Genomic DNA, 56,944 nt, shown 5'->3' with positions numbered 1-56,944 from the left:
GCTGGTGGCGCTCGTCATGTTCTGTGTCCTGACGCTGCTGGCGGTGGGCGCGACGGCGGTGCTGGGGATCTTTGTTCCGGGCGTTACCGCGACAGTGGAGGGGGCGCTATCCCCTGAGTCGGATCTCGGTGACCCGGGACAACTCGCCGTGCTGCTCGGAGGTGTTTGCCTGCTCTGGCCGGCGGTTGCCCTGGGAGCGCGGTGGGGAGGCAGGCGCCCCGCCGGAACGCTGTCCTCGGTCACCGGTCGGCTGCGCTGGCGCTGTTTTCCCAAGCCGCTGGCCCTGGCCGCCGGCCTGTTTGTGGCCACGAATGCCCTCAGCCTGCTGCTGCCGGCTTCTGCCGGGCCGGGCGTCGGGCTGGGCGCAGGGATATCCGCCGGGAACGGCAGCTCCGGAAACCTCTGGCTTCTGCTGCTGGTGGTCCTGGCGTTCGTTCCGGTGCAGGCTGCCGCTGAGGAATATGCCTTCCGCGGTTTACTGATGCAGGGCATCGGATCCTGGCTGCGTCATCCGGCCTTCGCAATCCTGCTGCCGGTTCCACTGTTCGTCCTGGGCCACGATTATGGGTTGGTCGGACAGATTGATGTAGCTGCCTTTGCAGTTGCGGCCGGGTGGCTCACCTGGCGGACCGGCGGACTGGAAGCAGCCATCGCGCTGCACGTCATCAACAATGTGGGAGTGTTCGGTCTGGGCGCGGCCGGCTTCGGTGACATCAATGCCACAGACCTGCCGCCCGCGGCCCTGCCGTTTTCGCTGGCCTTCCTGCTGGCCTATTCGTTGCTTGTGATTCGCTGGTTTCCGGCCCCGGCCGCGGTCCCGTCGCGGACAACGGAGCGTTACTTGGCCTCGGCGTAGGAATCCACGGTCACGGCCACCACCGGAAACTCCAGCGGAATTTTTCCGAACAGCAGGCGGGTGGCTGCCGCGGCGGCCTCGGTCACCAGGGCGCTGACTTCCTCGGCCCGGTCCGCCGGCACCTGGAGCATCACCTCGTCATGCAGGAAAAAAACCAGCTGCCCGGCCGGTGCGGCCGCCGAGGCAACCCGGACCCGCCGTCGTATTTCCGCCAGCCAGCACAGTGCCCATTCCGCGGCGGTGGACTGCACCACAAAGTTGCGGGTGAACCGGCCCTGGGACCGGGCCAGGGAATCGGCGCGCCGCTGTTCCTCGGCCGAAGCGGTTTGCTGGGCACGCAGCCAGCGCTCCGAGACCGGCGGCGAGCTGCGGCCCAGATGGCTGCTGACCACCTTGCCGGCTTCCCCGGCCCGGGCGCCGCGCTCAACGACGTCGATGGCTTGGGGATAGGACCGGGTCAGGGCGGGCATCAGCCGGCCGGCCTCACCGGAGGTGGCCCCGTACATGGCGCCAAGCATCGCCATCTTGGCCAACGCCCGGTCGCCGTTGAAGTTCTGGTCCGCGATGCCCTGATACAGGTCCTTGCCGCGCGCCGCCGCAGCCAGCGCATTGTCCTGGCCCAGGGCTGCGAGCACCCGCGGCTCCAGCTGCGCGGCGTCGGCGACGATCAGGCGGTGGCCCGGATCCGGACGGACGGCATCGCGCACGTACTTGGGGATCTGCAGGGCACCGCCGCCGCGGGAGGCCCAGCGTCCGGACACCACTCCGCCCACCACGTACTCGGGCCGGAACCGGCCGCCGTCCACCCAGGCATCCAGCCAGGTCCAGCCGTTGGCGGTGAGCAGCCGCGAAAGCCGCTTGTATTCCAGCAGCGGGGCAATGGCGGGGTGTTCGTGCTGCTGCAGCTCCCAGGACCGGGTGGTTTTCACTTCGATGCCGGCGCGGTGCAGGGCGCGCAGAAGTTCCTGCGGCGAGTCCGGGTTGAAGCCGGGATTGGCGAGCTTGTCCCGCAGCTCGGCCGCCAGCTGTTCCAGCCGCACCGGGCGTTGCCCCTCGGCGGGCCGCGGTCCCAGCTCGTGCTCGAGCATGGCTTCGTGGATGTCCCGGCGCCAGGGAAGTCCGGCGTGTTCCATTTCCACGGCAATCAGGCCGCCGGCGGATTCGGCGGCCAGCAGGAGCGCCAGCCGGCGGGGGGAGGAGGACCCGGCGACGGCGGCGAGCTGGGCCTGCAGCTCGGCCACCTGATCCTCCAGCGACGGGCCGCGTGTGCCGGCCAGGGAGTCAAACCCCTCGAGTTCCTCAAAGAGCGAGCTTTGGTTGGGCGCGGGCTGCACGGGCAGCAGTTGGCGGGGGAGCAGGTCCGTGTCCTCGCCGGTCGCTTCGGCGCGCAGCTTCTCTAGATAAGGGGAGGCCGGCGCGGCTTCGGAGAAGCGCAGGATGCCGCGGACCAGTACCAGGTCGTGGCTGCGCTCCACGCTCACACCGGCGTCCAGCAGGCGGGGATAAAGCTCCCGGGTGCCGGCGAACACCCAGCGGACCTTCTGCGCCCGGTCCTCGTAGTCACTCACCACGGCGGCCAGGAGGGAGGGCTCGACGACGGCGGGGGGCGCGGTGGGCTGCCCGGCGTCGTCGGTCTCCTGCAGCAGCAGGGACCCGGCGGCAGCGGCCGGTCCGGCGGCGGTGAGGACAACATACATGGTTCCATTGTCCCCGCTGCCGCAGGGTGCCCTGCCCGGCCCAAATGTGACGAATGAACCACCCCTGCCACTTCTTTTTACTTGGGTCTCACCAGCATCGGCTATATTTAGGGCAGGCAACCCTTACTTGGCCGATCAGATCCAGTGACGCCCGAGGCACGTCGCCCGCCCCGTGCCCAACCGCAACGATTCAGGTCCCCCATGTCCACCACGCATGACCACCGCTCCACGTCCCCGGCGCTTCCGGGCACCGCTGCGGGTGAGAGACCCGCTCCGGCAATGAGCGGAGAGGACCTGGTGCTCCGGTATGGCACAACCCTTGTGGTGCAGGGGGTCTCGCTGACACTGGAGGCCGGACGCGTCACCGCGCTGGTAGGCCCGAACGGCAGCGGAAAGTCGACCCTGCTTCGTTCGCTGGCACGGCTGCACCGCATTGATGATGGCACCGTGAGGCTCGGCGCCGGACCGGGGAAACCTCTCCGCGAGGTCTCCCTGCTCAGCGCGCGGCAGTTCGCCCGTGAAGTCACGCTGTTTGCCCAGTCACGGCCAGCACCGCAGGGGCTGACGGTGCGTGAGGTGGTTGCCTTCGGCCGCCATCCGTACCGGCGCGGATTCGCCGGCCTCTCCGCCGCGGACCGCACCGCCATTGACCGCGCGCTGCGGGCCACCGGCGTCCGCGACATGTCCCAGCGCCCGGTCGGAGAGCTGTCCGGTGGCGAGGTCCAGCGCGTCTGGCTCGCTGCCTGCGTTGCGCAGGAGACCGGCGTCGTCCTGCTGGACGAGCCCACCAACCACCTTGACCTCCGCTACCAGATCGAGACGCTGGACCTGGTGCGGGACCTCGTGGATGACCACGGAGTTGCCGTCGGCATTGTGCTGCACGACCTTGACCACGCCGCCCGCATTGCGGACCACCTGCTCCTGCTGTCGGAGGGCCGCATCCACGCCGCCGGCAGCCCGATTGACGTACTGACCGCCGCGAACATCAGCGCGGTGTACGAGATTTCCGTGGAGGTCGCCCTCGACCCGCGGACCAACCACCTGCGTATCGACCCCGTTGGCCGTCACGCCAACCGCACCGCAACCCGAGTTCCTGCTCCGCCCCGGAGCACCACCCGAGAGGACCACCCATGATCCGTTCCCGCACCTTCGCAGGCACAGCGGCGACACTTGCCATTGCTGCGCTTGCCCTCAGCGCCTGCGGCACCACCGAAGTCAGCGAAGCCGCCGACGTCGCCGCCGCAACCTCCGAGAGCTGCTCCGCTGACACGACCAGCACCTCAACCGGCGCAGTCTCGATGACCGACGGCGTTGGCCGTACGGTGGAGCTCGAGAAGCCTGCCGAGCGCATCGCGGTGCTGGAGTGGCAGCAGATCGAGGACGCCCTCACGCTGTGCATCACTCCGGTGGCCGTCTCCGACGCCGAGGGCTACGGCACGTACGTCAGCGCCGAGACCATTCCGGAGGGTGTTGCCGACGTCGGCACGCGAGGTGAGCCGGATCTGGACGCGCTCTACGCGGCCGACCCCGACCTCATCATCATCGAGGCCTACACCGCTGAGGACGAACTGATCGCACAGCTTGAGGAGCGCGGCGTTCCCGTGCTGGCAACCGTCGGGGCAGACGGCGCCGACCCGATCGGCAACATGAAGAACGTCTTCAACATGATCGCCGAGGCGACCGGGCGCACCGACCGTGCCGCCGAAGTCCTGGACGGGTTCAATGCGCACCTCGCCGCGGCGAAGGAGAAGGTCCAGTCCGTTGACCTGCCCACCACCGATTTCCTCTTCTTCGACGGATGGATGGAGGGCGGCAACGTAGTGATCCGCCCGTACGGCGAGGGCGCGCTCTTCACCGCACTGGGCGAGCAGCTGGGCCTCACCGCGGCCTGGACCGACGAAATCGACGCGTCCTACGGCAGCGGCGGCGTCGATCCCTCCTACGGTCTCGGCCAGACCGATATCGAAGGCCTCACCGCCGTCGGCAACGCCACCTTCTTCTATTCCGCCGATGAGGGCGCGGACGGGTACGTCAGCGAGTTCGAGAAGAGCCCGATCTGGACCGCCCTCCCCGCCGTGAAGGAAGACCGCGCACACGCGTTCCCGGCCGGAGTCTGGGGTGCCGGCGGCCCGCTGTCCAACCAGCAAGCCATCGACGCGTACGTCGACATCATCACCGCGCAGGATTGAGCACCTCCACCCGATCAGCATCACCCCGCACCGCGGACGGGCAGCAGGGATTTCCTGACACCCGCCTCCGCAGCGGGGCCGGCGGGGCGGCCGTTCTGGCCGCCCTGCTGGTTTCCGTTGTCCTCGTGGGCATGTGGCATCTAACCCAGGGCACGTCCGGGGTGGGCATGCTGGATCTGGTGCGCCTGGCCGGCGGCGCCCGGGAAGACATTGGCGGCGTGCCGGTCAGCGACATCCTGACCGGTTCCCGGCTGCCGCGTCTGCTCGCCGGAGTGGCGGTCGGCTTTGCCCTCGGCGTCGCCGGTGCGCTGCTGCAGTCGATTTCCCGGAACACCCTGGCCTCCCCGGACACCCTCGCGGTGACGGCCGGGTCCTACTTCGCACTCACCGCCGTTGCGGCCTTTGGCCTGGCCGTTCCGCTGTGGGCCTCCGGCGGGGTCGCCTTTGTAGGCGGACTGCTTGCCGCCGCACTGGTGCTCGGCCTCGTCGGCACCTCCGCAGGCTCGGGCACCACACGGCTCATCCTCGCCGGGTCCGCCACCGCGATGGCACTCGACGCAGCCACCGCGATGCTCCTGATCCTCTTTAAGGAGAACACCACCGGCCTCTTCGCCTGGGGCAGCGGCTCCCTCGCGCAGCTGAACCTCGACGCCTCAGTGCGCGCCGCACCCGTGATCATTGCCGCGCTCGCGGCCGCCCTGCTGCTGGCACGCCGGCTGGATGTGCTCGGTCTCGGCGACGACACCGCCTTCTCCCTTGGCGTTCCGCTCCGCTCGACCCGGGTGATCGCGGTGGTCGCCGCCGTCGTCCTCACCGCCATCTCCGTGACGCTCGCCGGCCCGATTGCCTTTGTCGGTCTCGGTGCTCCGGTCCTCGCACGCCTGCTCGCCAGCAGGCTTCCGGTGCTGAACCGCCACATTTTCCTGATTCCGGTGTCCGGCCTCCTCGGAGCACTGCTGATCCTGCTGGCCGACGCCGGCCTGCGGGCTCTCCTCGGTGCCGAGGGTGCTTCATCCATTCCCACCGGCATCCCCACTGCGCTGCTCGGCGCAGTGGTCATCGTGATCCTCGCCCTTCGGCTGCGGGACTCGGGACCGGTCCGGCAGCCTCCGCAGGCACGCGGCGGGCTGCGGACCCGGCGCCGTTTCCTGCTCGTGCTGGCGGTGGCCGCCGTGCTGCTCGCCGCCGCGGCCATAGCGGGACTGCTCGCCGGCAGCCTGTGGCTTCGCACCGGCGACGTGGCACTGTGGCTGAACGGCACGGCCCCCGACCTGATTGGGCGGGCCCTCGACGACCGGACACCGCGTGTCCTCGCCGCGCTGCTGGCCGGTGCCGCGCTCGGGCTGGCCGGCTGCGTGGTGCAGAGCACGGTGCGCAACCCGCTCGCCGAACCCGGCATCCTCGGCATCACCGCCGGCGCCGGGCTTGGCGCGGTACTTGTAGTCACCATGCTCGGCGGCGGCCGGCCGCTCCTGGTCCTCATGGCGGTGCTGATGGGGCTCGCCACCTTCGGCTTCATCGCCCTGCTGTCCTGGCGAGGCGGGTTCCTGCCGGATCGTTTCGTCCTGATCGGCATTGGCTGCGGCTATGGACTGAGCGCGCTGACGACCTTTTTCCTGCTGCGCGCCGATCCGTGGAACACCCCGCGGATCCTCACCTGGCTCTCCGGCACCACGTACGGGCGGACGCTGCCCGACGTCGTGCCGGTGGCGATCGCGCTCCTCATCGCGGTACCGCTGCTGTTCGGTCTGCGGCGGCAGCTGGACCTCCTCGCGGTCGATGAGGACACCCCGCGCATCCTTGGCGTGCGGCTGGAGCGGACACGGCTCGGGGTGCTGGCGATCGCTGCCGTGCTGGCAGCGCTCAGCGTGGTGGCGATCGGAGCGGTGGGCTTTGTCGGGCTGGTGGCACCCCATCTCGCGCGGGCCCTCATCGGAGCCCGGCACGGGCGGATCATCCCGGTGTCCATGCTGCTTGGTGCCCTGCTGGTCTGCGTGGCGGACACCCTGGGCCGCACGCTCATTGCCCCGGCTCAGATTCCCGCCGGGCTGATGATTGCTCTGATCGGCGCGCCGTACTTCGTGTGGCTGCTGCGGCGTTCGCGCTAGAGACCGCCTTCGGAACCCTAGGGCAGGAACCCCTGGATTACGTGATGGATGAGTTCCGGCCGTTCAGCGAGCAGGCCGTGCGATGCGCCCGGCACGATGCACAGCTGTGCGCCCGGAATCGATGCGGCGATCAGGAGGCTGTGATCGGGCCGGATGGAGTCCCGGTCCCCGGCCATGATGAGCACGGGCGCGGTGATGCGTGCCAGATCCGCGGGCTTGATGTCCGGCTCCGTGGTCCAGAGGCGGAACAGCTTGTCGAGAACGACGTCGGCATGCCCGGGGCCGTTCGGTGACAGCCGCTCGTAGTGCTGGCGTTCCACATCGGGTTTGTCGGGTTCGTTGGGAGCGGGTTCGCCGCCGGCGCCGTCGACGTCTTGTGCGGGAACACGGTGTGCGGGCGTGAGGACGAGCTTCTGATGTTCGTCACCGGTGCTGAACGCGGAGGGATCAAGGTTGGCGCTGATGGCGGTAACGGAGCGGACGCGCTGCGGATGCTCGAGGGCGAGCAGCAGGCCCAGGATGGCGCCGTCGCTGTAACCGATGACGTGCACCGACTCGAGTTCCTGGAGATCAAGGTACGCGATCGTGTCGGCGAGACCGCGGGCGTAACTGTACTCCTCATTGATGTCGGCGGACCGGCCGTGGCCGGGGCGCTCGAACGCGTGCACCAGATAGCCCGGGAGCAGGGAATCGGACAGCGCCCGCATGGACTCCAGCGAGCAGAAACCGCCGTGGAGCAGCAGAACCGGGTCGCCGTTACCGTGGACCTCCGCATAGAGGTCCACATTGTTGATACGCAGATACGTCATCAGTTCGGCATACCTCCCTGTTCCGTTTTTCACTGTTTCTGACCTCGTGCGCCAGCGCCACCATCTTTTCACGGCTGCAGCGGAACTGACGGCCGCCGGACCAGGCTTCTCCTCCACAGCGCCCGGGGAACCTCTGCTTATCCCCAATGCCTCGATGCGCCGCAGCGTCTCTGCCCAGGGTGCGGGAGTCTCTCGGTATGAGTGAAGATCAGCTGTGGGTGCCGTCCTCCCGGCCCCGGAAGGACCGCCAGATGCGTCCGGCGGCGCATTTCCCCGGGGACCGGTTGCGGGCACCGTCCCGGTTCAGGGTGCGGACGGGCGCGGGATCGGCTCCAGGCCAGTCGGCTGCACATGTCCCGGGCGCTCCGCCCCCGGTAATCCTCATCAGTGCATCCCAGCGGCTCCAGGATGAGGTGGCCAGGATAGCGGCGGCGGCCGGTGTGGATTTGGAAGTGACGACGGACGCGGAGGCAGCATATAACCGAGAGTCCGGGGTGCTGCTTCTGGGCAGCGATCTGGCCGCTGCGGGCCTGGGAATCCGTATGCCGCAGAGCAGGCCGGGGCTGCGCAGGCCGGAGACTATCCTGGTGGGCACCGCGGAGGACACCGATCTGTGGCAGGAGGCAGCCCGGTTGGAAGCGGCGCGGGTTGCCGTGCTTCCGGCAGCCTCCGGGTGGCTGGCGGAGTACCTGGGCCGACGGCGAGACCGAACCCCGGGCTTTGTTCTGGGGGTTATGGGCGGCAGCGGAGGAGCAGGGGCGTCCACCCTCTCGTGCTGGCTTGCCCACGAAGCAGCCGAGCGCCGGATGGAAACCCTGCTGGTGGACGGAGATCCCTGCGGCGGCGGACTGGACGCCAGCCTGGGAAGCAGCGAAGTTCCCGGAGTGCGCTGGCCTGATCTGGCGGACGTCCGCGGCACCCTGAACCCGGTGCAGCTTCTGTCCGCGCTTCCCCAGGTGTCGGGTTTCGCGCTGCTCTCCGGCGGAGCCGGCGCCGGCGGCAGCGAGGCCGGCCCCTGGCCCGCCGGCCCGCAGGATCCTGCTGAAGATCCTGGATCGGAGAGTATTTTGGCGGTCATGGACGCCGCCCGGGAGGCCTTCGCCCTCACCATTGTGGACTGCGCCCGGCAGCTGTCCAGCCAGCTGCTGCTCTCCTGCGATGCGCTGCTGCTGGTGGTTCCGGGACGGCTGCGGCCTGTGCTCGCGGCCAGGTCGATGAGCCGTAGCCTGGGCGCCGCCGTGCCCAAGGCCGCCGTGGTCCGCGGACCGTTGGGTGACGGACTGGATGATGCCCGAGCCGCTGACGCCGCAGGGCTGACCTTGGCCGGCTATCTGCCCGCCGCCCGCCGTTTGGAGCATGCCGAGGCCCGCGGTCTCCTGCTTGAACGCGGCCGCAGCCGGAGCATCCGGCGGGTGACCGGGCAGCTGGTGGAACGGTTTGCCACCGAGTTACCCGAGCCGGCTGCCGCCATACGAAGGCCGCTGTGATGAGCGGCGAAAGGGGGCGCCGCGCCGCCGCCCTGCCTGCGGAGGTGCCCCGCGCCGGCGATTCGCCAATGGTCCGGGAGGTCCGCCGGAGGATGCTGGACGGCGGCGAGCCCGTCACGCCCGCGCGGCTGGCGGCTGCAGTGCACTCCAGCGGGCGGCTGCTGGGTGCCGAAGGGGCGCTGCGCGCAGTGGACCGGGTGCAGGCGGAGCTGCAGGGGCTGGGGCCGCTGCAGGAACTGGCGCTGCTGCCCGGCATCAGCGACATCCTGGTGAACGGCCCGGACCGGGTCTGGGTGGACAGCGGGCACGGGCTGGAACTGACCGGGCTGCGGTTCGGTTCCGACGCTGAGGTTCAGGGGCTTGCGGCCCGGCTGATTGCCGCGGGCGGACGGCGGCTGGACGACTCCAACCCCTGCGTGGACGTGCAGCTGCGCGGTTACCGCGTGCACGCGGTGCTCCGCCCGGTCTCCACCGGCTCCACTTTGCTTTCCATCCGGATCCGGCGCACCCTGACCTTCACGCTGGAGGAACTGCAGGCCGGTGGAACCGTGGACCAGGAGAGCGCCGCGGTGCTCCGGCGCATCATCGCGTCCCGCCTGAACTTCCTGATCAGCGGGGCCACCGGAACGGGGAAGACCACCCTGCTCTCGACCCTGCTGTCGCTGAGCAAACCGCACGAACGGCTGGTGCTTGTGGAGGACGCCGCCGAGCTGGATCCCCGCCACCCGCATGTCGTGGGGCTGCAGAGCCGGCACGGAAACGTAGAGGGAGCCGGCTCCGTGGATCAGGCCGAACTGGTCCGGCAGGCGTTGCGGATGCGGCCGGACCGGCTGATTGTGGGGGAATGCCGCGGCGCCGAGGTCCGCGAACTGCTGGCCGCCATGAACACCGGACATGACGGTGCCGGCGGCACGATTCACGCCAACTCCGCTGCCAGCGTTCCCGCAAGGCTGGCAGCCCTCGGGGCGCTCGCCGGTATGAGCGGCACTGCAGTCAACTTGCAGGCAGCCAGCGCCCTGGACGTGGTGGTGCATCTGGCCCGTGATGACTCCGGCCGCCGGGTCGCGGAAATCGCCGTGGTCACGGCATCGGCTGACGGCCGGCTACTGGCAGTTCCGGCGCTGCTGCCGTTGCTGCCCACCGGTGCAGCCGGCCGGCAGGGCGAAGGGTGGGAGGCGCTCCAGCACCTGATTGCCGATGCCGGGGAAGAGCCGGCACCGTTCCGCCCGGCCTCCCACGGGACGTACGGGGTTGGCACCGGGGCGCTGGAAACTCACGCCTCGTGACCGGTATCTCGATTGCGGTGCTGCTCGGGCTATCCGTGGTGCTGCTGCTGCCTGCTTCCCGGACACCGGCGCAGCTTTCACCACCGTTCGGGTGCCGGTTCCCGGGGCCGGGAGGGGCCGGAAACAGGCAGCAGCCCCGGCAGCTCCTACGCCGATTTCGGCGATTCCGTCCCGATCCGGCCCTGCAGGACATGCCGCTGCTGATCCATCAGCTCACCGGCCTCCTGGCGGCAGGCCGGGCACCCCACCAGCTCTGGGCCGACGCCGCAGCCCTGCAGACCGGGAACGGAGCGGAATCCAGCAGTTCGTTGTCTGCCCGGTTGCTGCCGGTGCTGGAGGCCGCTGCACAGGCCGCGTCCCTGGGGCTCAGCCCCGTGCCGGTTTTCCAGGCCGCCGCGCAGGACGGTGCAGAAGTGAAGAAGCCGCGCAAGGGCAGGCGCACTGCCGACGCACCACTGCCCGGGCTGTGGACCGAGCTTGCTGCCTGTGTGAGCGTGTCCGAGCGCAGCGGAGCACCGCTGGCCGGGGTCCTTGGACGGTATGCCGCTGCGCTCGAGGTCGGTCTGGACAACCAGGCGGCGCGGGAGACCGCGATGGCCGGACCGCAGGCAACGGTCCGGCTGCTGACCTGGCTGCCGGCGGGAGGGATGGGCCTGGGGTATCTGTTGGGAGCCGATCCCGTGGGCATACTGCTGGGGAGCCCGGTCGGCTGGCTGGCAGGGGCAGCAGGTGTGGTGTTGGCGCTGATTGGCCGAGTCTGGTCACGCGCCTTGGTACGTCAGGCAGCGGGCACCTGATGGCAGGAGCGCTGGTGGCCGTCCTGCTTGCCGCAGCTTTCCTGCTGCTTTTGGGGCCGGGATGGAACACAGCACCGGTACCGGTGCCTGCCGGTGGCTTCGGCGACCGGCGGGCACCGGGCCACCCTACTGTTCAGCGTGCCGGCATCCAGGATCCGGCGCTGATGCTGGATCTGACGGCCGCCATGCTGGAAGCCGGCCAGCCGCTGCTTCAGGCGCTTGCTGTGTTGGCCGATGTGGTGGATGCGGAAACTTCAGCGTGCCTGCGCCGGGTGCAGGCAGCACTGGAACTGGGTGCTTCCTGGTCCGCGGCGTGGGAACTGGCAGCACCGGGTCACGGCGGGTTGACCAACCCTGCAATGCACCTGCGCGAAGCACTGAGATTTGCGGCCACCACCGGGGCTCCGTCTGCTGCCGTTCTAGTGGCGGAGGCGGCACAAATTCGGCGCCGCCGCTCCCGGGAAGCAGAACGCCGTGCCGCGGCGCTGGGGGTCCGGCTCGTGGTTCCGCTGGGGCTGTGCGCGCTGCCGGCCTTTGTGGCCCTGACAGTAGTGCCGCTTCTGCTCTCCCTGCTGCCGTCCTTTCCTTGACACAGTGCTTGGCAACAGTGTGCTCGGCCGCGATGCTGCTCATCCTCCACAACCGACTCGGCCGCGGGAGTTATCCGGAACAGCGGCCTTGTTCCTTTTGCCCGTCAGGGAGCCGGTGAAAAATCGAATCACCGCCTCAAGAGAGGTGATGTTATTGCTGTCAGTCATCACATCAGGAGGAACCATGCCAGGCCTCAGCAGATCAGTTATCACCGCCCAGCGCGGCCGCAGCTACACGGGTGCGCCGGTCTTTGGAACGGAGGAAAACACGGGGAACAGGGCCGTCGGGGACCATGGGCGGGGCCAGGGAATGGGTACGGTGACCGTTCTCTACTCCGAGCCACCGGAGAGTATGCAGCCGGACCTGCACAACCGTGCGGCCCGCCGCCGAATGAGCTTCAGCGGCAGGGAGGCAGGCATGGCAACCGCCGAGTACGCCATCGCCACGCTGGCGGCCGTTGCCTTTGCCGCCCTGCTGGTTGCCGTGCTGGGAAGCGGAGAAGTGCGTTCCCTGCTCATGGGTCTGATCCGCAGTGCGCTCACCCTCGGGTAGCGGGTGAAGCGGAGGAATCGGCCGGCAGCCTGCTCACGCGGAGCGGTCACCGCCGAACTGGCTGTCGGCCTGCCCGCCGTGGTGCTGCTCCTGGCCGCTGTCTTGACGGGAGTGGCTGCCGGTGCAACCCAGCTGCGGGTGGAAGAGGCCGCGCGTGCGGCGGCACGGGAAATCATGCGGGCGGGCACCGCCGAAGCAGAGGACGCCGCCCGCCGGATCGCCGGACCCGGCGCACGGGTGAGCGTCTCGGCGGACGGCGAGTGGATGCAGATCGAGGTCAGCTCGTCTGTCCCGGCCCCGCTGCTGGATCGGCTGCCGCTCGAATTGACCGCCACTGCAGCGGCCCTTCCGGAGTCCCTGCCCCCGGGGAACTAGAACGCCGGGGAACCAGACAGCTCGGATCTGTGCCAGAAGAGAGGATCAACAAAACGTGCACAACGTGGGAACGGCTACTGCAGCCAGGAGGGGAAGGACCTCGGAACGGGGTGCGGGCACGGTTTTGGTGCTGGGCTGCGGGCTGTTGCTGCTGATTCTGTGCGCGGCCGTTCTGATGCTGCTGCAGACGGCGGTGGCAGCCGGCAGGGCTGCCACCGCCGCTGATCTGGCAGCATTGGCAGCCGCAGACACTGTCCGGGCACTCCGCATCGGAGATCCGTGTTGGGTGGCCGGAGAGGTCGCCGGACGCAACGGGGCCGTGCTGGCAGCATGCACGGTGGACGCCGGAAAGGGGACCGTCCAGGTGGAAACCGAAGTGCCGGTCCCGCTGCTCAATCAGCCGGCCACCGGGCATGCCCGCGCCGGGCCGCCGCCGTGAATGCTGTTCCGGCTTCAGCCCGCCTGCCGGGCCGCCGCCGAGGTTGAGGCTGCGGCTGCGGCCGGATCCGGGTGGTGGCCGGGAGCGGAATCCTTGTCCCGGGCGTTGTCCAGCAGCACCTGCAGCAGGGTCACCGCACCGGCCTTGGACAGCGGATTGTTCTTGTTTCCGCATTTGGGGGACTGGACGCAGGAGGGGCAGCCGCGCTCGCATTCACAGGCCCGGATGGCGTCACGCGTGGCGGTAAGCCACAGCTCGGCGGCTTCATACGCCCGTTCCGCAAAACCGGCACCGCCGGGATGCCCGTCGTAGACAAAAATGGTGGGCTTCTCGGTGTCAGCATGCAGGGCCGTGGAAACGCCGCCGATGTCCCAGCGGTCGGAGGTCGCGATCAGCGGCAGCATCCCGATGGAGGCATGCTCGGCGGCGTGAAGTGCTCCGGGGAAGTCCGCCGGAATCAGTCCCGCCCCGGTGAGCAGGTGCTCGTCAATGACAAACCACACCGCCTTGGTGAACAGTTCCTTGGCCTCAAGCTCCAGGGGTTCCTCGCCCAGGATCTCGTTGGAGATCAGGGCCTTTCGCTGGAAGGAGACCACCTGGGTGGTGACCTTGACGGTACCGAAGCAGACCTGGATCTCGCCCCAGTGCGAGGTCCGCTCGGTCTCAAGCACCTGGATCTGGGTGATGTCGCGGGCCTGGGTGTAGAACTCGGGGTTGCCGCGGGTCACCATGGCGCAGTGGTCCGCCTCATTGAGCTCATCCACCATGAACGTCTGCCCCTGGTGCACGTAGACCGCCCCGGTGTGGGCCTGATACTGGCTCTGTGGCGAATCCATGGTGCCCAGCAGCATCCCGGTGTCGGTCTCCACAATGTTGATCGGCCCGCCGCCGTCCGCCCGCAGGTTCACCATGGCGGCTGCGCTTTCCGAGTGGGTCCAGAACCAGCCCGAGGGCCGGCGGCGCAGGTACCCCTGGTCCACCAGCTGATCCAGCAGCCCGGCAGCGGTGGGGCCAAACAGCTCCCGCTCATCCGGAGTCAGCGGGATTTCAGCGGCCGCCGCGCAGAGATGCGGGCCAAGCACATAGGGATTGGAGGGATCAAAGACGGTGGCTTCCACCGAAATGTCGAAGATCGCCTCCGGATGGTGCACCAGGTACGTGTCAAGGGGATCATCGCTGGCCACAAAAGCCGCCAGCGCATCCTGCCCGGAGCGGCCCGCCCGGCCGATCTGCTGGAACAGGGAAGCCCGGGTCCCGGGCCAGCCAGCCACCAGCACGGCGTCGAGCCCGGAAATATCGATGCCCAGCTCCAGCGCCGAAGTGCTGGAAATCCCCAGCAGCTCGCCGCTGCGCAGCCGCCGTTCCAGTTCACGCCGTTCCTCGGGCAGATACCCCGAGCGGTACGCGGCCACCCGGTCCGGCAGCGAGGGATGCACTTCATCCAGCAGCCGGCGGGTGATGGTGGCAATGGTCTCGGCGCCACGCCGGGACTTGATAAAGGCAATCGTGCGGACCTGGGCGGCCACAAGATTTGCCAGCAGATCGGAGGTCTCGGCAATCACCGTCCGGCGTGAGCGCACCCCGTTTTCACCCTTGAGTTCCGTGAGCTGCGGCTCCCACAGTGCCACGGTGGTGGCGCCGTGCGGTGACGCATCACGGGTGATCGCGGTGACCTCGCCGCCGATCAGCCGCCCAAAGGACTGCGCCGGATCCGCGGAGGTCGCCGAAGCACCGATGAACACCGGATCGGCACCGTAATAACGGCAGATCCGCCGCAGCCGGCGCATAAGATTGGCAACATTGGACCCGAACACACCGCGGTAGCTGTGGGCCTCGTCAATGATCACGTATTTGAGCCGGCGGAAGAACCTCGCCCACCAGGCGTGGTTGGGCAGCACACCGAAATGCAGCATGTCCGGATTGGCCAGCACCAGATTGGCATGGTCCCGGATCCAGCGCCGGGCGCCGGTGTCCGTGTCGCCGTCGTACGTTTGTGCACGCACGGTGGGAAGCGCCAGCGCGTTCACTGCGGAGAGCTGGTCGGCGGCCAGCGCCTTGGTGGGGGCCAGATACAGGGCCACGGACCCGGTGGGCTCGAGGGTGACCCGGTCATCCAGTGCGGTGCGGTGAATCTCGTCCAGCACCGGCAGCAGGTACGCCAGGGACTTTCCGGAGGCCGTACCGGTGGAAATAATGGTGTGCCGTCCGGAGTGTGCGGCTTCAGCGGCTTCGATCTGGTGGCGCCACGGTTCGTGGACGCCCACCGTGGCGTAGGCGGCAACGACGTCGGGATGTGCCCAGTCCGGCCACGGAACCGGAACAGCCTGGCGGGCGGGGATTTCGTGGACATGGACCAGCTGTTCCGGGTCGGCACCGGAGCCGAGCAGGGGGATCAGGGAATCATGTAGGGCCACTGTGACATTCTCCCACCGGCCATCCGGGCCGCCGCCGTCTAACGTGCCCGCTCAGCCACAGGCTGAACCGAACCGGTCAGGCAGCACACGCCAAACGTCCCGGGTTAGAACCGTGGTTCGAACATCACCACGCTGGCCAGGTTCTCCCACCCCAAATACCGGTACAGCTCCAGCCCGTCCGCGGTGGCCACCAGCAGCCCGGCGTCGGCGTCGTGTTCCAGTGCCACCGCTGTCAGAGCGCGCATCACATAGCTGCCCAGCCCCCGGCGGCGGTACGAGGGCTCGGTGACGATGCGGTCATACACCGCGTACCCTTCCACAATGGCGACGCTGCCCCGTGCCGCCGGCTGGCCATCGGCCGTCACAGTCACGGTGCCCACAGGGCCGCTGCGCACCGTTTCCGACTCAAAGCCGTCCAGCGGCAGGGGATCCTCGATGTCCTGCCCGGCCATGTCCAGGGTCATGAAGGCCTCGTCGGCGGACCGGACATTCAGCCCGTACACAAGGGCGGTTCCGCGGGTTTCGTTCACGCGTTCGGTGACGATGGTGAAAAGGCGTCCGTGGCTCATCCGTGCCGAGGAAGCGAGTGCAGCGAACTCGTCATGGGAGGGCTCCAGGGCAAAGTACTCCCAGTCGTTGGTTTTGTCGTGCAGGAACGCCGCCGGGAAACGGCCCTCCCTGCGGGTCTGGTAACCGCGGGCCTGCGCCCAACCGGTGACCCAGGTTTCGAGTAAATCGTCGTTCAGCACTCTCATGAATGAACACTAACGGGGCGGACAGATGAAAGGTATGCGTGCTGATGAAAATCGGGGGCCCGCCCCGGTCTACCCTTGATGAGTGGCTTTGAACCGAATTGCACTGTATTACGCCTTCACGCCCCTCTCCGATCCGGAGGCGGTGCGCCTCTGGCAGCGCGCCCTCTGCGAGAAGCTGGGACTGCGCGGCCGGATCCTGATCTCGCCCGACGGGATCAACGGAACCGTGGGCGGCGAGCTTGGCGCCGTCAAGGCCTATGTGAAGGCGACCCGCGAATATCCGGCGTTCAAGAAAATGGACATCAAGTACTCCGAAGGCGGAGCCGAGGACTTTCCGCGCCTGAGCATCAAGGTCCGCGAGGAAATCGTCAGCTTTGGGGCACCCGGAGAGCTGTTAGTGGACGAGAACGGCGTGGTGGGCGGCGGCACGCACCTGCGGCCGGAAGAACTCCACGAACTGGTGGCGGAGAAGAAGGCCAGCGGCGAGGAAGTGGTCTTCTTTGACGGCAGGAACGCCTTCGAGGCGCAGATCGGCAAGTTCAAGGGAGCTGTGGTGCCCGACGTTGCCACCACCCACGACTTCATCGCCGAACTGGATTCGGGCAAGTACGACGACCTCAAGGACAAGCCGGTGGTCACCTACTGCACCGGCGGTATCCGCTGCGAGGTGCTGTCCTCACTGATGGTCAACCGCGGCTTCAAAGAGGTTTACCAGATGCAGGGCGGCATTGTGCGCTACGGCGAAACCTACGGCGACAAGGGGCTCTGGGAAGGCTCCCTGTACGTGTTCGACAAACGGATGCACACGGAGTTCACTGACGGCGCCGCCACCATTGGTCAGTGCGTGCGCTGCGGCGCGCCCACCAGCAAGTTTGAGAACTGCTCCAACCTCTCCTGTCGCAAGCTCACCTTGTACTGCGCGGATTGCGCCGCGGATCCGGCGACCCTGCGCTGCCCGGACGGCTGCACAGACTAGGGAAGCATTCTACTTCGAGACCTTGCCCATGAGTGCCGCGAGCGGGCGCAGGAAGAGAGGTCTGGCCAGGAACCAGGCAACCGCCATGACGGCGAGCGAGAGGACGAACAACCCAAAACCAAGCCAGCCGTCATCATCGCGAGCGGCAAACATGTGGTTAAGATTCCGCCGGGCACCGGTGCACAGCACCAGTACAACATGCATCACCACGAATCCGCTGAATGCGATCATTACCGGAAAGTGGATCCTGCGGGCCAGCTCGATCGGCAGGACCTTGTCCAACGAGCTGTTCGCCTTGGGCCAGGCCGGACTCATCCGGAGCCCGGTGGCTGCTGCCAGCGGTGCCGCGATAAAGATGATGGAGAAGTACGCGAGCACCTGAAGGGCGTTGTAGTTGACCCAGCCGTTCTCGATCGGCCAGTCCAGAGAGGCGTACTGCAGCGCAGTGCTCACCGCGTTGGGAAAGATGTCCCAGCTGGTGGGAACAACACGCATCCACGCACCGGTGACGAAGAGCAGTACTGCGAATACCAGCCCGTTGAGCAGCCACAGTGCATCAAGGCTCAGGTGAAACCACAGTTCGAGGCTGATCTTGGCGGGTTTGTTTCTGGTCCGGATCAGGCCGGTGTTCTTTCGCGTCCAGAATGCCTTGGGTCGTGCAGTTGTTCGGACCAGCCAGCCCGAGCGGATGATCAGCAGGATGAAAAACGCATTGAGGAAGTGCTGCCAGCCAAGCCACGCCGGCAAGCCTGCCGCGGCGTTTTCCGGCAGCGGGCTGTGGCCGGGATAATCAAGCAGGAAAGCCTGCACCGGGTCCTGCCCGCGGATCCACTTGGCGAGAAGCACAACCGCGGTCAAGGCCACTACGGTGATGATGATCCACTTGGCGAGCGTCATCCATTTGTTGGGTTCGGTCTTGGCCGCAGGGCCCGGGCTTGTCAGCAAAGGCATATCCCTCTCCTTTAGGCGCTGGCGCCGGCGGTGCGGCGTTCCAGGACGGCCGCTGTGAGCTGCGGCAGGATGGTGAACAGATCACCAACTATCCCGAAGTCTGCGATTTCGAAGATCGGCGCGGTCTCGTCCTCGTTGATTGCGACAATGCGATTGGCGGTCTGCATGCCTGCCCGGTGCTGGATCGCACCGGAGATTCCAACAGCAATATAGAGTTCCGGAGATACGCTGACACCGGTCTGGCCGACCTGATGACTCTGCGGGACATACCCGGCGTCCACGGCTGCGCGTGAAGCGCCCAACCCCGCACCCAGGGCCTCAGCCAGTTCATCGACTAGAGCAAAGTTCTCCTTGGAGCCGAGCCCGCGGCCTCCGGAGACCACAATCCGTGCAGAGCGCAATTCCGGACGTGATGAGCCGGATACCCGGGGGCAGGTTGACTCGATGGCTGCGGCCGCGCCGGTGGAAACCTCCAATGCCCTGATCCTGCTCTCCGGTTCATCATTGGAAGGCAGAGTGTCAGAGCCTCCGGAGCTAACGGTGATCAGAGCAATGCCGGCCCCGACGGCGGATTCCGTGGTGTAAGTGCCGCCGAAAACGGCATGCGTGGCAATGACGCGGCTATCCTCCCGGCGCAGGTCCAGCGCCTCAAGGATGACCGGGTTGGAGGTGCGTGCGGACAGGCGGCCAATGGTCTCGCGGGCATCGGCGCTGTTGGAAGCGAGAACGGCGAGCGGCTCGTACGCAAGGAGTGCGTCATCGAGCGCAGCCACGGACGCAGCGGCGACGTGGCTGGCAGCTGCCGGCGTCTCAGCGATGAAGACCGTGCCGGCACCCAAAGCGCCCAGTTCGGCAATGAGTTCAGCGCTGTTGCCCGGTGCGACCGCGACAACAGCTATGGGGTTTCCCAGTACCCGGGCCATGGCCAGCAGATGGCCGTTGCCTGCCCGTACGGATCCATCCCCGGCCAGTTCAATGTTTACCAGAATGTTGGTCATGAGAGGTCTTCCTTCAGATCAGGTTTTCGGTCGCGAGGTACGAGGCCAGCAGGGTAGCTGCGCTGCCGTCGTCCACGATCTTGGTCCCGGCGGTCCGGGAGGGGCGCGCTGTGGCGTTGAGCACGATATTTCCGGCCTGGTGTTTGATCGGGGAAAGTCCGAGCTCATCGGCGCTGTGGACCGCGACGGGTTTGCGCTTAGCCGTCATGATGCCCTTGAACTTGGGAAAGCGTGCCTCGCCGGAGCGTTCGGTGACGGAAATTACCGCGGGAAACGGGGATGTAATGATTTGGGTCCCATCCGTGTTTTCCCGTTCCCCGCGGATGACGGCGCCGCTGAATTCCACGGAGTTCAGCGGGCCCAGGAAGGGGAGTCGGAGCAGCTCGGCCACCATGGCTGGGACCACGCCGCCGCGCCCGTCTGTGGATTCGTTACCAGCGATAACTAAGTCGAAACCCTGGCCATGCAGGCAGACAGCCAGAGCGCGGGCCGTGGTGAGTGCGTCGGCACCCGCTAGCACGTCGTCGGTGACGTGAATCGCAGAATCGGCGCCCATGGAGAGGGCTTTACGCAGTGCTTCGGTGGACGTTCCCGGGCCCATGGTCACCACCACAATTTCTACGCCCTTTTCTGCGTCCTTGCTGCGCAGAGCGACTTCGAGCGCGCGTTCGGTGATTTCGTCTGCGACGCGGTTACCGAGGCTGCGGTCAACTGATCCGCTGGCGGTGAGGTGCCGGTCTTCCTCAGTATCCGGGACCTGCTTGATGAGTACTGCAATTTTCATGGTTATCTACTCTCTGCCGTTGACGACGCTAAGCCGTTGCCGTTTCGGATTCTTGAATTTCCTCCGCTGGGGCTGCACCACGCCGGATATATGTGCCGCGGTCAAGCACTACTGTGTCTTTGACCCGAACCTGAAAGAGAGCACCGGTTTCGGTCAGCCAGATGCTGGTAGTCAGTTCATCGCCCGGGATTACAGGGGAGGCAAAGCGGACGCTAAGCGATCCGAAGACATCAGGATCGGAATTTGAAATGCGTTCCATTAAGGTGCGTGCCGCAAATCCCATGGTGCACAGCCCGTGCAGGATCGGTTGGTCAAAGCCGACCTTGGCCGCAACCGCTGGGTCCGAGTGCAACGGATTCCGGTCCCCATTGAGGCGATAAATCAGGGCCTGGTCCAGTGAGGTTTTTTGGATGTCAACATAATCCGCGGGTCGGTCGGGTACTTCCCATGTGTCCCGGGGTGCCGGCCCGGAACCGAAGCCGCCCTCTCCGCGGATAATCATTGAGGTGACGGAAGTGGCCACGGGCTCCCTCGTATGTACATCGAGCAACTGGGTGGTGAGGTCGATGATGGCATTTTTACCCTTGTCATGGACGGCGCTCATGAAGCTGAGAGGAATCACCGTGCCGGAGGCAGCGAGGGTGCGGTGCAAGGTGATGCTCTGCCCGCCGTGCAGGATCTGTGACAGTTTGAAGTCTCCGAGCTGTTCCATGGACCCGCCCGAGCCTCCGAGCACGACTGCGAAAGTCGGCAGCACACTCTGCTCAACCCCGCGGGAATTTTCGGTGGTAAAGGCAAGGTTCCTTACCTGGTCACGTGCCCCTGCGCCGACGCTCAAGGCGTAGAGGATTGCATCCTTCGAGTCCCAGGAGACAGGGACCCCCTCGGTGACGCTCCCGATGTTCTGTCCATAGATCGCCATGGCGTTTCCTCTTTTCCGAGGCTCATGAGAGCTCTGTTGCCGTGTGGCCTAGCTGGAGGCGAAAGTGGCGTGAATCACCGCAATACTATAACCAGATTCTAGTTATTGTCTATGGCAGCGCTGGCAGCCTTGAATGGATGTACCGGAACCTTGTTTCCGGGTCGACCCAGGGTGCCGCGGCGGATATCGCGTTCCGCTGCAGTTTCCGGAATCCACTGCACAGGATTGCGACGCATCATGAGTGCCACCGCCACGGAAAGCGCTGCAAAGATGAACACGAAAATAAAGGTGGAGCTAATGCCTTCCTGCGCAACAAGTGTGGTTGCCGGGTCCTGGTAGCTGGCCAAAATGTATGCGCCAATGGCAGTAGCGGTGGACTGGCCTACATTGCGGACCATAGTGTTTGTTCCCGCTGTTTCAGAGGTGTGCGTTGCCGGCACCGCCTCGATGAGGACATTCGGCAGGGCGCCGTAGGTGAGCGAGATTCCGATGCCGTTCAGGCCCATGGCAATGACAAACACCGCCACATTGCCGAAGGTGAGCAGGATCAGCGGTATGACTAGTGCCATCAGTGACAACCCGGTGATGAAGACCGCACGTGCGCCGTACCGGAAAGCAAGCTTTCCGCCCAGCGGAGAGAAGAAATAGCCAATCATTGCGGTGGCGCAGCTAAAGACGCCGGCAGCGGTAGCAGTGAAACCCAGCCCAAAACCTAGCGAGGACGGATACTGCATGATCATTTGCGAAGGAACGGCCACGCCGCCGATGGGGCCTATTGCGGCGAGCATTGTCGCGGTCATGACCAGGGCGATCTGGCGGTTCTTGAACATCCGCAGGTTCACGATCGGGGATTCTACGCGCAGCTCCCACCAGATCCACACCGCAGCAACGGCGATGCCCATGCCAATCAAGCCAATGAACTGCGTCGAGCCGAAACCGGTTTTTGAACTGCTGGAGAGCCCCAGCAGGATGGCGCTTACGGCCACCGGCAGCAGGACTGAGCCAAGGTAATCCGGCTTCTCCTTGCTGGCCCCCACATTGTCACGTGGAATGACGAACTGGATACTGACGGCGGCAATGATTGCCAGTACCGCGGCGAAGGCGAAGATTCCGTGCCAGGAATAGACATCAATCATGAGTCCTGCGATCAGGGCCCCGCCGGCACCGGCGATGAGTGCCGATGCACCGATCATCGAGACACCCACTGGAATCTGTTTTTCGTTAAGGTGCTCGCGTGCCAGGCCGAAGGCCAGTCCCATCACTGCGCCCGCGACACCTTGGATTGCGCGGCCCAAAATGATCATGCCTAACGAACCCCCCAGCAGCGAAACAAGCGAGCCGATTCCGGCGATGATCAGGACTACAACCATGACCTTCCGCCGGCCGTACATATCACCAAAACGTCCACCCATGACTCCGGCCGAGGCTGAGACCAGCAGGTAGGCAGTGACAACCCAAGCGACGGTATTCGCATCGACCTGAAAATCCTTGATCAGGGTCGGCAGCGTGACGTACATCATTGAAAGTTCAAAGGCTGAGACGATCTCGGCCAGAATCAGAACTGCCACAATCGGGGCGAATCCTGGACGCTTGAGTATCCGTGTGCTGGAGGACATCTTTGTCCTGCCTTTCGTGTGAAGGAACGCGGCGCCGTGAGAAGGAAGAATCAAACGGCGGTGGAGCAGGCAGCTTCGGAAGAGAGGATCAGCCGTTTCCGTAGGCCACTGATTTGGTCCAGAAAAACTCCTCGAGTCCCTCCAGGCCGCCCTCGTTGCCGTTGCCGGAATGGCCGATGCCGCCGAAGGGGCGTTCAGCCACCGCATTTGGCGCACCATTGACGACCACTTCACCGGTTTCCAAAGCCTCAGCAAGCCTGATGGCCCTGCGGGCATCTCCGGTCCAGACATAGCCGGAAAGTCCGTAGTCAGTGCTGTTGGCCAGAGCCACGGCCTCGGCTTCATCGCTGAAGCGGGTGATTGCCAGCACCGGTCCGAAAACCTCTTTCTGTGCCAGTTCGCTGGCGGGATCGACGTCGGCCAGAACAGTGGGCGGGTAGAAGAAGCCGCCAGCTAAATCGCCGGCGAGCCGCTGCCCCCCGGTTATCAAATGTGCGCCCTGTTCCTGCGCCCGAGAGACCATCGAATCGATGCGGTCGATTGCTGCCTCATTAATGACCGGCCCGCAAATGGTGTCAGCTTCCTGAGGGTTGCCTACCTTGAAGGATGAGGCGAGGGCGCCGACCGATGCAACGAACGCGTTATAAATCGAGTCCTGGACCAGCAGCCGGGTGGGAAGGGCACAGGCCTGTCCACTCATGATGCCGAAGGCCATGAACGTGGCATGCATGGCCGCTGCCTCGAGATCAGCATCCGCGAAGACTAGATTGGCTGACTTTCCGCCCAGCTCCAGCAGCACCGGTTTGAAGGTTTGTGCGCACGCAGTAGTGATTTTGCGTGCCGTCTCCGGTCCGCCCGTAAAAGTCACCTTTTTGACCAGCTTGTGCTCGACCAGGGCGGCCCCAGCCTCGGCGCCACCGGGAACGATGTTGAGCACACCCTCCGGGATGCCCGCTGCCGTGACCAGATCCGCAAACAGCATGGCGCTAAATGGAGTCAGCTCGCTGGGTTTGACCACCATGGTGTTCCCTGCGGCGAGTGCCGCTGGAACCTTCATGGACAGAGACATCAGGGGTGCGTTCCATGTGATGATTGCACCGATCACCCCATAAGGCTGGCGCAGCGTGTGCCCAAAGGACCCACCTGCACCAGCGACCGAGGTGATCCGGCCCAGTGGGAGCTTGTCAGCCCAGCCAGCGTAGTATCTGATCCATTCCACCGCGGCGCTCACTGTGGCCTGCGCGGTGGAGCGGGCCGTGCCGTTGTCCGCGATTGCCAACTCGACAAAGTCCCTGGTGTGTTCTTCCACCAGCTGCGCCAGCTTCAGGAGAGCCCGTGACCGGGTTCCGGCGGGAGTCGCTTTCCATAGAGCAAATGCCTCATGCGCGGCATTGACGGCGTCGTCGACGTCGGCGGCACCTGCCAGCGGGATCTGTGCGTCAGGCCGGCCGGTGACGGGATTGACATGATGATGGATGCCAACGCCGGTGTTCCGGGCTTCGCCTCCAATGCGCAGGGTGACTGGCGGCAGGACAAAATCGGTAGTGGCCGCCATGTCAGCTCTCCGGTTCGTAGCGCAGCATGGTGATCCCGGCGTCAGGGTAATCACAAAAGACGGGCTTCACCCGCATACCCACCCGGATGTCATCGTGGGCAACGTTGATAAGTTCAGTGGAAAATTTTGGCCCCTCGTCCCACTGAACCACCGCGAGTACCAGAGCACCCTCGCCCGAGAAGTGCGGGGACACCGGGCGTGTCGACACGGTGTAGGTATAGAGGGTTCCGGCTCCGGAGATCTCACGCCATTCAAGGTCATCAGCCAGAGTTCCGGGAGCCAGCGGACGCGGGTAGAAAATGTATTCCCCCAGAGAGGGAGAGTACTGGATGCGGATTCGATGCTCAGCCAACGCGTCCCAGAAGGGCTTGGTCAGCGGAGTTGGAACCGGCATAGGACGCTGCAGGACAGGTGGGGTATATACAGTGCTCATGGTGTTGCTCCTATTCGCCTTCGAGGATCAGTGCTGTTTGCTCGCTCATGATGCCGCCGTTGCCGGTCACAAAGGCCCGGTTGCAGTCTGTGACCTGCGCTTCTCCGGCGCGGCCCATGATTTGGCGCACTCCGTCGATCACGTGATGCATGCCACCGGCAATTCCCGCCTGGCCGAAGGAAAGTTGTCCTCCGGCGGTGTTCATCGGGAAATCCCCGCGGAAGGTTAGATCATGGTCGTTGACGAACTGCATGCCCTTGCCCTTCTCCGCAAAGCCGGCATCCTCAAGGCTCATCAGTACGGTGATGGAATAGCAGTCGTAGATGGAAACCATGTCCACCTCGCTGCGTTCAATGCCTGCCATCGAGAAGGCCTGGTCTGCCGCGTGAATCATCGGCGAGTACATCAGGTCTTTTGCATAGGTTGGGGTTTTGTAGGGAACCCGTTCCCCGAAGCCCTTGATCCATACGGGGCGGTTCTTGGACTTGGCGACAAGATCCTTGTTCCCGATGACAATTGCCGCCCCGCCCTGGCATGGCATGACGATTTCAAGCATGTGCAGCGGGTCGGCGACCATGGGGGAGGCCAGCACATCCTCGATGGTGATGGGCTTGCCGTGGAACACAGCATCCGGGGTGGAGCAGGCATTTGTGCGTTGATCCACTGCGATCTTCGCCATGGCTCGTTCGTCGTAGCCGAATTCGTAACCGTAACGCTTTGCGATCTGGCCGTAGGGACCGTTTTGTCCCAAGTTGCCATAGGGGATCTCAAATTCGGCCTGCGGTGAGCCGTAGGCGTTGGAGGAGGCGCCGAAATACATCTTGTCGTCCATCACGAAGGGTCGGCGTGAATCGGTCGGCACATCGTGTGTGCCGGGGAACGTGACGAGCACGGCGTCGCACAGTCCGAGCTCCACCGCCGCTGCTGCACGCCAGACCGCGGCAGCGGAACCTGCTCCGCCGAGATCGACGATTTCCGCAAAGTTTGCGTTGATGCCCAGGTATTCCGTGATGGTGGAGGGCACAAACATGCTGGCCTCCCCGATCAGTGGAGTCACGATGCCGTTGATATCAGCAGCGTCCAGTCCGGCGTCGTCCAATGCTGCTTTGGATAGTCTGGCCCACTGCTCCAGGTTGAAGGTTTTTTCCCGCGCGAGCTTACGTTCGGGCGGCAGTTCGAAATAGCCAAGGATCGCGGCTTCTCCACGAAGTCCCATAGGTTTCTTCTCCTCATGATTGTTGATGTGCGCGAGGTGTCCGTGGCCTGTTTTTAGGTGCACGGAACCAGGGCTGGTTACTTGGTAGCTGCCGTGTTGCGCCTGCAGTGGCAGCGGAATTAGCCGTCTGTGACGGGAAGCCGGGTATGCAGCGCGGAAATCCGAATCCCCAGCTCGGGGTGGAATGAGCCCGAAGCGAGCATTTTCAGTAGCCCGGCAAACTCCGGTTCCGCCCGCTTGTGATTCTCCGGGACGGTCCCAAGGGCTTTGAGGCCGGATACTCCGGCGGAGCTGGTGGTTTCCTGCAGAACCAGATCAGCTCCCGCCTGCCATCTGAAGACGCTGACTGGTGGGTCACCCGATTTGACGGGAAGGTCAATACGAACCGCGCCGAGGACGTCCTGTAGCATCCTCGCTGCGAGCTGCAGATTCAGGACCTGCCCGAAGACAACGGGCAGCCCGGCCTGCGGGGTATCAGCTTCCTCCCATGGACAGGCAGCGTTGAGCCCGCTGCTCTCCTCTGTGAGCTGCTCCGGTGACCGCGGGGTCTGGACCAGCTGGGCAAGGAAGCCAAGGCCTGTGTCGCGAGGATGCAGGAATGCCTCCCGCCATAGCGGGTGTTCGGTATTGACCAGAATGGGTTCGACTCCGGCCTTCTGTGCCCCTTCGATGGCAGCATGGATATTGTGCACCTTAAAGGTGATGTGATGCGGAGCCGCATTCCCGCCGTTGCCGGAGAGGAAACGCTGGACGAAGGAGTCGGGCGAGCGGCCTGGTTCCAGCAGTTCCAGCCGCATGTCCTCTGCCAGGGTCAGCTGACAGGGATTGAAAGCAGAAGTTGTGAACCCGCTTGCAAAGCGGGTCCCCAACTCTCGATGCAGCATCTCCCCGGCAGGACCCCAAGAGGGAACGGCGAAGGCCACATGGTCCAGTTCGTGGGCGCTCATGAGAGGACCCGGGGTGATGGGTGAGCTAGTGGTCCGCTGCGTCGACCTGTTCCAGCCGCAACCCGATCATCGCCACAAAACGGTCCAGAATGCGCTGGGCTTCCGCCATGGTCTTGTTGCCGACCAACAGCCGAGCAACCAGATCCATGAGGACGGCCCAGACCATGGCAGTGATATCCGCTGCTTCGTCCGGCGGTAGTGCCGAAAAGTCTGCATGAATCGGCTCTTCGAGTACCAGACCAAGCTGATGCATGAGATCCGAAACATCCGGATCGGAGGAGGTGCGCAGCATGAAAATTGCGTTGTAAAAGTTGGGCTGTTTCTCGAAAGCTGCGAGGGCTGTCCTCAGCCGTTGGGCAACACGCTCGGTGGTGCCCAAATTTTCCGCCCAGATCTGGTCCGCGGAGCTGAACGGGACGCTCCAGTCGTAGACGACGTTTGCGTAGAGGTGTTCCTTGGAGGTGAAATAACGGTACAGCGTTCCCAACGCAACGTTCGCCTCGGATGCCACATCTCGAATTTGGATCGATTCGTAGTCGCTGCCGCGAAGCAAGGTCTTGGCAGCATCCAAAATCCGCTGCCGTCGCTCCACCTGGTATGCGGGCAGCGCGATAGTTTCGCGCGTCAATTGCCGAACCATCGTTTGCCTCCTGCTCCGGGACCCAGTGAAGAGCCAAAGATATCACCGCCTCTCCGGACGCTAGGTCAGGGCGCACCGGGTTACCCGACCTTCCAACGAATCAGGGCGTCCAGCGCCTCGATCTGGTTTCCAGCGACCCGCAGCGGGTTGATTTCCAGTTCCTCCAGTTCATCACCGAGTCCCACAGCAATCTGCGAAACACCGAAAATTACCGCTGCCAGTTCGTCCAGATCTGTGGGCTCACCGCCGCGGAAGCCGGTGAGCAGCTTGATTCCCCGGAGTGAATCGAGCATTCGACGGATTTCGGCCGGACCCACCGGGAGCAGGCATACCGCGGAATCCTTGAGCAGCTCAACCATGACACCGCCGAAGCCGATGGCGAGCACCAGACCCCACTGGGGGTCACGGACCACCCCCACCAGCAATTCGTTGCCGGCGGGGCGCATCGGTGAAACAGCGACGCCTTGGACACGGGCATCAGGTGCCAGCTTCGCCACCGACGTGCGGATAAACAGATAAGCATCAGTCACCGCCTCGGCATCCTGAAGCATTAGCCGGACCCCGCCGACCTCGGTTTTGTGGGCGATGTCTTCAGACGCAATTTTCAGGACTACCGGATAGCCCATTGATTCTGCGGCGGCTACGGCTTCCTCCGCGGAAGCCGCTATGAGAGCGGGGACATAGGGCACCCCATGGCTGCGCAGGAATTCGCCGCTCTGTACTTCTGTCCATCTTTCCGTGTTTTCGGGCTTGGCAATGGCAGGTGCCGCAGGCACGGCGCCGTCTGCAGCAATCTCGGCTGCGCGCTTTCCCCACCAGGCGCTGCGAGCTGCGGCTGGAATGCCCCGGTCAAACGAGTCGGAAGCGTGCGGGTAGCCGTGCTCGGCGGCATAGGCACGGCCAAACTCAGTGACCTCGGTGGGCAGGAAGCTCATCGCTATGACCGGTTTGGGGGAGGACGTGAGTTGGCGCAGCATCTCATCTTGCGTCACTCGGTTCATGTCCGCGATGGCCCGGCTTGCCGGCCAGGATCCGTTGACCACCACAAAGTCGTAGTTCGGATCATCGATGAAGCACTGGGCTGCCTTGGTAAGAATGCTCGGGTCAACCGAGATATAGCCGGTAGTATCCAGCGGGTTGTTGACCGTGGAGAAGGATGGCAGGCCGGCGTCGTGTAGGCCCTGCACCGTGCTTGGGTGCGGGGTTGGCAGCTCCAGCCCCGCGGTCTCGGACTTGTCGGCCACAAGCGCACACATGGCCCCGGACCCGGTGACTACGCCCATGCGGGGACCGGGCAGTGCGCCGTAGGCTTCGATGAGCCCGGCAGTGGCTACAAGGTCCTCAATGTTCTCCACCCGGATGACGCCGTGCTGCCGGCAAGCGGCGTCGATGACGGTGTCATCGCCTACAAGCGATCCGGTATGGGCAGCGGCCACACGGGCCGAAGCTTCGCTGCGCCCGGCTTTGAAGATGACGATGGGTTTGCCAGCGGCGCGAGCCCGGCCCGCCACATCGAGGAACTGTGCCGGATCCGAGATCTGTTCCAGATACGCGGCAATGACCTTGGTATCGGGGTCATCAACGAGCACGCTCATTACATCGATCGCAGAAATCATGGCCTCGTTGCCGACAGTTACCGCAGTGGAACACCCCACGCCGCGCGATGCCATGTAGGGAAGCAGATAAATGGCCAGCGCGCCGGACTGGCTGGCGACCCCCACACCTCCGCTGATCATAGGCATCTGTGTCATATGGCTGAAGGCGGCAACTTTGGCATGGGCGTTGATGAAGCCGAGGTTGTTTGGGCCCAGAATCAGCTGGTCAGCCTCCTGGGCCCGCCGAACGAGTGCATCCTGGAGCGCCATGCCCTCAGCTCCGGCTTCACCCAGCCCTGAGGCGAGCAGAACCAAGTTACGGATACCCTTGACCCGGGCTTCTTCGAGGATGGATTCCAGCGAGTTTGTACCGGTGAGTACGATGGCCAAATCCGGTGTTTCTGGGAGATCTGCGATCGAGGGGAACGAGGTTTGTCCATGGCATTCCTCGCCGCGGCGGTTCACGAGGTACAGGTCTCCGTCAAAGCCGCCGGAGACCAGGTTGGTGAAGGTGAAGTGGGACCAAGCGGACTTGGTGTTTGCTCCGATTATGACGATTGATTTTGGCGCGAGAAGTTCGCGCAGCCGGGCGGGGCTGAGATTCTGGATGCTATCGGTCTCGCTTGTCAACGTTGTCATGCGAAACGGCTCCTTTCAGTGGAACGTGGATGTGGGATGCAGCGTGATCTGCGGGGCGAAATGCGGTGCCGTCAACCGCGCGGGAGGCCAAGGATTCGTTCAGCGATGACATTAAGCTGGATTTCCACTGTGCCGCCGCCTAGGAGGACTTGCGGAACGGAAAGCTGCCCGGTGACGGCGTCACCGGGAGCCTGGGCAAAGAGCACTCCCGGCCCGGCCAGAGCTAGGGCCAGAGAAGCGGCCTCACGGGTCAGCCGGGCATGCGCCACTTTGGCCAGAGAGGAGCCGGCTCCTGGTTCCATACCGTTGACCTGGCGGAGTGTCTCACGCAGGTTCAGCGCACCGATCGCCGAGCTAACGGCCGCGACGCGGCCAAGTGAGGCGAAAGCCTCGTTCCGGCTTCCTGCGTAGTTTCCCTGACGGATCAGTGCGCGCAGGGCATCCTCTGTTCCCACCGAAACACCGGAGGAAATTTGGGTCCGTTCATTCTGAAGCGTCGTGGCGGTGATACGCCAGCCTTGGCCGGGGTCGCCCAGGAGGTAAGCATCCGGCACGAAGACCGAGTCGAGAAAGACCTCATTGAACTCTGAGTCGCCGGTGGACTGCTGCAGCGGACGGACATCCACGCCGGCGCTTGCCATGTCGATGAGAAAGTAGCTGAGCCCTTTGTGCTTGGGCACATCGGCATCGGTACGGGCCAGACAAATTCCCCAGTCGGCTTCGTGGGCGCCGGAGGTCCAGACCTTTTGCCCTTTGAGCTGCCAGCCGCCCTCTACCTTGATGGCGCGCGTGGCCAAGCCTGCCAGATCGGACCCTGCACCCGGTTCGGAGAAGAGCTGGCACCACATCAGTTCGCCGCGCAGCGTGGGCAGAGCAAACTGTTCCTTGATCTCTGCGCTGCCGTAGGCCAAGATTGTCGGCATCGCCCATTCCCCGATCACAGATGAGGGTGGTGTTAGATTGCGGCGGCTGTATTCCTGAGAGATGACCACTTGCTGGGCAGGTGTTGCGCCCAGGCCATAGGGGGCCGGCCAATGCGGAGCCGCCAGGCCGCTTTCGGCGAGAAAGCTGCGCTGCGAGCCGCGTGAGTACCAGCGGCCGCCGTCGTGTTCATTTGTCAGTTCTCCGGCGGTATCTAGCAGCTCGCCAATACGTGCGCGGAAAGCTGGATCCTCATCGGGCAGCTCAATATCTATGCGGCGGTCCTGATCAAGTGCGATCTGGCCCAGCGATGCGAAGCGCTCACTCAAGGGCGCCACCTGTGCTCCCAGAGTCATGGCGCGGCGCCAGTAGAGGTGGGCATCATGCTCCCAAGTAAAGCCGATTCCGCCCAAAATCGTGACGGCTTCCGTGACCGCTTCAACGGAGGAGATGATGGCTGCCTGTAGCGCTGAGTTGGTGGCCAGCTTCTGCTGCTGCTCGTCCTGGTCAAGGGACACCACTGCGGACCAAGCCGCAGCGGTGGCTAGCTCGGCGGAGATAAGCAGGTTGGCGCACTTGTGTTTGATGGCTTGGAAGGAGCCGATGGGGCTACCGAACTGTTCGCGCAGCTTGGCATAGTCGGCGGAGGCCTCCAGCGCCCAGCGCATGATGCCGGAGGCTTCAGCGGCGAGCAGGCCCGCCTGCAAGGCCTCCACATACGTCAGGCTTAGGCCTTCCAAAACCGTCTCCGGATCAATGCTCACACTGGACAGCTCAAGGGTGCCGGCGTCCCGGGTGAGGTCGGTACAAACGGCGGGTATACGGGTAACCCCAGCGGCATGGACGTCGATCAGCGCGAAGCGGGCAACGCTCTCAACATAGAACCCTATAACCAGGAGGTCTGCCGCCAGGAGCGACAAGACCGGTGCTGTTCCGCTAAGGGCCCACCCATCTGCGGACGCCGTGGCGTCAATCGTGGTGGCAGGGAGAACGAGGGCACCCCGGGCTCCGGCCGCAAAGCTGCTCAGGCCACGTCCTGAGGCTTTGCAATCGTCTGCGGCAGCGACGGCGGCGCTGGCGAGCACTGTTGATGTAAATGCCCCTGGGACCAGCCGGCGGGCAAATTCCTCCACCACAATTGCGGTGTCCGCAACCGTTCCGCCTTGTCCGCCGTGTTCTTCCCCTATATGCAGGGCGTGCAGGCCGTTGTCCACCAGCTCATTCCAAAACGGTGCCGGCTCCCCTGACGCGTAGGCCCGGTGCTGCTCCCTCGTTGCGGAAAGGCCAGCGAAGCGTTGGGCAAAATCGGAAGCCGTGGCACACAGATCGGTGTGCTCCTCGGTAAGGGCTAATGCCATCTGATGACTCCAATGTCATGGACTCGCAGGGTGGGTCAGGAGACCGGGCTGTGTCCGTGGTTATTCAATGAACTGAAACTGGACTCTAGTTCATAACATGTGACGTAGGCAACACTTCAGGGGAACTGTTTTCCTCTCCGGCTTTTGGCACGAGCGGCATTCCGGCACCCGCATGCACCGCGGAGGGCGTCCACCGTGGCTCCCGGCGGCGGCGTTACCTCCTCACTGTCCCGGGGTCCTTCACCGGCTGGGAACGGCAGCAGCACGGACCGGGACAGGCCCGGAATTAGGGTCCGCCGTCACCAGCCATAAACTGGGGAGGTGACTGATTTCGCCGGTGTACCGGATGCACCCCAGAGTTCCGACCTGCCCCTGCTCCAGGCTCTTGCCACGGATTTGGCGGCGGCACACTACTCGGTGGACGGAGTAGCGGACTTCCTGGGGGAATCCGCCGCCGCCGCACTGGGCCGTGATCAGCTGGTGCCGGCGATCCTGCGCTGCCGGGAAGAAGCGGCCAACGAGGACCCGGCGCCGGTCTCCGTCCTGATCCGGTTATGGCTTGCCGGGGAAGAGGTGGATGCCGCGGCGCTGGATGCCGCATTGCCGCGGACCGGGGTCCGGGGGCTGCTCACCCTGGGGCTGCTCGAGCCGGCGGTGGCAGGGGGCGGGGCAGCTGCGGATTCCGCACTCCGGGAAAATCTGCTGCACGGCTTCTTCCGTGCCGCGGTTGATCTTCGACCGTATGAAATTGCCGGTGCAGAGGATGCAGACGACGACGCCGCCTCCGAGACAGACGACGACGCCGCCGGGACCAATCTTTGGGTGGCTAGCGATCTGGGCGCGCATCAGCGTCCGGGCGTGCTGCGTCACGACCATGTGCTGGGCATCGGACAAGCGTCGCTGAGCCTGGCGCAGCTGACCATCCGCCGCCCGGTGGGGCGCGCCCTGGACCTGGGCACCGGCTGCGGCATCCAGGCGTTCCACCTGCTCCGCCATGCCCGGCACGTCACGGCTACCGATATTTCGGAACGGGCGCTCGCCTTCACCCGTTTTAACCTGCTGCTGAACGCACGCGCCCTGGACCTGGACCCGCAGCAGCTGGAAGACCGGGTCTCCCTGCGCCTGGGCAGCCTGCTGGAACCAGTGGCTGGTGAGCAGTTTGACCTGGTGGTCTCCAACCCGCCGTTCGTCATCACTCCCCGGGACCGGCATCAAGTACAGGCAGACCGTTTCACCTACCGCGACGGCGGCCTGGCCGGCGATGAGATCGTGGCCACGCTCGTGCGGACCCTGCAGGATGTGCTGGTTCCGGGCGGAACAGCACAGATGCTGGGCAACTGGGAGATCCAGGCCGCCACGGAAAATGCAACGGGTGCCGGTGACAAGGCCTGGACACCGGCGGAATCAGAGCGTGATCTTGCCGACACCGCGGCTTCGGAAACCAGCGAAAACGGGGCGGCCCGCTGGTCCCGGCGGATCGAGTCCTGGCTGCCTCCGGAAATGGACGCCTGGGTGATCCAGCGCGAAGTCCTGGAGCCTGCCGAATACGCTGAGATGTGGCTGCGGGATGCCGCCGAGAACCGGGACCGCGCCGAATACCTGACCTCCTATGCCGCGTACCTCGCCGATTTCGCCTCCCGGAACGTGGCCGCCATCGGCTTCGGCTCCCTGTTCCTGCGCCGGCGTCCCGTTCCGGAGGGTGCTCCGTTGCGGCGTTTCGAAGAGATCACCCACCCGCTGGAACAGCCCGTTGGGCCGTATTTGGGCGCCGCCGTCGAGCGGTTTGACTGGCTCGCCGGGCATCCCTCGCTGGCTGATGTCCATCTGGAGGTGGCCGACGACGTCACCGAGGAACGCCACTCACGTCCCGGCGCGGAGCATCCCGGCGTCATCCTGCTGCGGCAGGGGGCTGGGCTGCGGCGGACCAACCTGATGAGCACCGAACTGACCGGCTTCGTGTCCGCCTGCGACGGTGAACTCTCCGTGGGGCAGATCATTGGCGCCCTGGCCGCGCTCCTGGACCGCACGGATCCGGGCTTTGCGGCAGGTCTGGAATCCGAGGTCCGCAATCTGGTGCTGGACGGATTCCTCCTTCCCGCAGCAGGCTGAAGCCCGCCGGAGGGGCTCCGGCATTTTGGCTGCCTCGTCAGCAACTCCCATTCAATGCAGTTACCCTAGTGCTGGGGCATCCCGCATACTGTCTGAGGATGAACCGGGCCGGGCAGCAGAGCCCAAGGCGCAACCCCATACCTTGAGAACCACCTTCGTTACGTAGGAGAACAGTGCCAGTTAAGGCGACGGACAAGAAGACCGGCAAGAAGAAGTTAGTCATTGTCGAGTCTCCCGCCAAGGGCAAGACGATTGCCGGCTATTTGGGGGAGGGCTTCGAGGTGACAGCCTCCATGGGGCATATCCGCGACCTGCCGCAGCCCTCCGATCTGCCCGCCGAGCTGAAGAAAACAGCCGTGGGCAAGTTTGCCGTGGACTTGGACAACGACTTCGAGCCGTACTACGTGGTGTCTGCGGACAAGAAGAAGAAGGTTGCCGAACTCAAGGCTGCCCTGAAGGACGCCGACGAACTCTATCTCGCAACTGACGGTGACCGCGAAGGTGAAGCCATTGCCTGGCACCTGCTCCAGGTGCTCAAGCCCAAGGTTCCGGTGCACCGCCTGACCTTCCCCGAAATCACCAAGGAAGCCATCCAGCGCGCCCTGCTGGAAATGCGCGACGTCGATGTGGCCATGGTGGATGCACAGGAAACCCGCCGCATCCTGGACCGCCTCTACGGCTACGAGATTTCTCCGGTGCTCTGGCGTAAGGTGGCCCGCGGCCTGTCCGCCGGCCGTGTCCAGTCCGTAGCTACCCGCCTGGTGGTGGAGCGCGAGCGTGAACGCATGGCCTTCCGTCCCGCGTCCTACTGGGACCTGCTGGGAACCTTCGCCACAGGTGCCGCCGAATCCTTCAAGGCCAAGCTGGTTGCCGTGGACGGTGCCCGCGTGGCCACCGGCAAGGACTTCAGCGACCTCGGCCAGCTCAAGGCCAAGTCCGTGGCCCACCTGGATGAAGCCGCAGCCACCTCGCTGGCCGCGAACCTTGAGTCGTCGTCGTTCACTGTCCGCTCCGTGGACACCAAGCCGTACACCCGCCGTCCGGCCGCGCCGTTCACCACTTCCACCCTGCAGCAGGAGGCCGGCCGCAAGCTGCGCTATTCCTCCAAGGTGACCATGCAGGTGGCGCAGCGGCTGTATGAAAACGGTTACATCACCTATATGCGTACCGACTCGCCCGCGCTGTCGGACCAGGCCATCAACGCCGCCCGCCGCCAGGCCTCGGAACTGTACGGTCCCGAATACGTGCCCGAAGCCCGCCGTGTGTATAAGGGCAAGTCCAAGAATGCGCAGGAAGCCCACGAGGCCATCCGCCCCGCCGGTGACTCCTTCCGCACCCCGGCGCAGGTTGCCTCCTCGCTGCGCGGCGACGAATTCAAGCTCTACGAACTGATCTGGAAGCGCACCGTCGCCTCCCAGATGGCTGACGCCAAGGGCTCCACGGCGTCCGTCCGCCTCGGCGCGGTGGCCTCCGACGGCCGGGATGCAGAGTTCTCCGCCTCCGGCACGGTCATCACCTTCCGCGGCTTCATGGCCGCCTATGAGGAGGGCCGCGACGCAGCCCGCGACGACGACGAGGGCACCGAGGGTGCCCGCCTGCCGGTCCTGAAGGCCGACGACGTGCTCACTGCAGCCGAGCTCAACGCCGTCGGACACGAAACGTCCCCGCCGCCGCGCTACACCGAAGCCTCGCTGGTGAAGGTGCTCGAAGAACTGGGCATCGGCCGCCCGTCCACCTATGCCGCGACCATCTCCACCATCATGGACCGCGGCTACGTCACCAACCGCGGCCAGGCGCTGGTGCCGAGCTGGATCGCGTTCTCCGTGGTGCGCCTGCTCGAAGAGCACTTCACCGATTACGTGGACTATGACTTCACCGCGGAACTGGAAGAGGACCTGGACCGCATTGCCCGCGGCGAAGCCGGCCGTGTGGAGTGGCTGAACCAGTTCTACTACGGCGACCGTGTGGACACCGGCCTGCACACGATCGTGAACGACCTCGGCGAAATTGACGCCAAGGCCATCAACTCGATCGAAATTGCCCCCGGCATCACGCTGCGGGTGGGCAAGTTTGGCCCGTACCTGGAACGCCCGCTACCCGCGGACGCCCCGGAAGGCACCGAACCGGAGCGTGCCAACGTCCCCGAAGACCTGGCACCGGATGAGCTGACCGCGGAAAAGGCGATCGAGCTGATGGAAACGGCCGGACCGGAAGAGCGTGTGCTCGGCGAGGATCCGGAAACCGGACGCACCATCGTGGCCCGCAACGGCCGCTACGGACCCTACGTGATCGAGCTGATCCCCGAGGTCACCGCCGAGGAACTGGCGAAGGCACCGGTGGAGTATTACAAGAACGGCAAGCCCAAGCCGCCGAAGAAGCCCGTGAAGGTCAAGCCGCGCACCGGATCGCTGTTCAAGTCCATGAGTGTGGAGACCGTTACGCTTGAGGAAGCGCTGAAGCTGATGAAGCTGCCGCGCGTGCTGGGTACTGACGCCGAGGGCAACGAGATCACCGTGCAGAACGGACGCTTTGGTCCGTACCTGAAGAAGGGCACTGACTCGCGGTCGATCGGCTCCGAGGAAGAAATCTTCACCATCACGCTGGAACAGGCGCTGGAGATCTATTCCCAGCCCAAGCAGCGCGGCGGGCGGCAGGCTGCGGCTCCGCTGGCCGAGTTCGGTACGGATCCGGTCTCGGAAAAGCCCATTGTGGTCAAGGACGGACGCTTTGGTCCGTACATCACCGACGGCATCACCAACATCACCGTGCCGCGGTCCACGGCGATCGAAGAGTTGACCCGCGAACAGGCCATTGAGCTGCTGGCGGAGAAGCGCGAAAAGGGACCGGCCAAGAAACCGGCGGCCCGCAAGCCCGCGGCACGCAAGCGCACGCCGGCGAAGAAATAGGGCGTCCGCTGCCTTCTGCAGCGAAGGCCATCCTGCCCCGAACGCAGCTGCCGTGCGCGGAGGCCGCGTTCCGGGGCGGGATAATGGTGTCATGCGATTAGGCGTGCTTGATATCGGTTCCAACACCGTCCACCTCCTGCTGGTGGACGCGCATCCGGGTGCGCGGCCGGTGCCGTTTGCCTCCCACAAGCGGCCGCTGTCGCTGATCGCTCATTTGGACGACGACGGCGCCATCACCGAAACGGGTCAGCGTGAGCTGATCAGCTTTGTGGCTGAAGCCGGTGAATTTGCCCGCCGGCACCGTGCCCAGGATCTGCTGGCCTTCTGCACCTCGGCCATCCGCGAGGCGGCCAACGGCGAGGCAGTGCTAGCCCGGGTGGAGGCCGAAACAGAGGTGCATCTGCGCGAACTGAGCGGATCCGAGGAAGCCTCCCTCACCTTCCTGGCCGTCCGCCGCTGGTACGGGTGGGGTGCCGGAACGCTGCTGGACCTGGATATTGGCGGCGGCTCCTTCGAGATGGCCCAAGGCGCCGATGAGCTGCCAGAAACGGCCTTGTCCCTGCCGCTGGGCGCCGGCCGGCTGACCCGGGACTGGCTCACCGGCGATCCGCCCACGGCCAAGAGCATCAAGAAGCTGCGCAAGTACATCCGTTCAGCCGTCCGGGACGCGGCCGCGGAGTTTGAGCCGCACGGACGCCCGGACCTCGCCGTCGGTACCTCCAAGACCTTTCGGTCGCTGGCGCGCATCGCCGGAGCCGCACCGTCCGCTGCGGGCCCTTATGTGCGCCGCCGGCTGCAGCGCACGGACCTGGGCCTGTGGACCAAGCGGCTGGAAACCATGAGCATCGATGACCGCAGCAACCTGGGCGGGGTGTCCCCGATCCGTGCCTCCCAGGTGCTGGCCGGGGCGATGACCGCCTATGCGGCAATGGAAGCCTTTGACCTTCCCGAGCTGGAAATCTGCCCCTGGGCGCTGCGTGAGGGCCTGATCCTGCAGCGCTTCGACACCCTCCGGTTCGAATCCGACGGACCGCTCCCGGACAGTCCGCGGACTGAAAGCCTCCCGCAGGTTTCGCAGACCGGCAGCCCTGCGGATATCGTTTCTTCGGCCGGTGGCCGAGAAACCGCCGGCAGCACCATCAGCCTGCCGGGCCTCGACGTCCGGCATAGCCTCTCCTACGGAAAGTCCAGCTGAATGCCCACCTCACCACAGATGTCACCAGCGGCAGCGTCCAGCGCCCCGGCCATTCCGGTAGCCCTGTCCAGCGCCTCCGTTTATCCGCTGTCCGTGCACGACACGTTCGCCATCGCCCATGACCTGGGCTACGACGGCGTGGAAGTCATGGTCACCGGCAACAATGACAGCCAGAATCCGACCGTCCTGAACGGGCTCAGCGAGCGGTACGGACAGCCCATCCTGGCCATCCACGCACCCACCCTGCTGCTGACCCAGCAGGTGTGGGGCAAGGCCTGGACCAAGATTGAACTCTCCGCCGCCATGGCCGCGGAAGTGGGGGCCACCACGGTGGTGGCCCATCCGCCGTTCCGCTGGCAGTCGGGCTATGCCGAGAACTTCGCCGAGGGCGTGCGGCATATTGCCGAGCAGTACGGGGTCACCATCGCGGTGGAAAACATGTATCCGTGGCGGGTCCGCGGCCGCGAGGCCAAGGCCTACCTGCCGCACTGGAACCCCATCCCGGAACCCTATGAGCACGTCACCTGGGACTTCTCCCACGCTGCCATCGCCGGGATGGACTCCTACGAGGAGCTGCGTAAGCTCGGATCCCGGCTGCACCACGTGCACCTGACCGACGGAACGCCCAACGGCCGGGACGAGCACATGCTCCCCGGAGAAGGCACGCAGCGCTGCGCCGAAGCGCTGCAGTACCTGAGCGAAACCGGATTCAACGGCGTGGTGGCCATTGAAGTGAGCACCCGCAAGGTCAAAGGCGCGGGGGAGCGGGAGGACCAGCTCAAGCAGACGCTGGACTTTGCCCGCATGAATCTGGGACAGATTTCGGAGTAGCCGCCGCTCCCGGGGCGTCCGGTCATGGAACGGGCGGTCAGCCAGGCCGTGACAGAATCGGGAACATGGAAACCGGAGAAACACACCTGACCTTTTTGGGCTGCGGCTCAATGAATGAAGCCATCCTCAGCGGAATCCTCGCCGGCGGCTTTCCCGCCTCGCAGGTAACCGCCACGGTGCGGCGGCCGGAGCGGGCCGCTGAGCTGCGCGAACGCCACGGGATCACCGTGCTGGCCAACAACGACGACGCCGAGGCCAACCGCACCGCCGTCGCCGACTCCGACGTCGTCATCATGGGGGTCAAGCCCGTGGGTGTTTCTTCGCTGCTGGAGGAGATTTCCCCCGCGCTGCCGCATGGAGCCGTGGTGATCAGCGTGGCTGCCGCCGTATCACTGGAGATGCTGGAAGCGGGTCTTCGGGCCGGGCAGCCGGTCATCCGGTCCATGCCCAACACACCCTCGAAGGTGGGCCGCGGGGTGGTATCGATCTCGGCCGGAACCAGTGCCACCGAGGCCACCATGGCGCTGGCCGCCGAGCTGCTTTCCGCCACCGGCCGCGTGGTCCAGGTCCCCGAGGACCAGGTGGACGCCGTCTCGGCGGTCAGCGGATCGGGTCCGGCCTACGCCTTTTACCTGGCCGAGGCCATGGCCCGTGCCGGTGTTCAGCTGGGCCTGGATCCCGAGCTGTCGGCGGTGCTGGCCCGGGACACGGTGGCCGGTGCCGGATACATGCTCGCCGAGCCCGGTGCGGATGCCGCGGCACTGCGCCGCGGCGTGACCAGCCCCAACGGAACCACCGAAGCCGCCATCCGCACCTTCGACGAGCAGGACCTGCCCGGCGTCATTGCCCGGGGAGCGCGGGCTGCTGCCGCACGCGCTGCTGAAATCACTGCCGAACTCTCCGCCAAGAAGTAACGGCTCCGGCGCAGGGCCGGGGACTCATCCAGTGTGCAGATCCGGCGGGTTGTCCCGCGCAGTGAACCCTCCAGTGTGCAGGTATGGCGACTTCCCGGCGTCGGGACCCGCCATACCTGCACACCGGGCGCAACGGCAGGGCAGTAAACCCGCCAGACCTGCGCACTCGTGCTGAGCGGTGTCCGGCTCCGTGGAACCTACGGCCTAGCGGCAAACCGCTCGAGCAGGTCCACGTGGCCGGAGACGATGAGCATGTCGCGGGAGGAGACCTTGGTGTCCGCACGGGCATAGGTGAAGTCCTCGCCAGGTGACTTCACGCCCACCACCGTCACGCCGTACTTGGAGCGCACGTTGGACTCGCCGAGGGTGAATCCCTGGGTTTCGCGGGGCGGATACATCTTCACGATCGCAAAGTCGTCGTCGAACTCGATAAAGTCCAGCATCCGGCCGCCCACCAGGTGTGCCGCGCGGCGCCCGGCGTCGGCCTCCGGGTAAATCACGTGGTTGGCGCCGATCCGCGTCAGGATCTTGCCGTGGGCGGACGTGATGGCCTTGACCCAGAGGTGCTCGATGCCCAGGTCCACCAGGTTCACCGTGATCAGCACGCTGGATTCGATGGAGGTGCCCACACCTACGACGGCGGAGGAGAAGTCCTGCGCACCCAGCTGCTTGAGGGCGTCAATGTTGGTGGCGTCAGCCTGGACCACGTGGGTGAGGATACCCGAGGCCTTCTGGACCAGGGCCGGATCCCGTTCAATGGCCAGGACCTCGCGGCCCTGCTTGACCAGCTGTTCGGCGGTGGCGGAGCCAAAGCGTCCCAGTCCGATCACCAGGACGGGCGCATTATGAGCTGGTCTGTCAGCCAATGATCGGCCTTTCTTCGGGATAGTGGTAGAGCGTACTGCGTTGCCGGATCGCGAGGGCTGCTGCCAAGGTGATGGTACCCACGCGGCCGGCGAACATTAGTGCGGACAGCAGATACTTGCCTTCGGGCGGCAGCGCTTCGCTCAGTCCAATACTCAGCCCACAGGTGGCAAAGGCGGAAATCACCTCGAACAGCACCGGTTGCAGCGTCTCATCGGTGATGGCCAGCAGGGCAACCGTGGAAACGGCCACCAGCGTGGCACCGAGGATGACCACCGAGATAGCCACCCGCATGGCGCTGTAGGCAATGGTGCGGCCGAAGGCCCGGACATCGGAATCTCCGCGGGCCTCCGCCACGATGGCGAGGAAGATGACGGCAAGGGTGGTGACCTTGATGCCGCCCGCAGTGGAGGCCGAGCCGCCGCCGGCAAACATGAGCATGTCGGTGATCAGCAGCGTGCTGGAATCCAGATCGGACATGTCCACCAGGCTGAAACCGCCGGATCGGGCCATGACGGAGGCAAACACCGAATGTAGGATCCGGTCCGCCACGTTCATGTCCCCGATGGTCCGCGAATTGAACCATTCGAAGGCAGCCCACAGAATGCTGCCGCCCACCAGCAGGATGGTGGTGACCAGAAGTGTGAGCTTGGTGTGCAGGTTCCATTGGCGAAGGTGCAGCCTGCTTTGCAGCAGGACCATGATGACCGGGAAACCGAGGCTGCCGAGGAAGACCCCGGCCATCAAGGGGGCCAGGATCCATAGGTCCTCATCATAGGGCACCAGGCCGTCCGAATGCGGCGTGAATCCGGCGTTGTTGAAGGCGGACACGGAGTAGAACACTGCATGCCAGATGGCCTGGCCCGCGGATTCACCCAGGATCATGAACCGCGGCGCCATCACCATGGCCAGGATCAGTTCAATCACTACGGTGGTGCTGACGACGACGCGCAGCAGCGAACCGACTTCACCGAGCCTGCCGGTGTTCATGCCTTCCTGCGCGATCAACTTTCCGCGCACTCCGAGCCGCCGGTTAACGGCCAGGGCCAGCAGGGATGCCATGGTCAGGATCCCCAACCCGCCTACTTGGATGGCGACGAGGATCAGGACCTGGCCAAAACCGGACCAGTGCGTGGCGGTGGAGACCACAGTGAGCCCCGTGACGCAGACGGCGGACACCGCGGTGAAGAGGGCGTCATGCAGAGGAGTGACCTGCCCGCTGCTTGAGGATGCCGGCAGCGAAAGAAGCGCGGTGAACACCAGGATGACCAGCGCAAAGACGATCAGGGCCAGCCGGGCGGGAGAGCCGGCGGCCAGGGCATCCACAAAGTCACGCAGGCCGGAGAATAGATTTGCGGGTCTCAGCTGCCGCAGCTGCAGCCGGGGCTGCCGGATGGTTGCCATAGTGGTGCTTTTTCCTTGATCCAATGGGGCGCGGTGCTCAACAGTAGTACACCAATGCTGCGGATATCCGCAGCGGCCCGGCGGTGCGCGACGGCTTCAAACTCCAAGTATCGCCCACATCGCGTAGCCTGTTCAGCATGATCAACCGCGGACTGAGCCTTCCGGTCATGCCAACCCGCATCATCTGGCACGAGTCAATGCTTGGTTACAACTTCGGTCCCGGCCATCCGATGAGTCCGCTGCGCCTGGACCTCACTGCCAGGCTTGCCCGCGAACTGGGAATCTTTGATCTGCCGGGGGTTTCCGTGGGGGAGCCGTTTGTTGCTTCCGATGAGGAACTGGGCACAGTGCACGGCAGCGAATACATTGCCGGGGTCCGCGCCGTCAGCGCGGATCCGGAATCGACCAGCGAGAAGTTCGGCCTCGGGACCGAGGACAATCCCGCCTTTGCCGGGATGCATGAGGCCAGTGCGCGGCTGGTGGGCGGTTCCCTGGCCGCCGCGGATGCCGTCCTGTCCGGGGAGGTGCTGCATGCAGTGAACTTTGGCGGCGGAATGCACCACGCGGCTGCGGACCGCGCCTCCGGGTTCTGCATCTATAACGACGCCGCTGCCGCCATTGCCCGGCTGCTGGCGAACGGCGTCGGCAAGGTCCTGTATATCGACGTCGATGCCCACCATGGCGACGGCACCCAAAGCATCTTTTGGAATGATCCCCGGGTCATGACCATTTCCCTGCACGAGAGCGGGCTGACCCTCTTCCCGGGAACGGGGTTCGCCAACGAAACAGGAGGCCCCGGAGCTGAAGGCACAGCGGTCAACGTGGCGCTGCCGGCCAAGACGTCCGACGCCGGCTGGCTGCGCGCCTTCCACGCCGTGGTTCCGCAGCTTGCTGAAGCCTTTGCCCCGGAGGTGATCGTGAGCCAGCACGGCTGCGACAGTCATCTCCACGACCCGCTGACCAACCTGCGCCTCAGCGTGGAGACGCAGCGGCAGGCGGCCCTGACCATCGCGGACCTCGCCGCCACCATCTGCGGCGGCCGCTGGATTGCCACCGGCGGCGGGGGCTACAACGTGGTGTCGGTGGTTCCGCGCTCCTGGAGCCTGCTGATGTCAGTGGCCGCCAACGGACGGATCCGCTGCAACACGCCGGTGCCGGAGCCATGGCGAAAATACGTAAAGGACCATTACGGGGAGGATTCCCCGCCGCTGATGGGCGACGGCGTGGAGTTGTGGTGGCGGTCGTGGGAAGTGGGCTACGACCCCAACGATGAGATTGACCGCACCGTCATGGCCACCCGCAAAGAGGTCTTCCCGCTGCATGGCCTGGACCCCTGGTTTGATTAGCCGCGGCGGGTCCGGGCAGGGTGCGGGCCTGCCGGCAGAGAGCGAAACCAGCCTTTGCCCGGCGAGCGGATAAAGTGGGGATCATGGTCATCGATGATGTTTTTGCGGTCATTGCGGAAGGCACCCGCCGTGAGCTGCTGGGAGCGTTGCGCTGCGGCGATAAATCCGTAGGCGCCCTGGTGGAGGAACTGGAAGTCAGCCAGCCCACGGTCTCGAAGCACTTGAAAGTTCTCCGGGAGGCCGGACTGGTCACCATGCGGGCCGAAGGACAGAAACGCTACTACTCGCTTCAGACGGCTCCGCTGGAGGAAATCGTTCTGTGGCTGAGGGCTTTTGACCTCTCCTCGTTCCAGGCCGCCGAGGTGCCCGGGGCCAGGCTGGCGTCCGTTGCTGCCGTCACCGGCGCAGCAACGCCCGCAGGCGTGGATCCGGCCCTGGCCCCCCACCTGGGACGTACCGTGGGCCGGGCGGCGGAACGGGCCGCAGACCTGCTGGGGCAATTCCCGAAGTTCCGGCGTCGCCGCTCCTAGCACGACTTTCCCCGTCACACATCGCAGGCCGGGCAGCCAAACGCTAGCTTAGAAGGTGGGGAAAACTTTGAAGGAGCAATCACACAATGGACCCAACACTGATCAGCGTCCGGGATGAAGTGTTTCGCCGGAACCCCGGTGAAACTGAATTCCATCAGGCGGTAGTGGAAGTTTTCGACAGCCTGGAACCGGTGCTGCGCAAGCATCCCGAGTTCCGTGACGCCGCTATCCTGGAACGCATCTGTGAACCCGAGCGCCAGATTATCTTTCGGGTGCCGTGGGTGGATGACAAGGGCCAGGTCCAGATCAACCGCGGTTTCCGGGTGGAATTCAACTCCGCCCTGGGCCCGTTCAAGGGCGGACTGCGCTTCCATCCCTCGGTTTATCTGGGCATCGTTAAGTTCCTGGGCTTTGAACAGATTTTCAAGAATGCCCTGACCGGCATGCCGATCGGCGGCGGCAAGGGCGGCTCCGATTTTGATCCGCGCGGCAAGTCCGACGCGGAGGTGATGCGCTTCTGCCAGTCCTTCATGACCGAGCTGTACCGCCACATTGGTGAGTACACCGATGTTCCGGCCGGTGACATAGGCGTGGGCGGCCGGGAGATCGGCTACCTCTTTGGCCAGTACAAGCGCATCACCAACCGCTACGAGTCCGGTGTCCTCACCGGCAAAGGAGTCAGCTGGGGTGGCTCGCTGGTCCGACCCGAGGCCACCGGCTACGGTGTGGTGCTCTTCGTGGAGGAAATGCTCAAAACCCGCAACCTGAGCTTGGAGGGGCAGCGGGTCATCGTCTCCGGTTCGGGCAACGTGGCCATAAACGCGATTGCCAAAGCCCAGGCGCTTGGCGCCAACGTGATTGCCTGCTCCGACTCCCAGGGGTATGTGGTGGACGAGTCCGGCGTCGATGTGGCACTGCTGCGCGAGGTCAAAGAGGTGGAGCGCGGCCGCATGACCGATTACGCCACACGACGGGGCGGCTCCGCCCACTATGTTTCCGGCGGTTCCATCTGGGATGCCGGCGCCACTGTGGCGCTACCGTGCGCCACACAGAACGAGCTGAACGACGCCGACGCCCGCACATTGGTTGCTTCCGGGGCGGTGGCGGTGGCTGAAGGGGCGAACATGCCCTGTACACCCCAGGCCATTGAGGTCTTCCAGGAAGCCGGTGTGCTGTTTGGTCCCGGCAAGGCCGCCAATGCCGGCGGTGTTGCCACCTCTGCGCTGGAGATGCAGCAAAATGCGAGCCGGGACTCATGGTCCTTCGAGCACACCGAGCGGCGGTTGACGGAAATCATGGTGGGCATTCATGACAGCTGCGCCACAACGGCTGAGGAATACGGTGTTCCCGGTAACTACGTGGTGGGCGCAAACATCAACGGCTTTGTGCGGGTTGCCGACGCGATGCTTGCACAGGGCGTCATCTAACCTGCCGGAAGCGGCCCGTCGGGGTGCGAAGATTGCGCCTGAACTTCCACAATCGTGACCGGAGACACTAGAGTGGAAGACCGGACGGCAACACCCTGGCAGGCACCCGCGTCTTCACCGGCGCCGCCGCAGTGCAGCCGGTTGTTGCACATCAGCGAAGGAACAAAAGACATATGGCAGACGAGGGTAATTTCTCGGACGTTCGGTTTCTGACCGTGTCAGAGGTCGCGGATGTCATGCGTGTGTCCAAGATGACCGTGTATCGACTGGTGCACTCGGGTGAGCTGCCGGCAGTCCGCTTTGGGCGCTCCTACCGGGTGCCGGAGTCGGCGGTGCAGCAGGTGCTGAAAAACGCCGTGATTGACCGCCGAACGGACACTGCGTAGCGCTGTCACTAGATACCGCGGCGAGGCGGTACCCTGTTAAAGAACGTTTTACATCGTGGCAATTATCTGCCGGTGTCGACGCGTGGGTGCCAACGGTGCCAAGCGTTGGAGCCGGCGTCTGACTATTTCAAGTTTGTGAGGACTCTGTGGGTTCAGTAATTAAGAAGCGCCGCAAGCGTATGGCAAAGAAGAAGCATCGTAAGCTGCTTCGTAAGACCCGCCACCAGCGTCGCAACAAGAAGTAACCGGGATCTTTCCTGGACAAACCCGCCACCCTTTGGGTCGGCGGGTTTGTTTTTAACCCTGTCCGCACCGATCACGGTGCACAAGAGAGGTCAGCCGGCGGCGCCAACCTGCGCCGCCCGGAGCATTCCTTAGCGGGAACGGACCCAGGAAAAGCCGCGCCAGAGCCCGTAAGCGCCGCCCGCAACCGTTGCGCCCTTCAGGCCGAGGGTTGCGGCACGCCGGCCGGACCTAAAGTCGTAGATGGGCCAGTTGCGGTCCCTGGCATGGCGGCGGAGCCGCGCATCAGGGTTGATGGCTACCGGATGGCCGACCATGCTGAGCAGGGGAACGTCGTTATAGGAATCGCTGTACGCCCAGCAGTGCTGCAGATCCAGGCCTTCCTTCTCCGCCAGGACCCGCACACCCTCGGCCTTGGCAGGGCCGTGCAGGAACTCGCCCACCAGCCGCCCGGTGTAGAGGCCATGATCGATTTCACTGACGGTCCCCAGCGCTCCGGTGAGGTGCAGCCGATCGGCGATGACGGAGGCCACCTCCACGGGGGTGCCCGTGACCAGCCATACCGGCCTGCCGGATTTCATATGTTGCTCGGTAAGGGCCCGGGTGCCGGGCCAGATCTTGGATTCGATCATTTCGTCATAGACTTCTTCGCCCAGAACCCGGATATCCGCCGCAGCCAGGCCGGTAGCCAGTGTCAGCGCGGCGTCGCGCACCGAATGCACGTCCTTGAGGTTTTCGCCCTGCAGCATGAACCGCGCCTGCTTGCGGGCGAAGCCGAAGGCTTCCCGAAGCGTAAAGACCCGGCGCTGATACATCTTCCGCCCCACATGGAAAAGGCTGGCGCCGCGCATCAGTGTGTTGTCGACGTCAAAGAAAGCAGCCTCGCCAGGTTTGACCGCCGCTGCCATGGGCTCGGCGGCTCGTACTGCGGTGGTTCTGGGCATACCCCGAGTCTACGCAAAAACTATGCTCAGCCGCCGATGGGCCGCGCACCGTGCCCGGATGGTGGACACAACGGCTAATTTAGAGGTATGACCTCCTCGACCGGTTCCCCCGACCTCCTCCTGCTCACCCGTCCGGGATGCCACCTGTGCGCCGATGCCCGGAAGGTGTTGGACCGGATCCGCTTGGACCTGGGGATTGGCTGGCGCGAAGAATCCATCGACGGAAACGATGAGCTGACGTCCCGCTTCGGAGAAGAGATTCCCGTACTGCTGATTGACGGCGTGCAGCGCGACTTCTGGCAGCTGGACGAGGCCAGGATCCGCCGCCTCCTGGGGGCGTAGCGCCCGGAGCTTTGTCCCCGCACTCCGGCGGGCTTAGAGTGGAAAACCCGGGGCCGTTTCCTGCTGATGAGTGGCGGGGCGGGCGCCTGCCCTGCGCATCAGCATCGTGGACACCAACAATGATAGGGACACGTGAGTATCTCGGAGGAACCTTCCCGGCCGGCCGGCACAGTTGGCCACCGACAGATTCCGCCTGCGTCCCTGACCCGCCTGACCATCTATCTGCGCGCGTTGGGCAGCATGCTGGCCGACGGTATTGAACGCGTTTCCTCGGACGAGCTGGCCGATGCTGCCGGGGTCAACTCTCCCAAACTGCGCAAAGACCTGTCCTATCTGGGCTCTTACGGCACGCGCGGGGTTGGCTATGACGTTTCCTATCTCAGTGAACAGATCTCGGCGGCGCTGGGCCTGACGCGTAACTGGAGAGTGGCCATTATCGGGGCTGGAAACCTGGGCAAGGCGCTGGCCGGCTATCCGGGGTTCGGCTCACGCGGCTTCGAAGTCGTGGCACTCCTAGACGCCGACCAGATGGTGGTCGGCCAGGAAATCGGGTGGCTCCGGGTAAATTCCGTGAACGACATGGAGAGTGTCCTGGTGCGGACCAGAGCCAACATGGCGGTGCTGTCGGTTCCAGCCGAAGTGGCACAGGAACTGTGCGACCGGCTGATCGCCGGCGGTATCACCAGCATCCTGAGCTTTGCGCCGGTGGTCCTGCAGGTTCCAAACCACGTCCAGGTGCGCAAGGTGGACATGGCTACCGAGCTCCAGATCCTGGCGTACCACGCACAGCGGGCCCAGATGTCGGATATCGCGGCTAAAGCCCGGGCCCGGCTGGCAACGTAGCGGGCATCGCCGTCGTCGGTGTTAGCCCATGCCCAAATACTGGCTGCGCCGGGGTCGGAAGTATCTGGCGCAATCCTGCCGGTACAGCAGCGCCAGCCCGCCGCTTGCCACAAGCACTGCCAAGGCCTGGGGCTCCGAGCCGCCCTGCACGGTGATGGCCAGCGCTGCGGCGGCAAGGACCGAACCGCCGATGCGGGCCCAGTTCCGTCCTTCACGAATCATGAAGGCGAACAGCACATAGACGCCCAGGACCACCACCGCGGCACCAAGGGTCGCAGCCTGCACGGTTGCGGCGTACTCCTTGACGTTGACTCCCAGTTGCCCAAGCTGGACAGCAGACGGGGGCAGTTCGGTAATGGGCCGGCGGCTTGCCGCCACCCCGCCGGCAAAGCTGATGAGGCCCGCCAGCATGATCAGGGTAAAGCCCAGCCGTACTGCGCGAGGCCGCGGGCCCTTCCACTCGTTGTAGGGGATGCGAGCCGGCAGCGGCGGCTTGGGCGCCGATGTGGGCGCAGCGGGTAGTGCCGTGCCCGCGGGTGGAGCAGCGGCCGGTGCCGTGCCCGCGGGCGGATCAGCTGCAGGCGTCCGCTGGGCGGCGGCGTCGGGCGCTGCCGGTATCGGGGCAGAGGGTTTGGCTGGGGGCGGGGCTCCGAATATCGCCCCGGGGGTGCTGGCGGTTCTGATCCGGCTGCGGAAGGTGCCCCGGACTTTCTGGCTTAGTCGCAGCAGGGGGACACGGGGTTTTTGTGGATTAGGGGAAGCGGGAAGTGAACTCATCGCGGGTGCCGCCTTTGAAAAAAGGGATACGCTCTCCGCCGGGCCGGGCAACCGATCCCGGCGGGAGATCAAACGCTACCCCCGTTTCTCCCCGCTGTGACCACTGCCGGCCGGGCTTGGCGGGGCTGGACACAAAAAAAGGGCCGACCCGCCAAAACGGGTCGGCCCTGAGTGTCCCCTAGTAGGGCCCAAAGCGGGGTTGGCGGCGGAAATACGGCTGCGCCAGCGGGCGGTAGAGCATCACCACTCCTACAATTCCGGCCAGGGAACTCAGCAGGGACAGCAGGTTCAGCGGCGAGGAGAAGGCCAGTCCCGACACCAGCGTGAGCAGCAAACCAACCGCGGACAGCGCTGCGAATACCGTGGCGATAATCCGTGCCCAGTTTTTCCCCTTGCGGATCAGAACAGCCAACAGAACGTAAATCAGAAGGGAAATCACCGACAGGACGATTCCGGCTGTGACAAACGAGGTGCGCAGCAGTTCGCCAGTGACACCGGCATCTTCAAAGGTCTGCCGGTCCGTGGGGGAGAGCGTAGCCAGCGGATCGTCGGACGCGGCGAGGACTGAAATGACCATGGAAATGAACGTCAGGATCCCGGCGGCAATGATCAGCCAGAAACCGGTCATGACCTCCCGGGGCGCCGGTCCTTTGACGCCCGGGAAGGGACCGCCGGATCCCGGGTAAGCGTATCCGGAGGGCTGGGCCGCCTGGTAGCCGTAGGGACTTTGCGGCTGCTGGCCGTAGGGCTGGCCTGGCTGCTGCCCGTAGGGGCCCTGAGGCTGCTGGCCGTACGGCTGGCCGGGCTGCCCATAGGCGGTGTACGGCTGGTCGGCCTGCCCGCCGTTCGGGTTTTGCCCGGTGTACTGGCCCTGACCGTACTGGGGCGGCTGCGGCAGCCGCTGGCCATACTTGGGCTGATCGTCGGCAGGGCCGGGATCTTGGGGACTATTGGGGTTCCGGGGGTCCGGACTATTCGGAGGAGTGCTCATTGCCGCCTACTTGCTTGTTGGTGCAGGTACTGCTCCCGAAGGAGTGCCGATCAGGGAACCACAATCGGTTCTCCCCAGCCTATCGCGGGGCAAAAACAACGGACACCCCGGCCGGATTGGGCTGGGGCGTCCGTTGGGGTTGGCCCATTCGGGCCGATGGCGTGGAGGGCCTAGGCTGCAGCCACGAATGCGGCGTCAACGTTGATGGTGACCTTGTCCCCAATGAGGACTCCGCCGCCTGCGAGGGGCGCGTTGTAGGTCAGGCCAAAGTCCTTGCGGCTGATGACGGTGGTTCCGGAGAAACCGGCGCGGGTGGCGCCGAAGGGATCAACGGCCACGCCGTTGAATTCGGTGTCCAGGACCACGGGACGCGTGGTTCCCTTGATGGTGAGGTCGCCGGAGACCTTGTAGGTTTCGCCGGAGCCTTCGATGCCGGTGACGGCGAAGGTCAGTTCGGGGAACTGCTCGACGTCGAAGAAGTCGGCTCCCTTGACGTGGCCGTCGCGGTTGGCGTCATTGGAATTGAAGGACGAAGACTTGATGACGGCCTTGACTGCGGACGACTCGAGGGTCGGGCCAACCTCCATGACGGCTGCGACGTCGTCGAAGTTTCCGCGAACCTTGCTGATTCCGGCGTGACGGACAGTGAATCCGATCTCGCTGTGCGAGCCGTCGAGGGTCCAAGTACCGGTGGTGAGTCCGCTGGGGATCATGGTGTTCTCCTGTTGCTGGTGGGTTCCGGGGCACGCCCCGCTGCATGTTCATGCATTTGCATCTACTGTTGCACATAATGGTTCAAGCTTCAAGTATCTGGCCAATTTAGTTGCTGCGTGCTCTCTCTGCGAAACTTACATACATGTCGCGTGCCTCGATCCACCTCGTCCGTCATGGAGAAGTCTTTAACCCCGACGGAGTCCTTTATGGGCGCCTGCCGGAGTTCCACCTGTCCGACCTGGGCCAGGAAATGGCCCGCCGCGTCGCCGGTTACTTTGAAGCGCAGAAGAACGACGGCGCCAACCTGGTGCACCTTGTGGCCTCGCCGCTGACCCGGGCCCAGGAGACGGCGGCCCCGATTGCGGCGGCCCTCGGCCTGGAAATCACCACTGATGATCGCATCCTGGAAGCGACCAACCGTTTTGAAGGTCTCTCCGGTGTCACCAGCCGCCTGCGCAATCCAAAGTACTGGCCGCTCATGTACAACCCCTTCAAGCCGTCCTGGGGCGAACCCTACGCAGCACAGGCGGAGCGGGTAATGGCCGCCGTCAACGACGCCCGGCTGCGCGCCACCGAACGTGGCGGAGACCGCGCCGAAGCCGTATTGGTCAGCCATCAGCTGCCCATCTGGGTGACGCGGCTGGCGGCCGAAGGACGTAAGCTCTGGCACGACCCCCGGAACCGTGAGTGCACCCTGACCTCGGTTACCACCCTGGATTTTGACGGTGACACGCTGATTGGCGTCCGCTACACGGAGCCCTCCGCGGACCTGCTGCCGGGTGCTGCGAACATCCCGGGAGCATAATAGAATTACTACGCGTTGTAGAAGTGGCCCCCTGCCGCGATGAAAGCTGGAATTAGTTGAAGAACCCTCAGAGCACCCCGCAGTCGGATGCCATGCGCCGCCGCTCTTTCCTGAAGTTCGGCGCCGGTCTGGTTTTCGGTGTGCCCTTGGTGGCAGCAGCATCTGGCTGTGCAGTCGAAGATCCGCTGGCCGCGCAGGCCAAAGCGGGGGATAACAAGAACTACATTGCCGGTGACGGGTCCGTCACCGAGTATGCTCCCGACCAGCGCGGCGAACCGGTGGAACTGGCGGGCAGCCTGTTTGACGGCACCTCCGTATCGTCCAGCGAGTTTGCCGGCAGTGTGGTGGTCCTGAACTTCTGGTATGCGGCCTGCGCCCCCTGCCGGAAGGAAGCCCCGGATCTGGTGGAACTCCACGAGAAGTTTGAGCCCGAGGGTGCCCGTTTCTACGGCGTGAACATCCGCGATGAACGCAGCACCGCCGAAGCGTTTGAACGGTCGTTCAAGATTCCCTATCCCAGCTTCCAGGACAAGGACGGCGGAATCCTCCTGGCCATGACGCAGTTCGTCCCGCCATCGGCCGTTCCCACCACTCTGGTCCTGGACCGTGAGGGCCGCGTGGCCGCACGCATCCTGGGCCTGGCGGATAAGGGCACGCTGAAAGCCCTCATCACCGACGCGCTGGCAGCCTAGCCGGCATGTTCCCCTCCGTACTTACTGCAGGCGTGCCCGCGGCAGCTCTGCCCGCCGCAAACGTCTTCGCCGAGACCATCCTGAACGGTTCCATGCTGCTGGCCATCCCGGTGGCGGCACTGGCCGGCTTGGTCTCCTTCCTCTCCCCGTGCGTGCTGCCGCTGGTTCCCGGCTACCTGGGCTATGTCACCGGGCTGACCGGCGTGGACCTGCAGAAGCAGCGCCGCGGACGGATGCTGGCCGGGATCGGCCTGTTTGTGCTGGGATTCTCCGCCGTCTTTGTCATCATCGGTGCCGGTGTGGGCCAGCTCGGCGGCTGGCTGCGCGGCCCGGACCAGGACTGGATTCCGCAGGTCCTGGGTGTCGCCATCGTTATTCTGGGCATTGTCTTCATGGGTGGTTTGAGCTGGTTCCAGCGGGACCGGAAAATCAATGTCCGCCCGCCGGCCGGCTTGTGGGGTGCACCGCTGCTGGGCATAACCTTCGGGCTGGGCTGGGCGCCCTGCCTGGGCCCGACTCTTTCCGCCGTGCAGCTGCTCTCTTTCTCCGGAGACGATGCCACCGCGGCCAAGGGCGCCTTCCTGACCTTCATCTACTGCCTGGGCCTGGGTCTTCCGTTCCTGCTGATTGCCCTGGGCTTCCGCCGCGGGATGGGAGCCCTGGGGATCTTCCGCCGGCACCGTCTCGCGCTGCAGCGTTTTGGCGGTGGAATGCTGATTGTCCTGGGTGTCCTGATGATCACAGGTGTCTGGAGCATCTGGATCAACAATCTCCAAGGTTGGTTGGATAGTGTGACCCTGCCGATCTGATGTACCTGGCGCTCCCGACATCACGGGACTGACAGGGACCATGTCCAGTACCTCCCCCTTCAAAGAACCATGAGAGCCAGTTGAACCGCGAACCGGATGTTTTGACCGAAGCCGAGAAAAACGGCGCGAGTAGCTCCGGCGTGCCCGGAAAGGGCGGCAGGAACGGCGGCGGCCGTAAGGGCCGCGGAGGAAAGGGCCGCGACGGCGACGTCCAGCTGCCGTCCCTCGGCCCGCTGGGCATGGTGCGCTGGGCCTGGACCCAGCTGACCAGCATGCGGACCGCACTGTTCCTGCTCCTGCTGCTGGCCGTGGCTGCCGTGCCCGGATCGCTGTTCCCGCAGCGGCCGGCCAACCCCGCCGTCGTAACCCAGTACCTGAAGGACAATCCGGACACCGGCCCCTGGCTGGACCGGCTGCAGCTCTTTGATGTGTACTCCTCCGTCTGGTTCTCTGCGATTTATCTGCTGCTGTTCATCTCCCTGATCGGCTGCGTCATTCCGCGCGCGAAGGCGCACTACCGGGCCATGAAATCCAAGCCGCCGCGCACGCCCAAACGCCTGTCCCGCCTGCCGGAATACGGCACGCTGGCCGTCCCGGCGTCGTCGGGCCTGACCGCAGCCGCCGCCGCGGAAGACGCGGCGCAGCTGCTGCGCAAGCGCGGCTACCGGGTGGATGTCCGGGACCTGGACACCGACCGGCCCTCGGTGGGCGCCGAACGCGGCTTCGCGAAGGAAGTCGGAAACCTGGTCTTCCACACCGCCCTGATTGGCGTGCTGGTCTCGATCGCCGTCGGCGGGCTCTTTGGCTACAGCGGCCAGAAGGTGGTGGTGGAGGGCGAATCCTTTGTGAACACCCTGGTGGGATATGACTCCTTTACCCCCGGCACCAGCTTCACCGAGGAACAGCTGGCACCCTACTCCCTGACGCTGGACAAGTTCAGCGTCCAGTTCGACCGGGAATCAACCACCCACTACGGCCAGCCGCTGGACTTCCAGGCCGATATGACGGTGAAGGAGAGCCCCGACGCGGCCGAACACACGGAGACGCTGAAGGTCAACGCGCCGCTGACCGTGGGCGGCAGTCGCGTCTACCTCGTGGGCAACGGATATGCCCCGGTGGTCACCGTGCGCGACGGCGAGGGCAACATTGCGCTGCAGGGTCCGGTGGTGTCCGTCCCCAGCGACGGCATGTACACGTCCCTGATGGTCATCAAGGCACCGGATGCCAAGCCGGACCAGCTCGGTTTTGTGGGCTTCTTCCTGCCCACGGCCATGCTGGACGAGCAGGACGTCTCCTACTCCGGTGATCCCGATCCGATCAATCCGCAGCTGAACCTGAATGCCTACTACGGCGACCTGGGGCTGGATGAAGGCGTGCCAAGCAACGTGTACGTTCTGGACACCGAGGACCTCACCGAGATCAACAGCCGCAACCTGGATGCGGGCGGCATTGTCCTGGGAGTTGGGGAAACCTATGAGCTGCCCGAGGGCAAGGGCTCCATCAGCTTTGACAGCATCAAGCGCTATGCTGCCCTGGACATCCACTACGATCCGGCCAAGATCTGGGTCCTGACTTTTGCCACCCTCTCCCTGGCCGGCCTGGCTGCCTCCCTGTTCCTGGCGCGGCGCCGCGTCTGGGTCCGTACCGGCACCCATCCGGACGGACGCATCATGGTTGAATACGGGCTCCTGGCCCGCGGCGAAGACCAGCGACTTTCCACCGAGGCCGCAGCGGTCCGGACCCTGCTGGAAAAGCAGTGGTTGGCGGGTGCCTCCACGGTGGAGGACAATGGCGCGGGGGAAGCATCCGTTCCGGACTCCGGAGCGAACACAACAGACCGGGATGCAAAGCCCGGAGCATCAGCGGCGGACAGCAGTGCCGCACAGGAGAAGGAAACAGGTAAGGACTCGTAATGCCCTCCATCGATTACACCCTCGCTGAATACAGTGAGCTGTTCATGCTGTTGGCGGCATTCGCCTATACGGTGGCGTTCCTTGCCTTCACCTGGGACCTGGCCAAGAGCAGCAAGACCATCCAAGCTGTCGAGTCCAAGATCACGCAGCAGAAGGCCGCAGCTTCCGCGCCGGCTCATGCCGGCGCCGTCTCCGGTGCAGCGGGCCGTTCGGGCCGTACAGGCGGCGACACCTACCTGGCGGATGGAAACGTCCGAGGCTGGGACGCCGACGGCGGAGCTTCCAACGGCGGGGCCGTTGCGCAGACTGCTGACGCCTCCATGGGCTACGTCGGCGCACGCCGGAACACCGCGCGCGTCGGGGTTGCCCTGACGGTCCTCGGCGCCCTGATCCACGCCGCCGCCGTCGTCTCCCGCGGGCTCGCCGCGCACCGCGTGCCCTGGGGCAACATGTACGAGTTCTGCACCACCGGCGCCCTTGTGGTCGCCGTCGTGTTCCTTGTGGTCCTGCTCAAGCGCGACCTGCGCTTCCTGGGTACGTTTGTCCTCGCCCTGGTCCTGATCATGATGATGGTCGCGACCATCGGGTTCCCGACTCCGGTAGCGCACCTGATCCCGGCGCTGCAGAGCTACTGGCTCATCATTCACGTGTCCGTGGCCGTTATTGCCTCGGCCCTGTTCACGTTGACGTTCGCGATGTCCGTCCTGCAGCTGCTGCAGGCCGACCGCGAGACCAAGGTTCGCGCCGGCGGAACCTCCAAGCTTGCGTTCCTGCGGATCGTACCCTCCGCCCAGGCCCTGGAGAACTTCGCCTACCGCATTAACGCCGTGGCCTTTGTGCTGTGGACCTTCACCCTGATGGCCGGTTCCGTCTGGGCCGAGCAGGCCTGGGGCCGGTACTGGGGCTGGGACACCAAGGAAGTCTGGACCTTCGTGATCTGGGTGGTCTACGCCGGGTACCTGCACGCCCGCGCCACCCGCGGCTGGACCGGAACCCGTGCCGCCTGGCTCTCGATCGTTGGCTACCTTTGCGTGGTCTTCAACTTCACGATTGTCAACGTTTTCTTCGCCGGTCTGCACAGCTACTCCGGCGTCTAATCTTTCCGCGCTCCGCGCTTCACAACCCGCCTCCGGTTCGCCGGGGGCGGGTTGTGTCGTTTCGGGGCATTTTTCCTCGGTTCGGCCGGTCGAGTGTAGGGCTCGTGCGGTTCTGGCCGGTCGAGCGTAGGGCTCGTGTGGGTTTGGGACGCGGATTCCGGCATCGTCGCGACAATCGAGGCGGGATAACGACGTCGTCTCTACACTCGGTGGGCGGTGCTCGGGTGGGCTGGTTCCTGGGACGCGGTGGGCGAGCGGGTAGAGCTCGTGTCCTTCTGGTGCTCGAGCGTAGGGATCGTGCGGCTCTGGGCGTGGATCCCGACGCCGCGGCCGCCGGTCGAGTGTAGGGCTCGTGCGGTTCTGGCCGGTCGAGTGTAGGGCTTGTGCGGGTTTGGGGTAGGCTACGTCAACCGGTTAGTGCAACACGGGGTTCAGGCTGCTGCGGGTTGCAGCAGCTCAGCAAGTTTCTGAGCCGGGGTCGCCATGCCCAGGGTTGGTCGGGGACGCCGGTTCAAGGAGTCCTGAACTTTACGCAGATCGGCCTTGGAATACACGCTCAAATCCGTGCCCTTCTCGAACCAGTGCCGCAGCAGCCGATTGGTGTTCTCGTTCGTTCCACGCTGCCAGGGCGAATGCGGATCACAGAAATAGACCGGAGCCCCCAACTCCGCGGTGATCTGCCGATGCTTAACCATTTCCACGCCCCGGTCCCAAGTCACCGTGCGCAGCAGATCCGCGGGCAGATGCTTCATTGCCGCGATCATGGCCTCGGCCACCGCCTCGGCGGTATGGCGTTCGGGCAGGTGCAGCAGGATCGTGAACCGGGTCGAGCGTTCCACCAACGTGCCGATCGCTGATCGGGAACCGGTTCCGATGATGAGGTCACCTTCCCAATGCCCGGGTACCGCCCGGTCCTCCACCTCGGCAGGGCGCTGACTGATCATGAACGCGTCAGC

The 56,944-nt window shown here is 65.0% G+C and carries 52 protein-coding genes (1 of these 52 cut by a window edge); 29 read left to right on the top strand and 23 right to left on the bottom strand.

Annotated elements, in window-relative coordinates; all coding sequences use genetic code 11:
- Positions 1-856, top strand: partial view of a CPBP family intramembrane glutamic endopeptidase gene (locus tag ABIB35_RS06780; RefSeq protein WP_354179977.1) — the 3' portion only. Its footprint begins 131 nt before the window's first position; only the last 856 of its 987 coding nucleotides appear in the window; the start codon falls outside the window, past its left edge; it ends in the stop codon at positions 854-856.
- On the opposite strand, the gene ABIB35_RS06775 is transcribed toward ABIB35_RS06780, so the two are convergent.
- Positions 838-2,553 carry a bifunctional 3'-5' exonuclease/DNA polymerase gene (locus tag ABIB35_RS06775; RefSeq protein ID WP_354179975.1) on the bottom strand — a complete coding sequence of 572 codons (1,716 nt, stop codon included), beginning with the start codon at positions 2,551-2,553 and terminating at the stop codon, positions 838-840. The two genes, ABIB35_RS06780 and ABIB35_RS06775, sit on opposite strands and share 19 nt — an antisense overlap.
- Positions 2,554-2,754: 201 nt before the next feature.
- Here ABIB35_RS06775 and ABIB35_RS06770 point away from each other — a divergent pair, with 201 nt between their 5' ends.
- From ABIB35_RS06770 to ABIB35_RS06760, 3 genes are read left to right on the top strand one after another with little or no spacing between them, the layout of a single operon-like run.
- The gene (locus ABIB35_RS06770; RefSeq protein WP_502915742.1) at positions 2,755-3,687 is read left to right on the top strand and encodes an ABC transporter ATP-binding protein; all 933 of its coding nucleotides are present in this window, start codon (positions 2,755-2,757) and stop codon (positions 3,685-3,687) included.
- Positions 3,684-4,742 carry an iron-siderophore ABC transporter substrate-binding protein gene (locus ABIB35_RS06765; RefSeq protein ID WP_354179974.1) on the top strand — a complete coding sequence of 353 codons (1,059 nt, stop codon included), beginning with the start codon at positions 3,684-3,686 and terminating at the stop codon, positions 4,740-4,742. Before ABIB35_RS06770 ends, ABIB35_RS06765 begins: the two co-directional genes overlap by 4 nt.
- Positions 4,739-6,850, top strand: coding sequence for an iron ABC transporter permease (locus tag ABIB35_RS06760; protein ID WP_354179972.1), 2,112 nt, complete (start codon positions 4,739-4,741; stop codon positions 6,848-6,850). The genes ABIB35_RS06765 and ABIB35_RS06760 overlap by 4 nt, the downstream gene beginning before the upstream one ends.
- 17 nt (positions 6,851-6,867) lie before the next feature.
- Here ABIB35_RS06760 and ABIB35_RS06755 read toward each other — a convergent pair whose 3' ends face one another.
- Positions 6,868-7,692: an alpha/beta fold hydrolase gene (locus tag ABIB35_RS06755; protein WP_354179970.1), complete on the bottom strand. Its 825-nt coding sequence runs from the start codon at positions 7,690-7,692 to the stop codon at positions 6,868-6,870.
- A 164-nt stretch (positions 7,693-7,856) separates the two neighbouring features.
- Here ABIB35_RS06755 and ssd point away from each other — a divergent pair, with 164 nt between their 5' ends.
- The 7 genes from ssd (at position 7,857) to ABIB35_RS06720 (ending at position 13,186) form a co-directional block, all read left to right on the top strand.
- Positions 7,857-9,146 carry a septum site-determining protein Ssd gene (gene ssd / locus ABIB35_RS06750; protein ID WP_354179968.1) on the top strand — a complete coding sequence of 430 codons (1,290 nt, stop codon included), beginning with the start codon at positions 7,857-7,859 and terminating at the stop codon, positions 9,144-9,146.
- On the top strand, positions 9,146-10,432 hold the full coding sequence (locus ABIB35_RS06745; RefSeq protein WP_502915741.1) for a TadA family conjugal transfer-associated ATPase: 1,287 nt from the start codon (positions 9,146-9,148) through the stop codon (positions 10,430-10,432). The genes ssd and ABIB35_RS06745 overlap by 1 nt, the downstream gene beginning before the upstream one ends.
- Positions 10,429-11,229 (top strand): type II secretion system F family protein, encoded by an 801-nt coding sequence (locus ABIB35_RS06740; protein ID WP_354179967.1) that lies wholly within the window; start codon positions 10,429-10,431, stop codon positions 11,227-11,229. The genes ABIB35_RS06745 and ABIB35_RS06740 overlap by 4 nt, the downstream gene beginning before the upstream one ends.
- Positions 11,229-11,819, top strand: coding sequence for a type II secretion system F family protein (locus ABIB35_RS06735; protein ID WP_354179965.1), 591 nt, complete (start codon positions 11,229-11,231; stop codon positions 11,817-11,819). Before ABIB35_RS06740 ends, ABIB35_RS06735 begins: the two co-directional genes overlap by 1 nt.
- Before the next feature lie 184 nt (positions 11,820-12,003).
- Positions 12,004-12,372, top strand: a complete 369-nt coding sequence (locus ABIB35_RS06730; protein WP_354179963.1) for a DUF4244 domain-containing protein — start codon at positions 12,004-12,006, stop codon at positions 12,370-12,372.
- A gap of 3 nt (positions 12,373-12,375) precedes the next feature.
- Entirely contained in the window at positions 12,376-12,747 is a 372-nt protein-coding gene (locus ABIB35_RS06725; protein ID WP_354179961.1) for a TadE family type IV pilus minor pilin, read from the top strand.
- A gap of 55 nt (positions 12,748-12,802) precedes the next feature.
- The gene (locus tag ABIB35_RS06720) at positions 12,803-13,186 is read left to right on the top strand and encodes an Rv3654c family TadE-like protein (protein ID WP_354179960.1); all 384 of its coding nucleotides are present in this window, start codon (positions 12,803-12,805) and stop codon (positions 13,184-13,186) included.
- A 14-nt stretch (positions 13,187-13,200) separates the two neighbouring features.
- On the opposite strand, the gene ABIB35_RS06715 is transcribed toward ABIB35_RS06720, so the two are convergent.
- Both ABIB35_RS06715 and ABIB35_RS06710 read right to left on the bottom strand, forming a co-directional pair.
- Positions 13,201-15,600 (bottom strand): DEAD/DEAH box helicase, encoded by a 2,400-nt coding sequence (locus ABIB35_RS06715; RefSeq protein ID WP_354179958.1) that lies wholly within the window; start codon positions 15,598-15,600, stop codon positions 13,201-13,203.
- Positions 15,601-15,704: 104 nt separating this feature from the next.
- On the bottom strand, positions 15,705-16,355 hold the full coding sequence (locus tag ABIB35_RS06710) for a GNAT family N-acetyltransferase (protein ID WP_354179956.1): 651 nt from the start codon (positions 16,353-16,355) through the stop codon (positions 15,705-15,707).
- A gap of 82 nt (positions 16,356-16,437) precedes the next feature.
- Between ABIB35_RS06710 and trhO the strand changes: the two genes are divergently transcribed.
- Entirely contained in the window at positions 16,438-17,331 is an 894-nt protein-coding gene (gene trhO / locus ABIB35_RS06705; RefSeq protein ID WP_354179954.1) for an oxygen-dependent tRNA uridine(34) hydroxylase TrhO, read from the top strand.
- A gap of 9 nt (positions 17,332-17,340) precedes the next feature.
- Here the strand turns inward: trhO and ABIB35_RS06700 are convergent, their stop codons facing one another.
- The 12 genes from ABIB35_RS06700 to ABIB35_RS06645 all read right to left on the bottom strand — a co-directional run bounded on the left by ABIB35_RS06700 (position 17,341) and on the right by ABIB35_RS06645 (position 31,906).
- Positions 17,341-18,228 (bottom strand): cytochrome b/b6 domain-containing protein, encoded by an 888-nt coding sequence (locus ABIB35_RS06700; RefSeq protein ID WP_354180147.1) that lies wholly within the window; start codon positions 18,226-18,228, stop codon positions 17,341-17,343.
- Positions 18,229-18,293: 65 nt separating this feature from the next.
- Positions 18,294-19,280 (bottom strand): electron transfer flavoprotein subunit alpha/FixB family protein, encoded by a 987-nt coding sequence (locus ABIB35_RS06695; protein WP_354179952.1) that lies wholly within the window; start codon positions 19,278-19,280, stop codon positions 18,294-18,296.
- Between the two features lie 13 nt (positions 19,281-19,293).
- On the bottom strand, positions 19,294-20,064 hold the full coding sequence (locus ABIB35_RS06690; protein WP_354179950.1) for an electron transfer flavoprotein subunit beta/FixA family protein: 771 nt from the start codon (positions 20,062-20,064) through the stop codon (positions 19,294-19,296).
- Between the two features lie 28 nt (positions 20,065-20,092).
- Positions 20,093-20,986 (bottom strand): MaoC/PaaZ C-terminal domain-containing protein, encoded by an 894-nt coding sequence (locus ABIB35_RS06685; RefSeq protein WP_354179948.1) that lies wholly within the window; start codon positions 20,984-20,986, stop codon positions 20,093-20,095.
- Between the two features lie 98 nt (positions 20,987-21,084).
- Positions 21,085-22,554, bottom strand: coding sequence for an MFS transporter (locus ABIB35_RS06680; RefSeq protein WP_354179946.1), 1,470 nt, complete (start codon positions 22,552-22,554; stop codon positions 21,085-21,087).
- 136 nt (positions 22,555-22,690) lie between these two features.
- Positions 22,691-24,157, bottom strand: a complete 1,467-nt coding sequence (locus tag ABIB35_RS06675) for an aldehyde dehydrogenase family protein (protein ID WP_354179944.1) — start codon at positions 24,155-24,157, stop codon at positions 22,691-22,693.
- 1 nt (position 24,158) lies between these two features.
- A complete protein-coding gene (locus tag ABIB35_RS06670; protein ID WP_354179942.1) occupies positions 24,159-24,590 on the bottom strand; it encodes a Zn-ribbon domain-containing OB-fold protein in 432 nt (143 codons plus the stop codon).
- Between the two features lie 10 nt (positions 24,591-24,600).
- On the bottom strand, positions 24,601-25,806 hold the full coding sequence (locus tag ABIB35_RS06665) for a thiolase family protein (RefSeq protein WP_354179940.1): 1,206 nt from the start codon (positions 25,804-25,806) through the stop codon (positions 24,601-24,603).
- Between the two features lie 119 nt (positions 25,807-25,925).
- Positions 25,926-26,753, bottom strand: coding sequence for a VOC family protein (locus ABIB35_RS06660; protein WP_354179938.1), 828 nt, complete (start codon positions 26,751-26,753; stop codon positions 25,926-25,928).
- Between the two features lie 25 nt (positions 26,754-26,778).
- The gene (locus tag ABIB35_RS06655; protein WP_354179936.1) at positions 26,779-27,381 is read right to left on the bottom strand and encodes a TetR/AcrR family transcriptional regulator; all 603 of its coding nucleotides are present in this window, start codon (positions 27,379-27,381) and stop codon (positions 26,779-26,781) included.
- Between the two features lie 92 nt (positions 27,382-27,473).
- On the bottom strand, positions 27,474-29,627 hold the full coding sequence (locus tag ABIB35_RS06650; RefSeq protein WP_354179933.1) for an acetate--CoA ligase family protein: 2,154 nt from the start codon (positions 29,625-29,627) through the stop codon (positions 27,474-27,476).
- A 71-nt stretch (positions 29,628-29,698) separates the two neighbouring features.
- On the bottom strand, positions 29,699-31,906 hold the full coding sequence (locus ABIB35_RS06645; RefSeq protein WP_354179931.1) for an acyl-CoA dehydrogenase family protein: 2,208 nt from the start codon (positions 31,904-31,906) through the stop codon (positions 29,699-29,701).
- A gap of 321 nt (positions 31,907-32,227) precedes the next feature.
- Here ABIB35_RS06645 and ABIB35_RS06640 point away from each other — a divergent pair, with 321 nt between their 5' ends.
- The 5 genes from ABIB35_RS06640 to proC all read left to right on the top strand — a co-directional run bounded on the left by ABIB35_RS06640 (position 32,228) and on the right by proC (position 39,861).
- Positions 32,228-34,015 carry a DUF7059 domain-containing protein gene (locus ABIB35_RS06640; protein WP_354179929.1) on the top strand — a complete coding sequence of 596 codons (1,788 nt, stop codon included), beginning with the start codon at positions 32,228-32,230 and terminating at the stop codon, positions 34,013-34,015.
- Positions 34,016-34,188: 173 nt separating this feature from the next.
- Positions 34,189-36,921 carry a type I DNA topoisomerase gene (topA, locus tag ABIB35_RS06635; RefSeq protein ID WP_354179927.1) on the top strand — a complete coding sequence of 911 codons (2,733 nt, stop codon included), beginning with the start codon at positions 34,189-34,191 and terminating at the stop codon, positions 36,919-36,921.
- A gap of 91 nt (positions 36,922-37,012) precedes the next feature.
- Positions 37,013-38,116 (top strand): Ppx/GppA family phosphatase, encoded by a 1,104-nt coding sequence (locus tag ABIB35_RS06630; protein WP_354179925.1) that lies wholly within the window; start codon positions 37,013-37,015, stop codon positions 38,114-38,116.
- Positions 38,117-38,947 carry a sugar phosphate isomerase/epimerase family protein gene (locus tag ABIB35_RS06625; protein WP_354179923.1) on the top strand — a complete coding sequence of 277 codons (831 nt, stop codon included), beginning with the start codon at positions 38,117-38,119 and terminating at the stop codon, positions 38,945-38,947.
- A 65-nt stretch (positions 38,948-39,012) separates the two neighbouring features.
- Positions 39,013-39,861 (top strand): pyrroline-5-carboxylate reductase, encoded by an 849-nt coding sequence (gene proC / locus ABIB35_RS06620; protein ID WP_354179921.1) that lies wholly within the window; start codon positions 39,013-39,015, stop codon positions 39,859-39,861.
- A 197-nt stretch (positions 39,862-40,058) separates the two neighbouring features.
- On the opposite strand, the gene ABIB35_RS06615 is transcribed toward proC, so the two are convergent.
- A complete protein-coding gene (locus tag ABIB35_RS06615; protein WP_354179920.1) occupies positions 40,059-40,727 on the bottom strand; it encodes a potassium channel family protein in 669 nt (222 codons plus the stop codon).
- Positions 40,720-42,129 (bottom strand): TrkH family potassium uptake protein, encoded by a 1,410-nt coding sequence (locus tag ABIB35_RS06610; RefSeq protein ID WP_354179919.1) that lies wholly within the window; start codon positions 42,127-42,129, stop codon positions 40,720-40,722. The genes ABIB35_RS06615 and ABIB35_RS06610 overlap by 8 nt, the downstream gene beginning before the upstream one ends.
- 137 nt (positions 42,130-42,266) lie before the next feature.
- Here ABIB35_RS06610 and ABIB35_RS06605 point away from each other — a divergent pair, with 137 nt between their 5' ends.
- From ABIB35_RS06605 to ABIB35_RS06585, 5 genes are all read left to right on the top strand, one after another.
- Entirely contained in the window at positions 42,267-43,475 is a 1,209-nt protein-coding gene (locus ABIB35_RS06605) for an acetoin utilization protein AcuC (protein WP_502915740.1), read from the top strand.
- Between the two features lie 83 nt (positions 43,476-43,558).
- Positions 43,559-44,005 carry an ArsR/SmtB family transcription factor gene (locus ABIB35_RS06600; RefSeq protein WP_354179918.1) on the top strand — a complete coding sequence of 149 codons (447 nt, stop codon included), beginning with the start codon at positions 43,559-43,561 and terminating at the stop codon, positions 44,003-44,005.
- Positions 44,006-44,091: 86 nt separating this feature from the next.
- On the top strand, positions 44,092-45,432 hold the full coding sequence (gdhA, locus tag ABIB35_RS06595) for an NADP-specific glutamate dehydrogenase (RefSeq protein WP_354179917.1): 1,341 nt from the start codon (positions 44,092-44,094) through the stop codon (positions 45,430-45,432).
- 173 nt (positions 45,433-45,605) lie between these two features.
- The gene (locus ABIB35_RS06590; protein ID WP_354179916.1) at positions 45,606-45,818 is read left to right on the top strand and encodes a helix-turn-helix domain-containing protein; all 213 of its coding nucleotides are present in this window, start codon (positions 45,606-45,608) and stop codon (positions 45,816-45,818) included.
- 146 nt (positions 45,819-45,964) lie between these two features.
- Entirely contained in the window at positions 45,965-46,063 is a 99-nt protein-coding gene (locus tag ABIB35_RS06585; RefSeq protein WP_003792170.1) for a 30S ribosomal protein bS22, read from the top strand.
- A 129-nt stretch (positions 46,064-46,192) separates the two neighbouring features.
- On the opposite strand, the gene ABIB35_RS06580 is transcribed toward ABIB35_RS06585, so the two are convergent.
- Positions 46,193-47,005, bottom strand: coding sequence for an HAD family hydrolase (locus ABIB35_RS06580; RefSeq protein ID WP_354179914.1), 813 nt, complete (start codon positions 47,003-47,005; stop codon positions 46,193-46,195).
- An 87-nt stretch (positions 47,006-47,092) separates the two neighbouring features.
- Between ABIB35_RS06580 and ABIB35_RS06575 the strand changes: the two genes are divergently transcribed.
- Together ABIB35_RS06575 and ABIB35_RS06570 are read left to right on the top strand one after the other, a co-directional pair.
- On the top strand, positions 47,093-47,347 hold the full coding sequence (locus ABIB35_RS06575; protein ID WP_354179913.1) for a glutaredoxin family protein: 255 nt from the start codon (positions 47,093-47,095) through the stop codon (positions 47,345-47,347).
- 132 nt (positions 47,348-47,479) lie between these two features.
- A complete protein-coding gene (locus ABIB35_RS06570; protein ID WP_354179911.1) occupies positions 47,480-48,190 on the top strand; it encodes a redox-sensing transcriptional repressor Rex in 711 nt (236 codons plus the stop codon).
- A 21-nt stretch (positions 48,191-48,211) separates the two neighbouring features.
- On the opposite strand, the gene ABIB35_RS06565 is transcribed toward ABIB35_RS06570, so the two are convergent.
- The 3 genes from ABIB35_RS06565 to ABIB35_RS06555 all read right to left on the bottom strand — a co-directional run bounded on the left by ABIB35_RS06565 (position 48,212) and on the right by ABIB35_RS06555 (position 50,671).
- Entirely contained in the window at positions 48,212-48,601 is a 390-nt protein-coding gene (locus tag ABIB35_RS06565; protein ID WP_354179909.1) for a hypothetical protein, read from the bottom strand.
- A gap of 544 nt (positions 48,602-49,145) precedes the next feature.
- A complete protein-coding gene (locus tag ABIB35_RS06560; protein WP_354179907.1) occupies positions 49,146-49,958 on the bottom strand; it encodes an ABC transporter permease family protein in 813 nt (270 codons plus the stop codon).
- 170 nt (positions 49,959-50,128) lie between these two features.
- Complete coding sequence (locus ABIB35_RS06555) at positions 50,129-50,671, bottom strand: YceI family protein (RefSeq protein WP_354179906.1); 543 nt, start codon at positions 50,669-50,671, stop codon at positions 50,129-50,131.
- Positions 50,672-50,814: 143 nt separating this feature from the next.
- Here ABIB35_RS06555 and ABIB35_RS06550 point away from each other — a divergent pair, with 143 nt between their 5' ends.
- The 5 genes from ABIB35_RS06550 to ccsB all read left to right on the top strand — a co-directional run bounded on the left by ABIB35_RS06550 (position 50,815) and on the right by ccsB (position 55,988).
- The gene (locus tag ABIB35_RS06550; protein WP_354179904.1) at positions 50,815-51,477 is read left to right on the top strand and encodes a histidine phosphatase family protein; all 663 of its coding nucleotides are present in this window, start codon (positions 50,815-50,817) and stop codon (positions 51,475-51,477) included.
- A 92-nt stretch (positions 51,478-51,569) separates the two neighbouring features.
- On the top strand, positions 51,570-52,169 hold the full coding sequence (locus ABIB35_RS06545; protein WP_354180143.1) for a TlpA family protein disulfide reductase: 600 nt from the start codon (positions 51,570-51,572) through the stop codon (positions 52,167-52,169).
- Positions 52,170-52,174: 5 nt separating this feature from the next.
- Positions 52,175-52,978: a cytochrome c biogenesis CcdA family protein gene (locus tag ABIB35_RS06540; RefSeq protein ID WP_354179902.1), complete on the top strand. Its 804-nt coding sequence runs from the start codon at positions 52,175-52,177 to the stop codon at positions 52,976-52,978.
- Between the two features lie 239 nt (positions 52,979-53,217).
- Positions 53,218-54,891, top strand: a complete 1,674-nt coding sequence (resB, locus tag ABIB35_RS06535; RefSeq protein ID WP_354180142.1) for a cytochrome c biogenesis protein ResB — start codon at positions 53,218-53,220, stop codon at positions 54,889-54,891.
- The gene (gene ccsB / locus ABIB35_RS06530; RefSeq protein WP_354179900.1) at positions 54,891-55,988 is read left to right on the top strand and encodes a c-type cytochrome biogenesis protein CcsB; all 1,098 of its coding nucleotides are present in this window, start codon (positions 54,891-54,893) and stop codon (positions 55,986-55,988) included. Before resB ends, ccsB begins: the two co-directional genes overlap by 1 nt.
- Positions 55,989-56,419: 431 nt before the next feature.
- Here ccsB and ABIB35_RS06525 read toward each other — a convergent pair.
- Positions 56,420-56,944 (bottom strand): IS30 family transposase (locus ABIB35_RS06525; RefSeq protein ID WP_354179899.1); only part of this gene is annotated, 525 nt, incomplete at its 5' end.

This window comes from Arthrobacter sp. UYP6, assembly GCF_040547315.1.
GTDB lineage: Bacteria > Actinomycetota > Actinomycetes > Actinomycetales > Micrococcaceae > Arthrobacter_B.
This window is presented reverse-complemented; position numbering and strand designations above follow the sequence as displayed.

What these genes read in the sequence shown, in the direction of transcription:
- ABIB35_RS06775 (WP_354179975.1), bottom strand. Translation starts at nt 2,553, where the DNA reads ATGTATGTTGTCCTCACCGCCGCCGGACCGGCCGCTGCCGCCGGGTCC.
- ABIB35_RS06770 (WP_502915742.1), top strand. Translation starts at nt 2,755, where the DNA reads ATGTCCACCACGCATGACCACCGCTCCACGTCCCCGGCGCTTCCGGGC.
- ABIB35_RS06765 (WP_354179974.1), top strand. Translation starts at nt 3,684, where the DNA reads ATGATCCGTTCCCGCACCTTCGCAGGCACAGCGGCGACACTTGCCATT.
- ssd (WP_354179968.1), top strand. Translation starts at nt 7,857, where the DNA reads ATGAGTGAAGATCAGCTGTGGGTGCCGTCCTCCCGGCCCCGGAAGGAC.
- ABIB35_RS06745 (WP_502915741.1), top strand. Translation starts at nt 9,146, where the DNA reads ATGAGCGGCGAAAGGGGGCGCCGCGCCGCCGCCCTGCCTGCGGAGGTG.
- ABIB35_RS06735 (WP_354179965.1), top strand. Translation starts at nt 11,229, where the DNA reads ATGGCAGGAGCGCTGGTGGCCGTCCTGCTTGCCGCAGCTTTCCTGCTG.
- ABIB35_RS06730 (WP_354179963.1), top strand. Translation starts at nt 12,004, where the DNA reads ATGCCAGGCCTCAGCAGATCAGTTATCACCGCCCAGCGCGGCCGCAGC.
- ABIB35_RS06710 (WP_354179956.1), bottom strand. Translation starts at nt 16,355, where the DNA reads ATGAGAGTGCTGAACGACGATTTACTCGAAACCTGGGTCACCGGTTGG.
- ABIB35_RS06700 (WP_354180147.1), bottom strand. Translation starts at nt 18,228, where the DNA reads ATGACGCTCGCCAAGTGGATCATCATCACCGTAGTGGCCTTGACCGCG.
- ABIB35_RS06695 (WP_354179952.1), bottom strand. Translation starts at nt 19,280, where the DNA reads ATGACCAACATTCTGGTAAACATTGAACTGGCCGGGGATGGATCCGTA.
- ABIB35_RS06690 (WP_354179950.1), bottom strand. Translation starts at nt 20,064, where the DNA reads ATGAAAATTGCAGTACTCATCAAGCAGGTCCCGGATACTGAGGAAGAC.
- ABIB35_RS06685 (WP_354179948.1), bottom strand. Translation starts at nt 20,986, where the DNA reads ATGGCGATCTATGGACAGAACATCGGGAGCGTCACCGAGGGGGTCCCT.
- ABIB35_RS06675 (WP_354179944.1), bottom strand. Translation starts at nt 24,157, where the DNA reads ATGGCGGCCACTACCGATTTTGTCCTGCCGCCAGTCACCCTGCGCATT.
- ABIB35_RS06670 (WP_354179942.1), bottom strand. Translation starts at nt 24,590, where the DNA reads ATGAGCACTGTATATACCCCACCTGTCCTGCAGCGTCCTATGCCGGTT.
- ABIB35_RS06665 (WP_354179940.1), bottom strand. Translation starts at nt 25,806, where the DNA reads ATGGGACTTCGTGGAGAAGCCGCGATCCTTGGCTATTTCGAACTGCCG.
- ABIB35_RS06660 (WP_354179938.1), bottom strand. Translation starts at nt 26,753, where the DNA reads ATGAGCGCCCACGAACTGGACCATGTGGCCTTCGCCGTTCCCTCTTGG.
- ABIB35_RS06650 (WP_354179933.1), bottom strand. Translation starts at nt 29,627, where the DNA reads ATGACAACGTTGACAAGCGAGACCGATAGCATCCAGAATCTCAGCCCC.
- ABIB35_RS06645 (WP_354179931.1), bottom strand. Translation starts at nt 31,906, where the DNA reads ATGGCATTAGCCCTTACCGAGGAGCACACCGATCTGTGTGCCACGGCT.
- ABIB35_RS06630 (WP_354179925.1), top strand. Translation starts at nt 37,013, where the DNA reads ATGCGATTAGGCGTGCTTGATATCGGTTCCAACACCGTCCACCTCCTG.
- ABIB35_RS06625 (WP_354179923.1), top strand. Translation starts at nt 38,117, where the DNA reads ATGCCCACCTCACCACAGATGTCACCAGCGGCAGCGTCCAGCGCCCCG.
- proC (WP_354179921.1), top strand. Translation starts at nt 39,013, where the DNA reads ATGGAAACCGGAGAAACACACCTGACCTTTTTGGGCTGCGGCTCAATG.
- ABIB35_RS06610 (WP_354179919.1), bottom strand. Translation starts at nt 42,129, where the DNA reads ATGGCAACCATCCGGCAGCCCCGGCTGCAGCTGCGGCAGCTGAGACCC.
- ABIB35_RS06605 (WP_502915740.1), top strand. Translation starts at nt 42,267, where the DNA reads ATGATCAACCGCGGACTGAGCCTTCCGGTCATGCCAACCCGCATCATC.
- ABIB35_RS06600 (WP_354179918.1), top strand. Translation starts at nt 43,559, where the DNA reads ATGGTCATCGATGATGTTTTTGCGGTCATTGCGGAAGGCACCCGCCGT.
- gdhA (WP_354179917.1), top strand. Translation starts at nt 44,092, where the DNA reads ATGGACCCAACACTGATCAGCGTCCGGGATGAAGTGTTTCGCCGGAAC.
- ABIB35_RS06590 (WP_354179916.1), top strand. Translation starts at nt 45,606, where the DNA reads ATGGCAGACGAGGGTAATTTCTCGGACGTTCGGTTTCTGACCGTGTCA.
- ABIB35_RS06580 (WP_354179914.1), bottom strand. Translation starts at nt 47,005, where the DNA reads ATGCCCAGAACCACCGCAGTACGAGCCGCCGAGCCCATGGCAGCGGCG.
- ABIB35_RS06575 (WP_354179913.1), top strand. Translation starts at nt 47,093, where the DNA reads ATGACCTCCTCGACCGGTTCCCCCGACCTCCTCCTGCTCACCCGTCCG.
- ABIB35_RS06565 (WP_354179909.1), bottom strand. Translation starts at nt 48,601, where the DNA reads ATGCTGGCGGGCCTCATCAGCTTTGCCGGCGGGGTGGCGGCAAGCCGC.
- ABIB35_RS06560 (WP_354179907.1), bottom strand. Translation starts at nt 49,958, where the DNA reads ATGAGCACTCCTCCGAATAGTCCGGACCCCCGGAACCCCAATAGTCCC.
- ABIB35_RS06555 (WP_354179906.1), bottom strand. Translation starts at nt 50,671, where the DNA reads ATGATCCCCAGCGGACTCACCACCGGTACTTGGACCCTCGACGGCTCG.
- ABIB35_RS06550 (WP_354179904.1), top strand. Translation starts at nt 50,815, where the DNA reads ATGTCGCGTGCCTCGATCCACCTCGTCCGTCATGGAGAAGTCTTTAAC.
- ABIB35_RS06545 (WP_354180143.1), top strand. Translation starts at nt 51,570, where the DNA reads ATGCGCCGCCGCTCTTTCCTGAAGTTCGGCGCCGGTCTGGTTTTCGGT.
- ABIB35_RS06540 (WP_354179902.1), top strand. Translation starts at nt 52,175, where the DNA reads ATGTTCCCCTCCGTACTTACTGCAGGCGTGCCCGCGGCAGCTCTGCCC.
- resB (WP_354180142.1), top strand. Translation starts at nt 53,218, where the DNA reads ATGGTGCGCTGGGCCTGGACCCAGCTGACCAGCATGCGGACCGCACTG.
- ccsB (WP_354179900.1), top strand. Translation starts at nt 54,891, where the DNA reads ATGCCCTCCATCGATTACACCCTCGCTGAATACAGTGAGCTGTTCATG.